The following is a 55,538-nucleotide window of genomic DNA, read 5'->3' on the forward strand; positions in this document are numbered from 1 at the left end:
CAGGTCGCGGTCGCAGAAGCTGAACACGGTGTCCAGGTGCATCGCTGCGCGGGACTTCGGCAGGCCGGCGACGATCACGCGCTCCACGGCGTTGTTCTTGAACAGGTTGCGCGCCAGCTGGCCGATGGCCTGGTGGGACGAGCGCTCGCCCATGCCGATCAATACCACGCCATTGCCGATCGGCATCACGTCACCGCCTTCAAGCGTGGCGGCGCCATGCTCCTGGTCAGGGTCGCCGTACCAGATCTGGAAGTCGGCGTTGGTGAACTCGGGGTGGAATTTGTAGATGGCGCTGGTCAGCAGGGTTTCCTGACGTCGCGCCGGCCAGTACATCGGGTTGAGGGTCACGCCGCCGTAGATCCAGCAGGTGGTGTCGCGGGTGAACTGAGTGTTGGGCAGCGGCGGCAGGATGAAGCTGGAGTGGCCGAGGAATTCGCGGAACATCTCGATGGTGCGGCCACCGAAGCTGCTCGGCAGGTCATCGGCCGACACGCCGCCGATCAGGAACTCGGCGATTTTGCGCGGCTCCAGGCTGCGCAGCCAGGAGCCGACTTCATCGACCAGGCCCAGGCCTACCGTGTTGGCGGTGATCTTGCGCGCCAGGATCCAGTCCAGCGCCTCAGGGAGGGCGACGATATCGGTCAGCAGGTTGTGCATTTCCAGCACATCAATGTCCCGCTCGCGCATTTTGGTGACGAAATCGAAATGGTCGCGCTTGGCCTGCGCCACCCACAGCACGTCATCGAACAGCAGTTCATCGCAGTTGTTGGGGGTCAGCCGCTGGTGGGCCAAACCTGGGGAGCACACCATGACTTTGCGCAGTTTGCCGGCTTCGGAGTGGACGCCGTACTTCACTTTTTCCGTGGTCATTTCAGATCCTCCAATGAACAACAATTACAAGGTCAGGAAGCCGTCGTAGAGCCCGTAGGCAGCCACCAGGGCGCCTATGACTACCGCGGCGAAAATCAGCTTCTCGACGTTGGTGAAAATCGGTTTGCCCAGTTCATGCTTGGCCTTGGCGAACAGAATCGCGCCGGGCGCATAGAGCAGGGCGGACAGCAGCAGGTACTTGATGCCGCCGGCGTAGAGCAGCCAGATCGCGTAGATCAGCGCGACGGCGCCGATGAACAGGTCTTTTTTGCGCTCGGCCAGGGCGTTTTCGTAGGTCTCGCCACGCACCGCCAGCAGCAGCGCGTAGGCCGCCGACCACAGGTAAGGCACCAGGATCATCGAGGTGGCGAGGTAGATCAGCGAGAGGTACGTACTGGCGGAAAACAGTGTGATTACCAGGAACAGCTGGACCATGGCGTTGGTCAGCCACAGTGCGTTGGTCGGCACGTGGTTGGCGTTTTCCTTGCGCAGGAACGCCGGCATGGTGTGGTCCTTGGCGGCGGCGAACATGATCTCCGCGCACAGCAGCACCCATGACAGCAACGCGCCCAGCAGCGAGATAATCAGGCCGACGCTGATCAACACCGCGCCCCAGTGGCCGACCACGTGCTCCAGCACAGCGGCCATCGATGGGTTCTGCAGCTTGGCCAGTTCCGGTTGGGTCATGATGCCCAGGGACAGCACGTTCACCAGCATCAGGAACAACAGCACCGTGATGAACCCGATCACGGTGGCCTTGCCCACGTCACTGCGTTTTTCAGCGCGTGCCGAGAAGATGCTCGCGCCCTCGATGCCGATGAACACCCATACGGTGACCAGCATCATGTTGCGCACCTGGTTCATCACACTGCCCAGGTCCGGGTTTTTCACGCCCCAGATGTCAGCGGTGAAGATATCCAGCTTGAACGCGAACAGGGCGATCAACACGAACAGCACCAGCGGCACCACCTTGGCGACGGTGGTCACCAGGTTGATGAACGCCGCTTCCTTGATGCCGCGCAGCACCAGGAAATGCACGGCCCACAGCAACACCGAGGCGCCGATCACCGCCGCTGGCGTATTGCCTTCGCCGAAGATCGGAAAGAAATAGCCCAGGGTGCTGAACAACAGCACGAAGTAGCCGACGTTACCCAGCCAGGCGCTGATCCAATAACCCCAGGCCGATGAGAAGCCCATGTAGTCGCCAAACCCGGCCTTGGCGTAGGCGTACACGCCGCCGTCGAGGTCGGGCTTGCGATTGGCCAGGGTCTGGAACACGAATGCCAGGGTCAGCATGCCGATCGCGGTAATGACCCAGCCGATCAATACCGCGCCCACATCGGCGCTCGCGGCCATGTTTTGCGGCAGTGAAAAGATGCCGCCGCCGATCATCGAACCGACGACAAGTGCAACCAGGGCGCCTAATCGAAGTTTTCCGGGAGATTCAGACATTGCATGACTCCAATGCAGGAGAAGAGAGGCCACAGAATAAATCCGTAAGCTGATCAAACAGCTGACTCAGATCACTTCATTGGCACATTCCATTGCGAATTAATGACTTAACGGCGACCCTGTACGCACGGATTTTCCCGCAGAGGCTTGTTCCAGAGCGCTTTGTGCGTTGGAATTAATCATTTAGTGCAAGGCATGGGGTTTGAAGCTAGACGGGATTGCCAAATGTGCAAACTTTTTCGACGCTGACCGCGAACAAGCGCGCAATGATTTAAAGTGTGCGCCGTATTTAAATTCTAAATAAGCCTAAACTCGAACATCTGTCATGCGCTTGCGTTATGAGCATGGCGAAATAGTGGCGCCGTAAACAAGCGCTACACTCGATTAGTTAAATTAAGTTGGGTGCACAGTTGTCGACTCAAGTGGTTATTCAGTCAGGAGTACTCATGTCTCAAACAAGCGAGAAACTTCGCCTCAGCGGCCTGATCGCGCTGGTGGTGGGGTCCATGATCGGTGGGGGAATTTTCTCGTTGCCGCAGAACATGGCGGCACGTGCCGAAGTGGGCGCGGTGTTGATCGGCTGGGCGATCACTGCCGTGGGCATGCTGACCCTGGCCTTCGTGTTCCAGACCCTGGCCAACCGCAAACCGGAGCTGGACTCCGGGGTGTATGCCTACGCCAAGGCCGGCTTTGGCGACTACATGGGCTTTTCATCGGCCTGGGGTTACTGGATCAGCGCCTGGATGGGTAACGTCGGCTACTTCGTCTTGCTGTTCAGCACCCTCGGCTATTTCTTCCCGGTCTTCGGTCAGGGCAACACCCCGTTGGCCATCGGCTGCGCCTCATTGTTGCTGTGGGCTGTGCATTTCCTGGTGCTGCGCGGCATCAAGGAAGCGGCGTTCATCAACCAGATCACCACCATCGCAAAAATCGTCCCGCTGCTGATGTTTATCGTGATCGCCGCCGTCGCGTTCAAGGCTGACGTGTTCACCCGGGATATCTGGGGCCTGGGCAACCCGCAGATCGGCGGGGTGGTGGAGCAGGTGCGCAACATGATGCTGGTCACCGTGTTTGTGTTTATCGGCATTGAAGGCGCCAGCGTGTATTCGGCGCGGGCCGAGAAACGTGCCGACGTAGGGCGAGCCACGGTGATCGGTTTTCTCGGCGTGCTGGCGCTGTTAGTGCTGGTGAATGTGCTGTCTCTGGGCATCATGAGCCAGCCGGAGTTGGCGGGGCTGCAGAACCCGTCGCTGGCCGGGGTACTTGAGCGCATCGTCGGGCCGTGGGGCGCGCTGTTGATCAGCGTCGGGCTGGCAGTGTCGCTGCTCGGTGCGTTGTTGTCCTGGGCACTGTTGTGCGCGGAAATTCTGTACGCCACGGCCCATGACAAGACCATGCCGGCGTTCCTCAAAAAGGAAAACGCCAACCAGGTGCCGGTCAACGCGCTGTGGCTGACCAACCTGATGATCCAGGCATTCCTGGTGATCACGCTGTTTTCCCACAGCACCTACACCAAGCTGATCTACCTGGCTTCTTCGATGATTCTGGTGCCGTACCTGTGGTCGGCGGCGTACGCAGTGTTGCTGAGCGGGCGCGGCGAGACCTATCAAGACGCGCCCCGCGAGCGCCTCAAAGACTTGCTTATCGGCCTGATCGCCCTCGGTTATGCGATCTGGCTGCTGTATGCCGGAGGTCTGAAGTACCTGCTGTTGTCGGCGTTGCTCTATGCGCCCGGTGTGATCCTGTTCGCCCTGGCCAAGCGCGAACAGGCTCTACCGTTGTTTACCCACGTGGAAAAAGGCATTTTCAGCTGCGTGATCGCCGGCGCGGGCCTGGCGGCATACGGGTTATACAGCGGGGTATTGTCATTGTGACGGGCAGCCGTACGCCTGGACGGTCGATCACCACTGTGGCCGATGTGAACCCAATTCTACGGCCGGCCGATCCCATTGCAGCGGTGTGCCGTTGATGCTCACGGGGGGCAGCAGCCGGTGCGCCGGGCCCCAATGGGTGTGTTCGACCAGCAGCCCCAGGTCGCCTGGCTCCTCGGGCCTCAGCGCCGGTTCCTGCGGCGCTTGCCCTGCTTCCATCAGCAGCTTTGCCGTACGCGCCAGGGACAAGCGCGCCGATCCACCACGTCCGGACTGCAAGCGTTCGCGCAATGCCTGCAGCGCGCTGGCGGCCATGAGGTAGCCGGTGCCGTGGTCCAGCGCCTGCACTGGCAACGGCAGCGGTTTGTCCGCCTGTTGCCAGGCCATGCCCGCCTCGGCGATGCCGCAGCTCATCTGCACCAGGCTGTCGAAGCCGCGGCGGTTGCGCCATGGGCCGCTCCAGCCATAGGCGTTAAGGCTCACGTCGATCAGGCCGGGGGCCAGGCGTTGCAGGCTGTCGGCGCTGTAGCCCAAGCGTTCGAGGGCGTCGGCGCGATAACCGTGGAACAAAAGGTCGGCGTCCTTGAGCAAGGCTTCGAACAGCTGCCGACCATCCTGGGTTTTCAAATCCAGCCGCGCGCAGCGTTTGCCCAGGGTCATTTCCGGCACCACGCCCGGTTCGTCCCAGGTCGGCGAGTCGATGCGCAGCACATCCGCCCCCAGCCCGGCCAGGAAGCGACTGGCCACCGGGCCGGCCAGGACGCGGGTCAGGTCCAGCACCTTGAGCCCTGCCAGCGGGCGGGCCACCGAGCCGCGCCAGGGTTTGGCCGTGGTGGCCGCAAACGTCTGACGCTGCACCAGCGCCTCGGCATTCACCGCCTGCCCTTGGGGATGTTGCTGCCAGGCCGACCCGGTACGCATCTGCGCGGCACAACCGCCGGCCTCGACCATTGCCTGCTCCAGTTCCGCGGCCTTCCAGGCGGCGACCTTGCCGGCCATCTCGGTGCGATCACGGACCTGGCCCAGCACCTGCTCGGCGGCGGCACGGTGATGGGGCGCGTTGGTGTGCAGACGAATCCAGCCGTCGGCGCTGGCGTAATCGCCGGCCACCGGGTCCCACAGCGGCGGCACATGCCAGCCCCGCGGGCGCAGTGAGGACGAGAACCACCAGGACGCCAGACGTCGGTCCACGCTGACGTCGGGCAGGCGGCCGGTCTGTTGCCGGATCAGCTCGGCCACGGCCTGGCCGGCGGCGCCGAGGCCGGCGCAGGCCAGGTCGGTCACGGCGAAGGCCGAGGGCAGGGCGCCGGCGCCGGTCAGAGGCAGCGGCGTCTGCGGTAGATCGAGCGCGGCTTGGATGGAAGTCAGCAGGTCAGTCATCAAAGGCCCTCCGGGAGAAGGACCACTATAGAAGATCAGCCGGCGGGTGTGACAACCCCGGGTTGCAGCGGCAGGTCGAGGCTGGCGATAAAGCCGCCGGTCGGGTGATTGGCCAGCTCCAGGCTGCCGCCGTGGCGTTCCGCCGCTCGCCGTGCGATCGCCAGGCCCAGCCCGTGGCCCTGGGCGGTCTGGCCTGGGGCGCGGTAGAACGGCTCGCCCAGTTGGCTCAAGTGTTCGGCATCGACCCCGGGGCCGTGGTCGCGCACGCTGATCACAATGCGCTCACCCAGACGCTGGGCCTGTAATTCGATGGGCTGGCCCGCAGGGTTGAAGCGCTGGGCATTGCGCAGCAGGTTATCCACCGCCCGCTCGATCATGGTCGGCCAGCCCTTGAGGTGCAGGTCGGCGTCGGTGGTCAGGCGCACCACTTGGTCGGGTGCGCTGAGCTGGGCGTCTTTTTGCAAGGTTTTGAGCAACGTGTTGAGGTCCACCTCTTCGGCGCTGGCGTTGTCGGCGTCAACGCGGGCCAATACCAGAATCTCGCTGATCAGCGCCTCCAGGCGGTCGCATTCGCGCGTCAGGCGCGGCCAGAGTCGCTCGCGTTCTTCGGGGCTGGCGCGTTCGGCCAGGGCCAGGGCGATACGCAGACGCGCCAGGGGCGAGCGCAGTTCGTGGGACACGTCGCGCAACAACTGGCGCTGGCTGCCGATCAGGCTTTGCAGGCGGGCGCCCATGCGGTTGAAGTCGGTGGCCAATACGCCGAATTCATCGCGCCGATTGGCCAGGCGCGCCAGGCTGTTCTGTTGGTAGGTGGCCTGGCCCAGGTCGTGTACCGCGCCGCGCAGGCGGCTGAGCGGACGGGTAATGGACAAGGTGACGAACAGGCTGAACAGCGTCAGCACCACCAGGGCGATGGCCAGGGCGCTCAAGGGCCAGGCCAGACTGCTGCGATGCCATTCGTCGAGTTCCGGATGAGGAATGCGGTAGATCAGCAAATAGGTGTCGCCGGTTTTGTCGCTGGTGTACTCGGCGGTCAGGCGGCGCCAGGGCAGGTGGCCGTCCTTGCTGTCGTTTTGCCGGGCTTCGAACGCCGCGGCGCGACGCGGAAAGGTGCCGCGCACCACCGGGTCGCCGCTTTCGTTCAGCACTTGCACATCAATGTGATACTGGCGCTTGCGTTGCTGCAGCAACTCCTGGGCCGCGTCCTCGCCCTGGGCCTCGTAGAGTTGGGTCCACTCCTGGGCCAGGTTGTTGAGGCCAGGGTGGCGGCTGAGAATCCATGCATCCTGATTGAGCATGTGCCCCAGCAGGATCGACAAACCGGCAACCAGGGCGATGGCCAGCCAGAAACTCGCCAGGATCCGCCAGAACAATGAACGCACAGGACACCCTCAAACAGGAAAAGCCCAGTGGCGTGGGCCACTGGGCTGGGAGATTAACGCCAGAGCATTATTGCGCTTTTTGCGGCTGTTGCGCTTTCCAGGCCTGGAATTGCTGCCACTCGGCCCGACGCTCGGCTTGTTTCTTGACGATCTCGTCGTACTTCTTCTGCTGGTCGGGCTTGAGCAGGTTACGGATATCGGCCTGGGTTTTCTGACGCCCGGCATCGATTTCATCCTGCATGGCTTTCTGGTCGGCGGCCGGGAGTTTGGCCAGGTACTTTTTGACCAGATCCTTGCGAGCGTGCCATTGATCGCCCATCAGCTTGCCGATCTGCTCACGCTGTTCTTTGCTCAGGTCCAGTTGGCTGAACGGACCGCCTTTGCCGCGCGGACCGTGTTCGCCGTGACCCGGGCCACCCATCATGTGGCCTTCAGGGCCGCCCATCGGGCCTGGTGTCGGGCCTTCCGGCATGGCCATGGCGACAGTGGGCAGGGCTGCGGCGAACATCAAAGCGATAAGGGTCTTGCGCATGGTGATTCTCCTGTCTGTATTCCGGTGAATCCGGATGTGAGTAGGTTACGCAGACCAAGGTCAGCGGCGGTCAGGTGTGGGTAAAGCTTCGGTAAAGAGCCATACGATGGGCGCTGACATAACTTAAGCGTGCTCTTTTGTAACAGCGCTGCCACGTTCGTCATGAATACGGGCATACTTCGGCGCCTTAGCTGTATGTATATACAGTTAAACTAAATATTGCAGGAACGAATGCTTGTACTTGTGTCAACTACAATTTGACGAGGGCTTGGCCCTATGCAACATTTGCCCTCAATTCAACCCACCAAAATGTTGAGTTCTAAACTTATAAGGGAGGCGTATGGAGTACAGAACTGCAGACGACGTCCTGCGCGCTCACTGGGATGGTCGCTTGCCGGTAAGTCCAAAGAACATTGCCGAGGCGATGGGAATAGAAGTTGAGGCGCTTACCCCGGATGAGCCCGAAAAGTGGCGTGCCACTGAAAGCGGGCATTATTCTTTTCGCGGTGGCAACCCGCTGATTACCTATAACTTCATGGACGCTCCGGTCAGGCAACGTTTCACTATTGCGCATGAGATCGGCCACCACGTATATGGCGACCTGGACGCGCCGCGAGACACCTCGGAGCAGTTCAGCGCCAAGTCGCGGGACCCCAGGGAAGTGGCGGCCAACCGCTTTGCCGCAGCGCTCCTGATGCCGGCGGCATTGGTCAAACATATGGTCATTGAGCAGCGAATCACCGATATCGCAAAGTTGGCCAGTGCGTTCGGGGTCTCTACGGCTGCGATGGAGTTCCGGCTCAAGGCGATTGGGCTTTTATGATTGATAGCAGCGACGATCTGTCTGGCGGCGAGGCTGATAATCCTGGCCTGATCAGTGACTATTTGAGAAGAGAAGCCTGGCGGTTCAGGTGGGAAAAGCGCCTGACCAATGTGACTGTCGCGTTAATCCTATTGTTTTACCTGGCGCTGCTGGGCTTCGTCTTTCTTGGGAATATTCGAATCTCAGCCGGTGTCTGGTATTTCTTCGCCGCCGTTCGCCCGCACAGCGCGGGAGATATTCCGATCATCGTGTCCCTCTCTACAGTGCCTACGCTGCTGCTTATTGCACTGTTGCGCTATTTCCATCATCGGCCCAAAGCTGACCAGGATGATTTACAGGCACCGTTGCCCATCAGCGTCGAGGCTGCCAAGGCAATAATAAAAGCTACTACGGACGCGATGAAAAACAATTGAGATGAACAGTGAGTAAATGCCCGGCCAACATGCCGGGCTTTTTAATCTACAGGCTGTAGTAATAGCCACGGCTGCGCAATGCCACGATGCGTGGCCGGCCATCAGGGTGCGGGCCGATCTTTTTGCGCAGGTTGCTCACGTGCATATCCAGGCTGCGGTCGTACAGGGTGAGCTTGCGGCCCAGGGCGATCTGCGCCAGTTCCTGTTTGTCCAACGGCTCGCCGGGCTGGCGAAGCAGGGCTTCGAGCAGGCGGCTCTCGGAAACGGTGAGGGTGAATTCCTGTTCATCGATGCTGACCACGCCGCGTACCGGGCTGAAACACAGGTCGCCCAGTTCGAGCTGGGTCGACACGGCGGCCGGGTGACTGCGGCGCAGCACGGCGCGCAGGCGTGCAGTCAGTTCCCGAGGGTCGCAGGGTTTGGCCAGATAATCATCGGCGCCCAGCTCCAGGCCGAGGATGCGGTCCAGCGGTTCGCCACGCGCCGAAAGCATCAGCACCGGCAACTCCGGGTGGTCGGTGCGTAACTGCTTGAGCAACTCCAGGCCGCTGCCGTCGGGCAGCATCACGTCCAGCACCACGGCAGCCGGGGCGCTGTCGGCCAAGGCCTTGCGCGCACTCAGGCCATCGTGACACGCACGCACCTGGAAGCCTTCCTGGCTCAACCAACTGGTCAGCAGCTCGCAGAGCTCCTGGTCATCATCTATCAGTAACAGCTCGCTCATGACTCACTCAATTTAGCCATTGTCGACGACGCCGGTGCCCGCCGCTGGCGAAGATCCCGCACAACAGGGCAATCAGAGCGACGGCGCCGCCGGTGACAAACCACTGTTGTTGCTCGGTCAGCCATCGGGTCAAGCCGCCGCCCTGTGCGTCTTTGAGTTGCTGGGCCAGGCGTTGGTTCTCTTGGCGAAGGCGGCTCAGTTGGGCGCTTTCGCGGGTCGCATCGGCGCTTTGCAGTTGCTTGCTCAGTTCTTCACGCTGCCGTTCGCTGTCTTTCAAGCGTTGCTGCAACTCGGTGATCTGGGCGCCGGCACTCAAGGACAAAGGCGTGGAGCCGCCGGTGTTTGAGGGGTCTTCCGCGTGGGCCTTGGCCCCGATCATTAACACTGCCAACAGACACAACTGACGTAAGCGCATCGGAACTCCTGATTCCACACGAATATTCAGAAAGTTGTCGGCAGGTTACCGGGAATAATGAGCAATTAGGAGTGTGCCGAACGCAATAGGTTCGGCACGCCTGCAGGTTAAGGCAGGACTTGCTTGAAAGGCTTGATCACCACGCTGTCATAGACGCCCGCCGCGACGTATGGGTCGGCGTCGGCCCAGGCCCTGGCTTCAGCCAGGGTTGGGAACTCGGCGACGATCAGGCTGCCGGTAAAACCGGCCTCGCCTGGGTCATTGCTCTCGATGGCCGGGTGCGGGCCGGCCAGCACCATACGCCCTTCGGCCTGCAGTTGCTTGAGGCGTTCGACATGGGCCGGGCGCACGGACATGCGTTTTTCCAGGGAGTGGGCAACATCGGTGGCAATGATGGCGTAGAGCATGTCAGTCCTCGGTTTTCGGCGTGGTGGGGTCGGTGTCATGCAGATGGCGCGACAGGTAGATGCCCTGGCCGATCAGGAACAGCACGGTCATGCCCAGGCTGCCGAACACTTTGAAGTCGACCCAGTAATCCTGGAATGTGAAGGCCACAAACAGGTTGGCGGCCCCACAGAAGATGAAAAACGCAATCCACGCCACGTTCAAGCGGGTCCAGACCGGCTCCGGCAGGGTCAGCGCATGGCCCATGATCCGCTTGATCAGCAGCCGATCGCCGATGAAGTGGCTGCCGATGAACGCCAGGGCGAACAGCCAATTCACCACCGGGGCTTTCCATTTCAAGAAGGTTTCGCTGTGGAACGCCAGGGTCAGGCTGCCGAAGACCAGGCACGCGACCAGGGTCAGCCATTGGCTTTTTTCCAGTTTGCGCTGGGAGATGAAGAGGGCGCCGTAGACCACAATGGAGCTGATGATCAGTACTGCGGTGGCGCTGTAGATGCCTCCGACGGTCAGCTCATGGCCGGCGATATCGATGACCCTGGGGTCGAGTTTGTAAACGATGAAAAACAGCAACAGCGGGATGAAGTCGATGAATTGTTTCACAGTAAGAGCCAGAAGCTGGATGTGTCGGCATAATAACAAACATCCTTGGCAGCGAAAGCGCCACCTGACTTGAGGTTACACACCCCCGTGAATGTTGATTTGCACTGCCACAGCACGGCCTCCGACGGCGCCCTGGCGCCCGCGGTACTGGTTGCGCGGGCATATGAGCACGGGGTGCGAGTCCTGGCGTTGACCGACCACGACACCCTTGAAGGCCTCGACGAAGCCCGCGCGGCGGCCCAGGCCCTGGGCATGCAACTGGTCAACGGCGTGGAATTGTCCTGCACCTGGGGTGGCGCCACTATTCATGTACTGGGCTACGGTTTCGATCAGCAGGCCGCGCCGCTGGTCAAGGCCATCGCCGATTTGCACGATGGGCGCTGGCTGCGGTCCGAAGAAATAAGCCGCAAGCTCAGCCTTAAAGGCATGCCTAACGCCCTCGACGGTGCGCGAGCCATCCAGCAGGAACTGGGCGACAGCGGCAACGCACCGGCCCGTCCGCATTTTGCCGACTGGATGGTGCGCGAAGGGTTTGTGCGAGACCGGGCCGAAGCTTTTCGTAAATGGCTGGGCGCCGGTAAGCTGGGTGACGTCAAGCAACACTGGCCAACCCTGGAGGACACCGTCGACACCCTGCGGGCCTCCGGTGCCTGGGTCAGCCTGGCGCATCCCTGGCATTATGATTTCACCCGCAGCAAACGTCGCAAACTGATTGGCGACTATATTGGAGCGGGAGGCCACGCCATCGAAGTGGTCAACGGGCATCAACCCGCCGAACAGGTCGGCAGCCTGGCGATTCTTGCCCGCGAATTTGGTCTGCTGGTCAGTGCCGGCAGTGATTTTCATGGCCCAGGCGGCTGGTCCGAGATTGGCGAATATCGGCCCGTCCCGGAAGATTTGCCGCTCTTGTGGGGGCGATTCAAGCATGACCCCATTATTGCCACCGTCTGAACAGGTAGAGCACGTGAGTCAATTCTTCCAGATTCATCCGGAAAACCCCCAGCCACGCCTGATTAAACAGGCCGTGGAGATCATTCGCGCCGGCGGCGTAGTGATCTATCCAACGGATTCGTCCTACGCGATCGGTTGCCAGATCGGCGACAAAAGCGCAGTCGAGCGTGTCAGACGCCTGCGTCAGCTGGACGACAAGCACAACTTTGCGCTGATCTGCAGCGACCTGTCCCAACTGGGCCTGTTCGCCAAGGTCGATACCGGCACGTTTCGACTGCTCAAGGCGCACACGCCGGGGCCTTACACCTTTATTCTCAACGCTACCCGCGAAGTGCCGCGCCTGCTGCTGCACCCCAAGAAGCGCACCATCGGCCTGCGCGTGCCGGAACATCCGATTGCCCTGGCGCTGCTGGCCGAGCTGGGGGAGCCACTGATGAGCGTATCGCTGATCATGCCCGGTGAGACCGAGCCGCTGGAAGATCCGTACGAGATGCGTCAGCTCCTGGAAAAACAGGTGGACCTGATCATCGACGGCGGTTTCGGCGGCGCCAAGGCGTCCACCGTGATCAATCTGGCAGACGGCGAGCCGGAAGTGATCCGGATCGGCTGCGGCGACCCCGCGCCCTTCATGGCCGAGGCCTGAATGTCGGCCGTGGAAACCGTCGATCCCCAGGCAGGCGCCCAGCAGGAACTGCCGTTCGCCATGGTCTACGGCCAGGCGGTCATGGAAATGCCGCTGGACCTGTACATCCCGCCGGATGCGCTGGAAGTGTTCCTGGAAGCGTTCGAAGGCCCGCTGGACTTGCTGCTGTACCTGATTCGCAAGCAGAACATTAATATTCTCGATATCCCCGTGGCGGAAATCACCCGCCAGTACATGGGCTATGTCGAGCTGATGCAGTCGGTGCGCCTGGAACTGGCGGCCGAGTACCTGGTGATGGCCGCCATGCTCGCCGAGATCAAATCGCGCATGTTGCTGCCGCGTTCGGAGACAGTGGAGGCCGAAGAGGATGACCCGCGCGCCGAACTGATCCGACGTCTGCAGGAGTACGAACGCTTCAAGGCCGCCGCCGAGGGCATCGACGGTTTGAGCCGCGTCGGCCGCGACGTGGTGGTGCCCAAGCTCGACGCACCCGAGGCCCGCGCGCGCAAGCTGTTGCCGGACGTGAGCCTGGAGGAATTGCTGATGTCCATGGCCGAGGTGCTGCGCCGTGGCGACATGTTTGAAAGCCACCAGGTCAGCCGCGAAGCGCTGTCTACCCGCGAACGCATGAGCGATGTGCTGGAACGCCTTAAAGGCGGCGGTTTCGTGCCGTTTGTCGAGCTGTTCACCGCTGAAGAAGGGCGCCTGGGGGTGGTGGTGACCTTTATGGCGATCCTTGAACTGGTCAAGGAGTCCTTGGTCGAGCTGGTCCAGAATGAGCCTTTTGCGGCTATCCACGTGCGGGCGCGAGCCGAATAAAGAGCTGAAACGATGAATCTGACTGAACCCCGCGAACTGGCGCCGCTGCTGGAGGCTTTTCTCCTGGCCTCGGGTAAGCCGCAGTCCCTGGAGCGCCTGTTCGAACTGTTTGAAGAGGCCGAACGCCCCGAGCCGCCGGTGTTCAAGAAGGCCCTGGAAATTCTGCGCAAATCCTGCGACGGCCGGGCCTTTGAACTGCGCGAAGTGGCGTCGGGTTATCGCCTGCAGATCCGTGAGAAATTTTCCCCCTGGGTTGGCCGATTGTGGGAAGAGCGCCCGCAGCGCTACTCGCGGGCGATGCTGGAAACCATGGCGTTGATCGCCTATCGGCAGCCGATTACCCGTGGCGAGATCGAGGATGTGCGCGGCGTGGCAGTCAACAGCCATATCGTCAAGACATTGCTGGAGCGTGAGTGGATTCGCATCGTCGGCTACCGCGACGTACCGGGAAAACCGGCGATGTTCGCCACCACCAAGGTGTTCCTGGACCATTTCAACCTGAAGAATCTCGACGACCTTCCGCCGCTTGCCGAATTGCGCGAAATGGAGGCCGAACCGGTTCTGGATTTCGACGACGCACCGGTGCCCGCGAGTTTGCAGGAACTGGCCGATGCCACGGCCGAGCCGGAAGAGCCGAAGGACGAGACCAGTTTCCATACCTTGCTGCTGGAACTGGACGACATGGAGCAGGGCATCAAGACCGACTTTGATGATTTGCTGCGTGATGGGGCGGCCGAGCCGGAAACCCGGATGAGCGTGGAGGTCGAGCCTGAACCTGAGGAAGATATCCTCGGCGTGGCCCAAGCCCGTGAAAAACTCCTGGCCGCCGTCGCCGCCCTCGAACAGCCGCCCCTGAGCGACGAAGAAGACGAAGCCCGAGCCCTGGCCGAAGCCATCGAGAACGAACGCCACCAGCTCGAAGACTGACACGGTCCAATGTGGGTGCAACCCCCTCCCGCATCGGTTCTCTGGTGCTTTGGGCATCACCGGTCGGCGGAAAAGCAAATGACCTGGCGCTAATCGACTAGTCTCTGATGCGCAATGCGCGCCATGCGCGTATGATTCGCGACCCTTTGCCGAGCTATTCGGCCAAAGCCCCGCTTTCAATACCCTTCAGGCCACGCCTGAATCGACCCACCGGGAGGTGCTTAAGATGAACGACAAAGACCAGAACGACAGCCAGGAAATCGGCCCAGCAGGCGAAAAACTGCAGAAGGTGCTGGCGCGTATCGGCGTGGGCTCGCGCCGTGACGTCGAAGCCTGGATCACCCAGAAGCGCATCAAGGTCAACGGCGTCGAGGCCACCCTTGGCCAGCGCGTCGACCTGCACGACGCAATCACCATTGATGGCAAGGTCATCAAGCGTGAAGAGGCCGCCGAATCGGTGCGCCGCGTGATCATGTACAACAAGCCCGATGGCGAGATCTGCACCCGTGACGACCCGGAAGGCCGTCCGACCGTGTTCGACAAGATGCCCAAGCCCAAAGAAGGCCGCTGGATCAACATCGGTCGTCTCGACATCAACACCACCGGCCTGCTGATGTTCACCACCGACGGTGAGCTGGCCAACCGCCTGATGCACCCGTCCTACGAGATGGACCGTGAGTACGCCGTGCGTGTGCGTGGCGAAGTCGACGACGAAATGATCGAACGCCTCAAGGCCGGCGTGGTGCTGGAAGATGGCCCGGCCAAGTTCACCGACATCAAGCAGGCTCCGGGCGGCGAAGGTTTCAACCACTGGTACCACTGCGTGGTAATGGAAGGCCGTAACCGTGAAGTACGTCGCCTGTGGGAGTCCCAGGGCCTGGTGGTCAGCCGCCTCAAGCGCGTGCGTTTCGGCCCGGTGTTCCTGAACTCCGACCTGCCGATGGGCCGCTGGCGCGAAATGAGCCAGTACGAAGTCGATATTCTCAGCGCCGAAGTCGGCCTGACCCCGGTGGCGATGCCGCAGATGAACGCCAAGAGCAAAGACAAGCTTGAGCGTATGCAGCGTAAATCGTCGCGTCCGGTGGCGCGTACCGAACGTGTGGCGCGCACCCTGCGCCCGGCGCTCAATGCACCGGCGACCGGTGGGCGTATCTCCCGCGAGCCGCAGATCGAAGGCGAGCGTCGCCCGACCGCACCGTCGCGCCAGGAAGGCGAGCGTGCACCACGCACTCCCCGGCCAGCCCCGGCCGGCGGTCGCAGCAACCGTGGTGAAGCCGATCGCCCGGCCGACAGCGCCAGCACCAAGCGCCCAGCCAAGCCGGCAGCGAACAAGCGCCCCGGCCCTAAACTGGTGGCGGACGAGCCGTCGGGCAAGCGTCGCGGCGCCCCGGCCGGTTCCGGCCAGCGTCCAGGGTTTGGTCGTAAGAAGCCTTAAGGGCAGCGGTAAGTTTTTAGCTGCAAGCTGTAAGAAGAAGCGCTAGCCCTTACGGGTTGGCGCTTTTTTTTGCTTGTGGCTTGCGACTTGCAGCTGGCGCTAGAACGCAAACCTGCCATCGAACACGGGTTTGTCATCCAGCGCCAACACCCCGCTGGCAAAGATCAAATCCAGGTGATGGCTGCCTTTCTGCCCACCCCCCAGTCCCAGATGCAGACCGCAATGGCGCTCCTCGAAACCGGCATTGCGCGCGTAGAGGTCCTTGACGCCTTCATTGGTGCCGATCCCCAGTTCCTCCACACGGCGGTTGGACGGGTTGGCGTTGAGGTATTTGTTGAAGTCATCCGCCAGCCCCGGCACGTCGCTGGCCACGCTGCAGATGGTGGAGTTCTCGATCCACAGCTCCAGGGGCGATTGCAGCACGCCGTATTTGCGCGCAAAAGGGATGGTGCTGAGAAAGGTGCCGATGAATCGCACCTGGCCATTGATCGCCTCACTGTGGGTGGCAATCTCGCCGGGCGCCAGGTCGTGGTTGCCGACGCCGTTAATATTCGTCCACTTCTTGATGCTGCTCAGCGGCGCTTCAAGGCGTGAGCCGTGCTTGTCGGTAAAGCTCAGCACGTTGGCCTGGCCCATACGCCGGATCAGCGTGGCATTGAGATCGGCGATGCGCTGGGGCTCGACACTGAAGGTATCGTAGAAATAGTCGCCGTAATCCTTGAACAGCAGGGACTTCTTCCAATGCTCAGCCATCACGTCTTGCAAGGCGCGAATAAAATCCGGGCCTTCTGCGCGTGGGTTGGGCAGCGTGGAAGAGTCGTACAGAAACAGGTACAGGTCACAGGTGTCGATGGCCTGGGCCAGGGCATCGCTGGCGGTCAAGCCCAGGCGCTGCACTTGGAAATTGAAGCGGCCGGCGCTGCCTTGGGTGATGGCCTGTGCGATGGCGTCGTAGCGTTCGGTGTGGCCCAGCAGCACGGTCGGGCAGTTCACGCCGTTAAGGGCCGGGTGATGGGCGAGGTAGTAGAGAAAATGTTCGACGGCGCGGGCCTTGTCCATGACGGGTGTCCTTGTATGCCTTGGGTAAGGAAGCAGGTGCCGTGCACAGCACCTGCCGGATGCCTGTCGAGGCTTAGAAAGGCCACATCGCGGTGCCAAACGGCACAACGGCGTCGGCTTGCATCATTTCAACGGCGGCCTCATGGGTCGGCGCTTCAAACCAATCGTCGAGTTGCAGTTCGGTTTCCAGGTCGTTTTCCAGTACTTGCATGGTGTATCTCCTAGAGGACGTTGTTTGAGAACGGCTTGCCAGCGGCATCGCTGGGCAAGTGGGAAACCTAGGTGAGGGTGTTTCAGAATGCAAAAAATTTATTGACACGGTTTCATTTGGATTTTTTGTTCTGATTTTTTGCGTGATTGTTTTTTTGAGAAAATTCAAAAGGCTGCGATTACCAATTCTGAGGAAATTTCCTACCGTCAATTTCTATTAAATTTACAGCTGTAACGCAGAATTTCCGTGCTGTAACGATTAATTTACGTATTGATCGAGACAATATTGAACATTCTTACCCTGTAAGGAATGCCTGACAGATCGTCGCACGTGTCAGGCGATGGCCGCCGCAGGCTGTCGAGCCGTGTACAATGCGCGCGTTTTACTGTGACGCCCGTTGCGTGCCTACGCAAAAGGCCAAGACCTCAGGGTTCACCCACCCTGATCACTCCGCCTGGCCACGAGCCGGACGGGTTCGATTTCGTCACAGATAAAAACAAACAGGTGACGCATGACCATTAGAAAAACGCTGTACTCCTGGTGCCTGCGCTGGGGTTTGAGCGGCGCTGCTTGAGCAGAGATTCAACGCAGCAACGTGCATTCAACATCATCAAACCTTGCGTGAGACCTTTTCCATGAGTGGACCCCATTCCTCTTCAGGCGAACTGAAACGTGGCCTGAAAAACCGTCATATCCAGTTGATCGCCCTGGGCGGCGCCATCGGCACCGGCCTGTTTTTGGGCTCGGCCGGCGTGCTTAAATCCGCCGGGCCGTCGATGATCCTGGGTTATGCCATCTGCGGCTTCATTGCGTTCATGATCATGCGCCAGCTCGGCGAAATGATCGTGGAAGAGCCGGTCGCCGGTTCCTTCAGCCATTTTGCCCACAAGTACTGGGGCGGTTTCGCCGGCTTTCTGTCGGGCTGGAACTGCTGGATTCTGTACATTCTGGTGGGCATGTCCGAGCTGACGGCTGTCGGCAAATACGTGCATTACTGGTGGCCGGAGATTCCAACCTGGGTCTCGGCGGCGGCGTTTTTCGTGCTGATCAACCTGATCAACCTGGCCAATGTCAAAGTGTTCGGCGAAGCCGAGTTCTGGTTTGCCATTATCAAGGTCGTGGCAATTGTCGGCATGATTGCTTTGGGCAGCTATCTGCTCGTGAGCGGCAGCGGCGGCCCGCAGGCATCGGTCAGTAACCTGTGGGACCACGGTGGGTTCTTCCCCCATGGCGTCGGCGGGTTGGTGATGGCCATGGCGATCATCATGTTCTCCTTCGGCGGACTGGAAATGCTCGGTTTCACCGCTGCCGAAGCCGATCAGCCACGCACTGTGATCCCCAAGGCGATCAATCAGGTGATCTATCGCATCCTGATTTTCTACATCGGCGCCCTGGTGGTGCTGTTGTCGCTGACGCCGTGGGACAGCCTGCTGGCCACGCTGAATGCGTCCGGCGACGCCTACAGCGGCAGCCCCTTCGTGCAGGTGTTCTCGATGCTGGGCAGCAACACCGCGGCACACATCCTCAACTTCGTGGTGTTGACGGCGGCGTTGTCGGTGTACAACAGCGGCACCTACTGCAACAGCCGCATGCTGCTGGGCATGGCCGAGCAAGGCGATGCGCCCAAGGCCCTGGCCAGGATCGACAAGCGCGGCGTGCCGGTGCGTTCGATCCTCGCCTCGGCGGCGGTGACCCTGGTGGCGGTGCTGATGAACTACTTCATCCCGCAACACGCGTTGGAGCTGCTGATGTCGCTGGTGGTAGCCACGCTGGTGATCAACTGGGCGATGATCAGCTTTTCCCACCTCAAGTTCCGCCAGCACATGAACCGCACTGGCCAGATGCCGCTGTTCAAGGCGCTGTGGTACCCGTACGGCAACTATGTGTGCCTGGCGTTCGTGGTGTTTATCCTGGTGATCATGCTGATGATCCCGGGGATTCAGGTGTCGGTGTACGCGATCCCGGTGTGGGTGGCGTTTATGGCGGTGTGTTATTGGATCAAGAATAAGCGCAGTGCTGAAGCGGCGTTGGCGCCGGCGGGAGCGGCGTTAAAGTAAGCAAAATATGCGGGCTGTGTGAAAACGCTGCCTGCACCAGCTGAAAGCAAACGCCCTGACTTGTCGGGGCATTTGCTTTTCAGGGTTTTAGACACAAAGGAGAAGTGTTCTTCGTTGAAAGGGCTCTTAGTCTGTATCACTTGTGTGCATGTTCGTAATCAAACCCAATGAAGTAGTCGTTTTCTGAAAAAGTAATCTCATGAAAGAAGTACGCTTGGATCAGTGATAACCACTCCTGCCGCAGTTTAAACATGCCGTTATTGACGTCCTCGTTTACTGACAACCCGAGCTTGGAAATCACGGAGTAATCGTCTCCTAAATCCGCCGAGTGCTCCGTTCCGCGTAGCCACTCTGTGGTTCTGTCGAACCATTCCAGTCTCACTTTGAGTCCCATGTGGCTCCTTCGCGGAACCGGCCACTCGCTACCAGTACATACTCAGTATGGCCAAGGCCCCTGGTGGTGGAATGATATCTGATAGTCATAGTTGTCTTGTTTTACCTCATGTTTGAAGTGAGGTTGTAGGACCGCTATCCAATTTTTCTTAAGATCGTAAGCACCATCGAAAATTTGATAGTCTTTCTCTAGCTCAAGCGAAGCAAGTATCGAATGAGCATCTTCAAATATAGTTGACAGTTCTTCTCTCACTCCGAAACCGGTGGGTTTTTCAAACCATTCGAGCATGACTCTGAGGCTCATAGGTGTTTTTCCTCACAGGTGTTTTTTGACGTTTCTCTTTGGGTTTGGCTGTTTTGTTCTTTCGCCAGTTATATGATTGAACGCACCAATATGGCTCCCGTCACCTATCAAGTAAACTTCCAGCTCCCCTTCTGCCGAGCCCCATTCAAAGGTTTTTCTGTTTTTGGCATCCGTCCATCGTTTCCGTATACCCGCACCTCCCTGCTTTGGGGTCATTCCTTTTATGTTCCTCAAACCAGAGAAACCGGTGATTTGTTCCGTAGTCGGCGCCGTGTGATAACCATGACCGAGTGCCGGAAGTGTTTTTCTTCGAACACTCACCACCACATACAGCGGCCGAACCCCCGACTCCACCGGGAACACCAGAATAAAATCCCGATATTGCGGCGGATATACCGGGTTCACCAGAATCTGTGCCGCCTTCTCCGTCGGTGGGTAAATCCAGATCACCGGCGCTTGCGGTGCAGCCTCCAGAGCCGGAATACCCAGCGTGTCACTTGGATCAACGGCGGGAGTCCAGATCAGTTCAACACCCTCACCCAAATCCGCAACAAACTGCTCGTCACGGCTTTGGAATTGCACCACATCGATCATCTGCCAGGCGGCATGGTTGCCTGTGTAAAACCCATAACCCCTGAGCGTGCCGTCCTCACGCTGCTCAATTTGCAGTCGCATCTGCGACCGCGCTCGCTGCATCGAGCGCAACTGCTCTTCGCTATATAACGCGCTATCGCCCAACTTTCCCGGCCAAGCCCACCCCACTACACCGGCCAACAAGCCAGCGGCCATAGACCCGGCTGCGGCAATGGCCGATTCCGCCACCGCCGTACGCAACGCCAACTGCCCCAAACCGACCGGCAAGGCGCTGCCACCGATCTTGCGCAAGGCCACCGCGCCCCGGGCGTCCACTTCCCGCCCACCCAACAGGCTGAAATGACCGTACTCGCTGATCAACTCCAGCGGTACGTAACCGGCGGGGTCCGTGTAGTGAGTGAGGCCATCTGGCAGTTGGCAGGGTTTGAGGAAGGTGCAGCCGGGAGGCTTGGCCGGCTTGGGTGTTGGGGCTGGGGATGGGATGAATAAATCGATAGGCGGCGAATAGGGCGCACGCGATGGCTGCGGGGTGAGGATTCGCCGTTTGAGTTGTTCTTCTTCGGTGATCGGGTAGGCACGTTCAGACATGACGGGCTCACTTCCTTGTATGGGGGAGTGAGCCTACGAGGGAGGATCAAGGAGCTGGAATCAGCATATTCGATGATAAGCGTGGGAAAAGTAGACGCAAAATTCAGCTTGTTTCGAATATATTTTTTTATTGCTGAGTTTGTACACACCCTGCCCCAAGGGGCTGACAGCGTTTCCCGATGCGGTACTCAGTCCGCTCAGTTAAAGGCGGGGGGCAAAAGCGTAAGCGCTGGAAAGATCGCAAGGGATGCATTTATGAGTGGGACTATGAGAATGGCCGGGTTGAACTTTACGACAAGCAAGGCAAACATCTTGGAGATTTCCCCCCCTGATACGGGAGAGCGCACAAAGGACGCCGAGCCAAGCCGAACCACGCCAAAATAATCTTGATAGGAGCCTCAACATGCAGCATGAAATTCTTGCATTCGATAAAAAAACCGAGGGGGTGGCTTTCAGTATTGAAATTCCTGCCGATCAGTACGACAAATTATCGGGCCTAATGTCCTGGAGTGAGCCTGAAGATGCGATCTATGAGTACGACCTATCACCAGAGCAAGTCGGCCTTCTTGAACGCATGACCGGCAAGACTTTCAATAGCCCGGACTACATTTTTCAGTTGTCTTGTAGTGAATGAGGCGATATGGCCGTGCTGTGTAGACGTGAAATGTATGGCAGCAGATGAAATAAGTGGGAACGCGTGCAACTGCGCGGCTCATGGCGTCCTGCCGTGGTTGAGAAAGTAGTCGCTTAAACCCGATGGTCATGTCACACATAAACACCACCCACGGCGGAATCTCATACACCGAGAGACATTCACCGGCTTTTTAAAATGACACCACTCACGTATTGATTCAAATCGAGAAAGTCTTGAAGGCTCCACGCGCGCGGCGGTAGCTTTACACCATTTTGCTGCAATGTTTTGGAGTCAAGTTTTCATTGGGACGAAGGATGACCGAAGAGACAATTACGCCCGGATAATCAGTCAGGCGTTTTTTGAACGCGGAGGTTGTAAGGTCAGGTGTAGGCGGGCTGCTTTTCCCGGCCAGTGGTCCCGTTGCCTTGAGATCCGCTCCGTGGCACATGGCACATAGAGATTCTTGCCATTGGCAAGATCCGCGAAAGACTGCGAAGTTTGAATGAGTGATAAAGTGCTTAGCAAAGCGATCAAGGGTATTTTCATTTTACAGGTGGCTTTGTTGTCGATGTTGTTATCCACGTTTGGCTTATCCGTTGCCTAAGGTTTTTGAGTGATGCTGGTCATTTCCAACAACGTCCACCTGCCCGATGCCGAGATCGAGCTGACCGCCATCCGTGCCCAGGGCGCCGGTGGGCAGAACGTGAATAAGGTGTCGAGCGCGGTGCACCTGCGCTTTGATATTCCGGCATCGTCGTTGCCCGAGTTCTATAAGGAACGGCTGCTGGCACTGCGCGACAGTCGCATCACCAGCGACGGCGTGCTGGTGCTAAAGGCCCAGTCATACCGGACCCAGGAGCAGAATCGCGCGGACGCGCTGGAGCGTCTGGTGGAGTTGATCCAGAGCGCCACCAAGATTGAGAAGAAGCGTCGTCCGACCAAGCCCACCCTGGGGTCGAAGAAGCGTCGCCTGGAATCCAAGACCAAGCGCGGCAGCATCAAGGCCGGGCGCGGCAAGGTCGACTTCTAGGCGTCACGCGCTTCGCGGGCCTTGGGTGCCTGGCGGTACAGGTACAGGCTCAGCAGCAAGCCACCCAGGGCGGCGAGGGCGGCGAACAGGAAGATCGAGGCAAAACCGAAGCCCGCCGCGACTGCGCCGGCCAGCGGGCCGGTGATGCCCAGCGACAAATCGATGAACAACGAATACGCGCCCACCGCCGAGCCGCGACTGGACGCCGGCACCAGGTTGACCGCCTCCACTCCCAGCGCCGGGAACACCAGGGAAAAGCCGAAGCCGCTCAACGCCGCGCCCGCCAGGGCCAGGTGGGCGTCCGGGGCCAGCCACAGCAACAGCAGACCGAGGATCTCCACCGACAGGCAGGCAATCGCTACTCGAAACCCGCCGATGCGATTGATCAGGTTGCCGAACAACAGGCGCGCACCGATGAAACTGGCGCCGAACAGGCTCAATGCCCACACCGCGTTGTCCCAGTGCTGGGTGGTGTAATACAGCGTGATAAACGTCGCGATGGTGCCGAAGCCGATCGACCCCAGGGCCAGCGCGCAGCCGTGGGGCAGCACGCGACCCAGGACGTTCATGAAGGGCAGGCGCACACCGCTGACAATCGGCGCCGCGACTTTATTCCACGCCAGCAGCAAGCCCACGGCAGCCAGCAGGATAATGCTCACGCCCATGCTCCACAGCCCCAGGTGACTGACTAGCAGCACCCCCAGCGGTGCGCCGACCGCCAGCGCGCCATAGCTGGCGATGCCATTCCACGAGATGACCTTGGCGGTGTTGGCCGCGCCCACCCGGCCGATACCCCAGCCGATGGCGCCCGAGCCCACCAGGCTCTCCGCGCTGCCCAGCACCAGGCGGCCGATCAGCAGGCTGCCCAGGCTCAGCGCCGGCAGGCTGGAGAACCATGCGGCCAGCAGCATGAACACACCGCTCAGGCCGCAGCCCGCCAGGCCGATCAGCACGGCGCGCTTGCTGCCCAGGTTATCGATAATGCGCCCGGCGTAGGGGCGGCTGAGCAACGTGGCCAGGTATTGCACGCTGATAACCAGCCCGGCGATCACCGCGCCAAAGCCCAGTTCGCTGTGCACATAGCCCGGTAATACCGCCAGGGGAATGCCGATATTCAGGTAGCCGATAAAGGTGAATAAAACAATGGAAACAACTTGCAGCGTGACCGCCATGGGGCGCTGGGTATCGGGCATGGGAAAACGTCCACATTTGCAGCAGGTAAAGATAGGCTGCTAATGATACCGGTGCTTATGCCCGCGCAGGGCATCAAACCGCAAAAAACTCAGGATTGGGCGGGGCTCAGCAATTGCGTAGTCACCAGAGCGGCCAGGGCGTTTTCCTGAGTACCGAAGCGTTTGAGCAGCATGGCTTGTTTATCGGCGCTCAGGCGGTTCCACACCTCGACCATCTGCAAGGCAGCGTCGAGCAAGGCGGCATCCGGGGTGTCGGGGAGGGTATCGGTCATGGCGGGTATCTCGTGGCTTCAGGCAGTGTGGAAAGCGCTCAACGGTGCGCTTTCCACACGGTCTGGTACGGCGTCAGTCCTGGCGTTCGCTGTCGACTGGTTTGGCTTCTTTGGCCTCAGGCTGCTGGGCGCTGGCCTGCTGCGGTGTTGGCTGCTCAGTTTCGTGCAGGCTTGGGAAGGGGAGATTAGGGATCTCGTGCATCGTCGTCGCTCCTTGCAAAGTCTGTTTTTTCAATCGCAGGTGATTCCGCGCGTTCTACAAGCCTTCGCAGGATACAGCAGTGTAAATGACAAAAAGACTTTTATATCCACCCCACCTAGAACGGCACCTTGCCCAGAATCATGTCGCGGTACATCACAAAATCCCCCAACAGACTGTAGAACGGGTGCTGGAAGGTTGCCGGACGATTCTTTTCATAGAAAAAATGCCCCACCCAGGCAAAGCCGTAGCCGGCAATCGGCACCGCCAGCAACAAGCCAAGCGAGCCCCGGCCAATGGCGTAGGCCAGGATGCCGATGACCAGAGTGGTGCCGATAAAATGCAGGCGGCGGCAGGTACTGTTGCCGTGCTCCTGCAGGTAGTACGGGTAGAATTCGGCGAAACTGTTGAATCGCTTGATGTTTTCCACGTTGGCCTGCCCTTTATTGTTATCCCGTCCGACGGGTGTTCGGCGGGGAGCTTATTTGAGTCTAGAGTGATCAGTGGTAACAGCCAGTGACAATAGATGCCACTTTAGTATCCTTGCCTTCCTGGCTGCCGTTTTGAGCCTGCTTTCATTAAGAAGACGCCATGAGCGAACGAACAACTTCTGCAAGCTGGGCGATGGGGATAGTCAAGGCGTTGGAAATGGACGGCCTGGATTGCCGAGCCCTGTTCAGGCAACTGGGCCTGGACTACGCCGCCCTGAGCGACCCCGATGCACGGTTCCCGCAGGATTCCATGACCCGCCTGTGGCAGCGTGCGGTCGAGCTGTCGGGCAACCCGGCGATTGGCCTGAACATGGGCAAGGTGGTGCGTCCGGCATCGTTTCATGTGGCCGGTTATGCGTTGATGTCCAGCAACACCCTGGCTGAAGGCTTTATGCGCTTGGTGCGCTATCAGCGGATCATCGCCGAAAGCGCCGACTTGAGTTTCCGCCTGTTACCCGAGGGCTATGCGCTGATTCTGACGGTGCATGGTGATCATCTCCCACCGACTCGACAGAGCGCCGAAGCGTCCCTGGCCAGCGCGCTGGCGCTCTGTGGCTGGCTGAGCGGGCGCTCCCTGCAGCCGCGCAAAGTTTTGCTGCAGGGTGAGCAACCGCTCGATCTGGCGCCTTACAAACAGGCATTCCACGCACCGCTGGAATTCAATGCGCCGTATGACGCGCTGATCTTTGAACGCGCCGATATGGACGCGCCGCTGCCCACCGCCAACGAAGCCATGGCGCTGCTGCATGATCGGTTTGCCGGCGAATACCTGGCGCGGTTCTCGGAAAGTCGCGTGACCCACAAGGCACGCCAGGTACTGTGTCGCTTATTGCCTCAGGGCGAGCCTAAACGCGAGGTGGTAGCCCAGACCCTGCACCTGTCGCAGCGCACCTTGCAACGGCGTTTGCAGGAAGAAGGCACCAGTTTCCAGGCCCTGCTCGACGACACCCGGCGGGAACTGGCCGAGCAATACCTGGCGCAGCCAAGCATGACCCTGCTGGAGATCGCCTACCTGTTGGGTTTTGCCGATCCGAGCAATTTCTTCCGCGCATTTCGCCGCTGGTTCGATGCCACGCCCGGCGAGTTCCGGGCGCGGTTGCAGGACGCGTCGACCCTCAGTGGCGCCAGAACGCCGGGATACACAGAACAAAGACTGTGATGATTTCCAGGCGGCCCAACAGCATGCCCAGCGACAGGATCCACTTGGCCGCATCCGGCAGGCTGGCGAAGTTGCCGGCCGGGCCGATGGTTTCCCCCAGGCCCGGGCCGACCCCGGACACGGTGCTGGCGGCGCCGGTCAGTGCGGTCATCCAGTCCAGCCCCAGCAGCGAAAGGGCCAGGGCGATGGCGCAGATGGTGATGGCGAAGAAAAACGAAAAGGTCAGGATCGAGCGCACGATCTCTTCGTCCAGGCGGTGGCCGTTGTACTTTTGCTTGATCACCGCGCGCGGATGAATCAACTGGTTCAAGTTGGCCTTGAGCAGGATATAGGCGACCTGGAAACGGAAGATCTTGATCCCGCCCGCCGTGGAGCCTGAGCAGCCGCCGATAAAACCCAGATAGAAAAACAGCATCAGTGAGAAGTTGCCCCACAGGCTGTAGTCTCCCAGCGCGAAACCGGTGGTGGTCACCACCGATGTGACGTTTAACGCTACGTGGCGCAAGGCCTCCAGCCAGTGCAGGTTGGTGGTCCACCAGTACCAGGTGCCGAGTACCAGCCAGGTGACCAACAGCAAGCCTAGCAAGCCCTGCACCTGCTGATCCTTGATCAGCGCCCGACGGTTGCCGCGCAACGTGGCGACATACAGCGTGAACGGCAGGCTGCCGAGGATCATCACCACCACCGCCACCCAGTGCACCGCCGGTTGTTGCCAGTGGGCCAGGGACTGATCGGAGGTGGAAAAGCCGCCGGTGGAAATCGCCGACATCGCATGGTTGATCGCATCGAACAGGCCCATGCCGGCCCACCAGAATGCCAGGCTGCCGAGAATGGTGATGCCCACGTAAGCCGCCACGATCAGCCGCGCCACCATGTGCGATCGCGGCATGACCTTTTCCGAGCGGTCCGAGGACTCGGTCTGGAACAGGCGCATGCCCCCAATCCGCAGCAGCGGCAGGATCGCCACCGCCATGCCGATAAAGCCGATGCCCCCAAGCCAGTGCAGCAACGAGCGCCACATCAGGATGCCCGGCGACATGCTGTCCAGGCCGCTTAACACCGTGGAACCGGTGGCGGTGATGCCGGACATGCTTTCAAAAAACGAATCGGTGTAGCTGATGTGCTGGGTCAGCAGGAACGGCAGCGCGGCGAACACGCACACCACCAGCCAACTGCTGACGGTGAGCAGGTACATGTCGCGCGGGCGCAGGTGCACCTGCTCGGGGCGGCCGGGGATCACCAGCGCCAGGCCGGCGACAAAGGTGATCAGGCTGGCCCACAGGAAGGATGGGAGGTCACTGGTGCGTTCGAAGATCACCAGGGTGGCCATGGGCACGACCATGGCGATCGCGAGGGTGATCAGGAAGATGCCGATGATGAAACCGATGATGCGCAGGGTCGGCAACGCCATGAAGTGAGCTCGGATGAGGGAACAGAGGCGCCATTCTACCTGGGGGGCAGGGCATGTAAACCGGTGCGGCGGATGGGCGAGCGACACATATGCAAAGCACGGACCACTGTCGGGTTCGTCAGCATGGGGTTCCTTATTCTGTTTAAGAGACCCACCATGCTGTTTGAGTCTTTAACCACCCCGTCGTTGATACGACGACTGAACGCCAATGACAACCCGTCACAAATGGCGTTGGTAGAGAAACTGTCGACCCTCAATCTCCAGCTCCTGGAAGAGCTGGCCCAGCAGCCCAGGTTCGAGACGTTTGTGCAGGACGAGTTTGACCGCCATTTCAGCGACCTGATGCCGCGCCTGGAAGTGCGCAAGGACTATGTTCAGGGCGGCGAGGAACAAGCATTCGGGCAAACGACGTTACAGGATACGCTGGCCCCCTCGCCCTTGGCGCCGACAGTGCTGGACGTCGTGGTGCAACGTATCGTGACCGGCCAGGCGTCTACCCATGCCAGTCGCGATACCCGGTTCTATCGGACACCGGCCGACGAAGGCGATCCGCCGCTCATACCTGAACTGAACGGCCTGGCGTTCGATGGCTTCGTCGATAGTCTGGGCGGCGCTTTGACCTCTCGTTATTTGACCTTTACGCAAACTTACTGGGCCATGCCGCGAGGTTCGACCGATGTGCGCAGCCGTCGACAATGGCTGGTGGATAAACGTCTCGAACACCTGCGCACTGAAGTGGCCTTGCTCAAAGGCGATGGCCTGGTTACGGCGGCGGGCGAGGCGCTGTTCGACAAGTTGTTGCGCTATCCCGACGCGTTGGCCCGCCGCGCGCTCAAGGGCTATAAACCGTGTGCCTATGGCCTGGCGCTCAAGGGCGCGGCGTCCGCGGATGCGTTGCTCCACGGCGCGTTTGTCTTGACCGCCCGCGACCCACAGGACGCACAGAACACCTGGGAATCGGACACGCCCGCCGAGCTGCAAGTGCGGCCCGTTAATGCGGGCAGCAACCTGGGTATTGTGCTGCTGTTCAGTCCGAACAACGGCCTTGAAGAGTTTGATTCACTGGCCAGTCTCGACCGCGAACTGCACCGTCGCCTCAACCATCCTAGCGAATTCTCCAGTCTTCTGGCGCTGATGGCTGACAACGATCAGCCACAGGGTTTGGCTCTGCACCGTGAGGACAAGACCAGTGATCAATTCACATACCTCGAATGGTTAGACTCGCCTTTCATCCACGCCATCGAAGATCAATGCCAAAAGCTGCGAGCCGATTTCATCTCGACCCTCATGCGCTACCAGGCCTTTCCCGCTACGCAAGACCGTTCCCGGCTGGCGGAGAGCCTGGACCTGGCGACCGATTTGACGCGGGCTTTCGATGGCAGCCCGGTATTGTTGGCGCGGCTTAAAAAACGTGGCCAGGCCCAGCTCAAAATCTTTCTTGAAGGTGCGAGTGCCGCCGACAAACTTGCCTGGCACGAGGCGATCCAGGGCTACTGCGATGAACTGTCGAATCTGTCGGACACCGAGGGTCTGCCGACCTTGGCCCAATTCAGTGATAAAACCGCCTTGCTGGCCTATGGCAATGCCCAATTACGCGGGCTCCTCAAGGCGCAATTCGGACTGCAGGCAAATCCAGACGAAATTCTGGTCCATACACGCGAGCCCCATACCCCGCCCATCGTTTACGTACCAGGCGCTGCATCGTCTGTGCCCAGGGAACCCGGTACGCCGCTCTATACCGAGCGCAAACGCAGCTTGACCGAGCTGGCTCTGGAAAATGTCGGTGGGCTGGACTTCAACTTTGCCAACTTCTCCCGCCTGACCGACAAGAGTGGCGCAGTCTACTCGGACCTGACCGTCGGGCAGGTGAAGGACCTGGTTCGCAGCGCCAACATCGGCGACAGCTACGACGCCCTGCTGAAGGATCGCTTGATCACCTCGCCCGCAGCCCTGGCGCAAAAAAGCCACTTTGCCCGCGTCATTGAACGACAGGTAAGGCTGGATGCAATCGAAGCGAAGATCGCCGGTGATTTCTTGCCGGACCGCTTGGAACGGGGCTTCAACTGGGTGCGGGTGGTGCTGGATCAACCGGTGGACAGTGATCGGCGGGAGACCGTCGAGGGGCATCGGGTGGTGGTGCAATCCCTGAAATTGCGCGGCCAGCGGGTACGCGGTGTGTGGTTGTTTCGCAGTGCCTCCTCGAGCGTCGGCTCGACCGTGGTCTACGCGCCGCAAGCGCCTGGTGGGCGTGTGTTCTATGAGTTCGCCGATGACCAGTTGTCTAGTGGCTTCACCCATAACAGCTCCTGGCGCGAGTATCTGGTGGGCCGGGTGGAAAAAGCGCAGCAGCGCCATGTCCGTAGCATTTTGCGTGGGCGAGGCGACATGACCATGATGCATATGCCCAGGATCGCCGGTAACATTTTCGAGGAAGCCTATGAGGTAGAAGCTAACTTCGCGATCAACGACGCCGGGTCTCAGTCGAGAACCACCACTGAAACGGACGTTGACACAGCCATTACGGTTGCAACCACGGCTTTTGACATCGCCGCCATGGTATTGCCGATCAAGGTCATGTTGCCGATTGGGCTGGCCAGGAGCCTGTTTTCAATATTCAACGCTATGGACGCCGCCAGCCTTGGTGACCGCGGGGAAGCGGCGCATCACCTTGTCCGCGCCTTGGGCGAGTTCATCGGGGCGCTGGTGGATGGTGCTGTCGGTGCCCGCACCGGCGCGGCAACCGCCGCTTCGCGGGGGTTGAATCCGCACATGGCCTTGAGAAGCAAACCCGCTGATCTGCTGGTTCTAAAGGGGTGGGAGGGCAAAGGTATCTACTACAAAGTGTCGACCGTGGAGGGCACTCGGCAGTATTTTCTCCGTGCGCAAAATCGCTGGTTTTCGATCCTCGATGAAGGTGGCGAGCAGGCTTGGCGCGTCAGGGATGTACGCAAGCCTTATCAGTATCACCATGCACCTATTCGCCTTGACTCGCAGGGCCGTTGGGAAGTGGGATCACACCCCGGCAAAGGGTTGAAAGGTGGCTTATCGCCTGAAGAAGAGTTGAGGCAGCTCTATCCGTTTCTCAGCCAGGACAATGCTCGGCTGGTGTTTGAGTCATTCAACTTCCCACCCGGGCGTGAACTTGAATTTCAATTGGATGTCGTTCACACCTTGAGAGCGGGCACCGCGCTCGATGCCTTCAACCAATACTTGATGGTGACGCCCAGGCGTTTGTCCCTACGCCTGCGAGGGGGCGATTCTTCCGGCACGCCGCTCACACCGCTGGAACCGCTTCCCGGCCTCAGCCAGGCCAGGCCCGTCAGGCAGCCGCTTGAGCGGTTCGTCGACTGGGGGCAAACCATCGATGCCGCCGAACTCCAGTTACATAACGCCGACCTGGGAATTTACCGGCGCATTGGCGGAACCGCCGCGCTGATCGGTACCGACTACGTCAAGATTGATCAGCGCTACTTTCCTATTCTGCCCTCCGGTGCATCGGCCACTGTGGGTGAAGTGCCTCGCCATTTTGTTTTTATGCGAGATCCCAATCAGCCGTTTCGGACGTATGGGCAATTTGAAACGATGCTCAGGAGGGACCTCTTTGACCAGCCCCGTATAGCGAGCTTCGCGCCCCAGGATCGCCGTTGGGTCAATGCCACGACGATGTCCTTCCAGAAGCCTCTCACCGCCTCGGTCGCGCAGGCGTTCCCGATGCTGACGATCGACAGCCAGGTCAATGTCGCCCGTACGTTGTTCAACCGGGCCAACCCGAACGGGCTCACTGCGTGGGGGATTACCGCCATGCAACGTACCTTGCAGGACTGGCGTCTGGCCTCGCCTTCGAGCCACGTGCGGCTGGGAGATCCGTTGACGCTGCTTCCCACGACGGTGAGAACGGCACAGGGCCATTGGCGGCTGGTGACCCAGCCACACTTATACACGCGGCTCACCTTTCGTACCGATCACACGCCCATTCTTTTGTACAACGCGCTAGTCAGCCGTACCGATGGAACGCTCAAGGCCCTGATGAACCAGGTACTCATTCGCGATGGCTACATCGTCATGTCGGCCTACAGCCCACCTGGCGAAGTGCTATTCAAACGCCCGGCTCGTGACACGCTTTACTGGCTACGGTTAAGGCGTGTGTTTGGGGAGGTAGTGGAGAGCGGTCCCAATGTGACGCTCAGGGAAACGTTACTGGATGCTGCGTCTCGCAGGCAAGTGAATGCCGCGCGGGCGGCGGGCAAATTGGTGTCGCTGGTGGGTGGCATCCATGTGCCGTTCGAGGGGAGCGCGGCGGCCATATTTGTCTTGCGGGTTTGACCTGACTCGACCTGTCGGCAAAAAATGCCCCGAACGGGTCGGGGCATTTTCAGTATCACTTAACGTTAAGCCTGCACTGATCAGAACTCGTGATCGGCGCTGTCCGGGTTCAGGTCGCTGATGCCCAGCTTGCCCGCTGCGGCTTCGATCGAACCGGTCTGCTTGACCAGCGCGGCGATGGCGTCGCGCACGATCTGGTTGCCGGCGTCGTTGCCGGCGGCGATCAGCTGGTCGTAGTGCTCACCCTTGTTGGCGTGATCAACCATGACCTGGATCTTCGCTTCGGTGGCCGCCAGGTCCGCTTTCAACGCGGTGTCGGCAGCCGGATCGGCCTTGGCCACCAGGGACGACAGGCTGGCGCCGGTCATTTTGGTGCCGTCGACACGGGTGTATTCGCCCAGGTAAACGTTACGGATACCCTTGGCGTCGTAGAAGTGCGAATTGTGGGTGTTGTCGCTGAAGCAGTCCTGCTCGTCTTCCGGCGAGTTGGCTTCCAGGGACACCTTCATACGCTCGCCGGCCAGTTCGCCCAGGGACAGACTGCCCATGCCGAACAACATTTTGCGCAAGCCGTCGGTGGCCGGTTCCGCCTCAAGGGTTGCGCGATAGTTGTCGGCGACGTTGGGTTTCCAGTTGCCGACCATTTCTTCCAGATCGCTGACCAGCAATTGGGTCACGGCGCTCAGGTAGGCCCGGCGACGCTCGTTGTGGCCGCCGGTGGCACCGGCGCCGGTCAGGTAGTCCGAGGCCTGGCGGTTGCCGGCACCGGGACCGGTGCCGTTGAGGTCCTGGCCCCACAGCAGGAATTCGATGGCGTGGTAGCCGGTGGCGACGTTGGCCTCGGAACCGCCCAGCTCATTGAGGCTGGCGAGTTTTTCCGGGGTGATGGTCTTTACGTCAACCTTGTCTTCGCCCAACTGGATCTGGGTGTTGGCGATGATGTTGGCGGTGGCGCCAGGGTTGCCCAGGGCATGCTCATAGGATTTGTCGACATAGTCGATCAGGCCTTCGTCCAGCGGCCATGCGTTCACCTGGCCTTCCCAGTCGTCGATGATGGTGTTGCCGAAGCGGAACACTTCGCTCTGCAGGTACGGCACGCGTGCGGCGATCCAGGCGGTGCGCGCGGCTTTCAGGGTTTCATCGTTCGGCTTGGCGAGGAACGCGTCGATGGCGGTCTGCAGGGTTTTCGCGGTGGATTCGGCATCGCTGTAGACCGCGAACACCATGTCGGCATAGTGCGCGACCACTGCCTTGGCGGCGGCTTCGTCGACTTTTCCGGCAGGGGCGGCCGCCGCTGGAGCGGCAGTGCTGGCCGCCGGGGTCGGCGCCTGGGGCGCGGCGGCTTTGTCTTTACCTTCGCCGCAGCCGGCGAGAGAAATGGCAATGGCCAGCAGACTGGCGGTGGCCAGGGGCATACGAATCATGGCGAACATCCTGCTTCGGTTGTTGAGAGGACGCGCGGAGGCCGCGCAAAACTGCGACATAATGCGAAAGATTTGCATTTTGTGTAAAGGGTTATGCGCGGGAAATATTCAGTATCGTTTTGCCCGATTAGAGAATCGCTGCGTTATTGCGCTCCACCTGCTTCAAAAAAACCGCCAACTCCCGCGCCGGCAGGGGTTTGCTGTAGTAATAGCCCTGACCCTCGTGGCAGCCCTCGGCGATGATATAGGCCTCTTGCTCGGCGGTTTCCACGCCCTCGGCGATCACCTGCATGCCCAGGCTCTTGCCCAGCTGGATGATGGCTCGCACGATGGTGGCGTCGTCGTCATCATCGAGCAGGTCCTGGACGAAGCTCTTGTCGATCTTGATCTTGTCCAGCGGCAGACTTTTGAGATAACTCAGGGATGAATACCCGGTGCCGAAATCATCAATGGCGATCAACGCCCCCGAGCGCCGCAGGCTCAACAGGTGTTGAGCGGCGGTGCTGATATCTTCCATCAGGCCGGTCTCGGTGACTTCCAGTTCCAGGCTGCGCGGCGGCAGGCGATAGATCTGCATCAGGTTGTTGACCACCCGCGGCAGCTCGGTGTGATGTAACTGCACAGTCGACAGGTTGACGGCCATGCGCAGGGTGGTGAAACCCTGATCGTGCCATTCGCGCAGTTGGCGGCAGGCATGGTCCAGCACCCACTCGCCGATCGCGATAATAGTGCCGTTCTGCTCGGCCAGCGGAATAAACAGGTCCGGCGGTACCAGGCCATGTTCCGGGTGTTGCCAACGCAGCAAGGCTTCCACGCCGACGACGCGCTGCTCGCGGTAGCTGACCTGTGGCTGGTACACCAGGTGGAACTGGTCGCGGCTGAGGGCCTCGCGCAGGTCTTTTTCCAGCTCGCGGCGTCGGCGCATTTCGCTGTCGACGCTGGCGATATAGAACTGGTAGCGGTTGCGTGAGCGGCTCTTGGCCAGGGTCATGGTCTGTTCGGCTTTCTGGAGCAACTTCTCGGTACTGTCGCCATCTTCGGGGAACAGCGTAATACCGATGGTGGCGCGCAGGCGGATCTGTTCGTGGTCGAGGGCGAATTCCGCCTCGAGGTCGTCCAGGATGCTTTGCGCCAGTTCGGCAGCCTCATAGGGCTGGTCGATATCGGCCTGCACCAGCGCGAATTGGTCGCCGCCCAGGCGGGCGAGGGCGCCGAGCCGGCCGCTGTGGGCGCGCAGGCGGTCGGCCAGGGCCAGCAGTAATTTGTCGCCGGCCTGGTAGGTGAACTGTTCGTTGACGCTTTTGAAATCGTCCAAGCCTACACACAGCACCGCCACGCGGCGCTGACGGCGGCCGGCGTCGGTCAGAATCTTGTCCAGTTGTTCCTGCAGTTTCTGGCGGTTCGGCAGGCCGGTGAGAAAGTCATACTGGGCCATGCGCAGCAGGCTGGACTCCGCCTCATGGCGCAGGTGCGTGTTACGTTCGATGGATTCAAGCAGTTGGTTGGCGGTATTGATCCACAACCCCAGTTCGTTGCGCTCGTGGCCCTTGAGCTGCGGGATCTTGTGCTCGCTCGGCCGGTCCGGGTTGATCGAGGTCAGGTGTTCGATAATCCGCGACAGCGGTTTGGTCAGCAGCCAGTGATAGACCAGATACAGCACCAGGCCCATGGCAAGGGCCCGCAACACCCCGGAAATGAAAATAATCACCGAGTTGACGATAAACCCCTGGCCATAAGTGGCGGTATCGAGGGTGATGCTCAGGTCGCCGTAGTACTCGCTGTAGGGGCCTTTGCCTACCAGGGGGGTGGTGAAGGTGCGTTCCTGGCCAAGAATCAGATCGGTCAGCCAGCGGCTGGGAGCATGCTGCAGGGCGCGGCTTTTTTCCGCGAGCATGGTTTCGTTGGGATGGCCAATGGAGGCCATGCGCACCGCATCGTCCTGGAACAACCCCTCGATGACCTGCATGCCCATCTCGCGGTCCAGGCTATACACCGCCTGGGTCGAAGGGTCGCGGAACATATCGAGGATGCGCTGGGCATCGCCGGCCACGGCCTGGCGCGTCTTGTAGGCATCAAACACGATCTGCGCCACGCTCAGCGCCACGCCCACGACCAACGCCGACAGCAGCACAACCCGTAGCAACTTCACCGACAAGCTGTTCTTGAGTTCCAGCTTCAAAGGGGCATTCCTTGTCTCATGCGGGTGGCCTTCAATATGCCATGAGTATTGGCAATCTGGTGATGGCAGTCAAAGGAACATTGGGGCAAGGGCCGCTTTGGCGGTTTCGGCGGGAAGGTGCAGCGGCAACAGGCAAGGCGGACGGGTATCCGCCTGCTGTGTTCAGCGTGGGATGGGCGATCAGTTGGAGAAGATCACCTGGCGCTTGGCAGTCTCCTGGGCGCTCGAGAAATCCACGGTTTTGTTTTGCGGTTCCAAAGCGTTGCCCAGGGCCTTTGCCAGTACATCGGCGAATGGCTGGGCGAGCGGTGCGAGCGATTTGGTGATGTCGCCAGCGGCTTTGGCCAAGTCGCCGACGATCGGCAGTGCTGCGAGTGCTCCAATGGTCATGGTTATTTCTCCGACAGGGGCAAGAGGCGAATTCCTCTCGCTCCTGCGTGGTCGTAACCAAGCGCCTGGTTCCGCCGCCCATAAAAAAGCCCGGCAATCGCCGGGCTCTTGTACTGCAAGCGTTGCTTAGGCAGTGAAGGTCTTGCCTTCGAACTGCTCAGCCACGAACTTCCAGTTGACCAGGTTCCAGAACGCTTCCACATACTTTGGACGCACGTTGCGGTAGTCGATGTAGTAGGCGTGTTCCCACACATCGCAGGTCAGCAGCGGGGTGTCGCCGCTGGTCAGCGGGTTGCCGGCGCCGATGGTGCTAGCCAGGGCCAGGGAGCCGTCAGCCTTTTTCACCAGCCAGCCCCAACCGGAACCGAAGGTGCCGACGGACGTCTTGGTGAATTCTTCTTTGAACTTGTCGAACGAACCGAACGCCGCGTTGATGGCTTCAGCCAGCGCGCCGGTAGGTTGGCCACCGGCGTTCGGTGCCAGGCAGTTCCAGTAGAACGTGTGGTTCCAGACCTGAGCGGCGTTGTTGAAGATGCCGCCCGAAGAGGACTTGACGATCTCTTCCAGGGTCTTGCCTTCGAACTCGGTGCCAGGCACCAGGTTGTTCAGGTTCACGACATAGGTGTTGTGGTGCTTGTCGTGGTGGTATTCCAAGGTTTCCTTGGAGATATGCGGCTGCAGGGCATCGTGTGCGTAGGGCAGCGGCGGCAATTCGAAAGCCATGATGATTCTCCTAATCAGGTCAGTTGCGGTGAGCGCAAGGCCGATCACGGGCGGCCAAACATGCGCCGGGGAGTTTGTACTCTTTGCGGCGCAGGGTCCGGATCATAGCACCGGGGGTGTGGCAAAACCACGCAACAACTGTGTGGGATAGAGGTTCCAGAGCGTTTTGGAATATCTGTCAGGCGTTGATCAATTGGTAGGCCACGCTGAACATCATGCCAGCCACCAACAGGTCCAGCAGGCGCCAGGTCGAAGGCCGTGCCAGCCATGGGGACAGCCATGCCGCGCCGAGTGCGAGCGTGGCGAACCACAGGAACGAAGCGCTCGCGGCACCGGCGACATATGCGCCGGGTTCGGTTTGCTGGGCGCCCAGGGAGCCGATCAGCAACACGGTGTCCAGATAGACATGGGGATTGAGCAGCGTCACCGCCAGGGCGCTGAGCAGCACCGCGCGCAATGAACGTACCTTGAGGCTGCCGCCCTGTTCCAGGCTCTGCTTGGAAAATGCCCGGCGCAGCGCCAGGGTGCCGTACCACAGCAGGAACGCGGCGCCGCCCCAGCGGGCGATCGCCAGCAGCACAGGGCTGTGCGCCAGTACTGTCGCGAGGCCGAATACGCCGGCGGCCACCAGTATCGCGTCGCACACCACACACAATGCCGCCACGGGCAAATGGTGTTCGCGGCGCAGGCTCTGGGCCAGTACAAAAGCGTTCTGCGAGCCGATCGCCATGATCAACCCAAGGGCCACCAACAGACCGTTAAGATAGCTTTGCCACATAAGGTTTACTCCGCAGTGGTCGCCAGTTGGCGCAGTACGGCCATGGCGCGTTGGGCATCGGCGCGGCCGACAAACAGATGATCGTGGTAAAAACCGGCAATCACGTTGCAACTGATGCCGGCCGTGCCCAGGGCGCCGGCAAAAGCGGCGGTCAGGCCCACGGCTTCCAGGGCCGAATGCACATTTAAAGTGATCCAGGCGGCGATGTATTCGAACGCCAGTCCAGCCTGTTCTGCCTGTTGGCGTTCCACGATCAGGGTCAGGCCTTCCTGTTCGCGGAAGCTGCCAATCACTTCGCAGCCTGGCGGGATACGGGCGTCGGGCAGGGTACAAAACACGTAGTCACCGTCATTGAGGTGTGGGCTCATGCTGCGCAGCAGGGTTGCCAGGGCGGTTTCGCCGGCCATGGGGTGGTTCCTTATTAAAGAGAGGCACTGCTGGCTATTGTCCCGGCGTAGGTTGTATAAGAAAAACCAATATTACTGATCGCTCATTAGAGAAACTGATGTTCGACTACAAATTACTGTCCGCCCTGGCGGCCGTGGTGGAGCAGGCCGGCTTTGAGCGCGGCGCCCAGGTGCTGGGGCTGTCGCAGTCAGCGATTTCCCAGCGCATAAAACTGCTGGAGGCGCGTGTCGGTCAGCCTGTGCTGGTGCGAGCTACGCCACCGACACCCACCGAAATCGGCCGTCGCCTGCTCAACCATGTGCAACAGGTGCGTCTGCTGGAACGTGACCTGCAGAGCCAGGTGCCGGCGCTGGACGACGAGGGCATGCCCGAGCGCTTGCGCATCGCCTTGAATGCCGACAGCCTGGCCACGTGGTGGGCCGAGGCCGTCAGCGGTTTTTGCGCCGAACAACAGTTGCTGCTGGACCTGGTGGTGGACGATCAGACGGTCAGCCTCAAGCGTATGCGTGCCGGTGAAGTGGCGGCGTGCATCTGCGCCAGCGAACGCCCGGTGGCCGGCGCCCGCAGTCTGTTGCTCGGCGCCATGCGTTATCGCGCGCTGGCCAGCCCGGCTTTTATTGCGCGGCACTTTCCAAGCGGAGTGCGCGCCGACCAACTGGCCCGCACCCCGGCGCTGGTGTTTGGCCCGGATGATTTCCTGCAACACCGCTACCTGGCATCGCTCGGTGTGGACGGTGGTTTCGAACACCATTTATGCCCCTCGTCCGAAGGCTTTATCCGTCTCACGGAGGCTGGGCTGGGCTGGGGCCTTGTCCCCGAATTGCAGGTGCGCGACCAGTTGCAAAAAGGCGTACTGGTGGAGTTATTGCCAGATAAGCCGATCGATGTGCCGTTGTACTGGCATCATTGGCGCAACGGCGGGCAACTGCTGAACCTGTTGACCGGCCATCTGGCTCAGGTGTGTGGTCAATGGTTGGTGCCGTTGGAGTGACGGCACGCGTCAAGGCAATAGCGATGAAAAATGAAAGGACACGGGGTAATACATGAAAATTCTGGTCACCGGCGCAAGCGGCTTCATCGGCGGGCGCTTTGCGCGTTTCGCCCTGGAGCAGGGCTTGGACGTGCGGGTCAACGGGCGGCGCGCCGAAGGCGTCGAGCACTTGGTCCGGCGCGGTGCCGAGTTTATCCAGGGTGACCTGAGCGACGCCGACCTGGTGCGCGAACTGTGCCGCGATGTCGAGGCCGTGGTGCACTGCGCCGGTGCCGTGGGGCTGTGGGGCAAGTATCAGGATTTCCACCAAGGCAACGTGCTGGTCACCGAGAATGTGGTCGAGGCCTGCCTCAAGGAGCGGGTCGGGCGTCTGGTGCATTTGTCCTCGCCGTCGATCTATTTTGACGGCCGCGATCACTTGGGCCTGACCGAAGAACAAGTGCCCAAACGCTTCAAGCATCCCTATGCCGCGACCAAATACCTGGCGGAACAGAAAGTGTTCGGTGCCCAGGAATTCGGTCTTGAGGTGCTGGCGTTGCGCCCGCGCTTTGTGACCGGGGCGGGCGATATGAGCATTTTTCCGCGCCTGCTCAGAATGCAACGCAAGAACCGTCTGGCCATCGTCGGCGACGGCTTGAACAAGGTCGACTTCACCAGCGTGCACAACCTTAACGAAGCGTTGCTCAGCGGGCTGCTCGTCACGGGCTCGGCGCTCGGCAAGGCCTACAACATCAGCAACGGCGCGCCGGTGCCGGTGTGGGATGTGGTGAATTATGTGATGCGCCAAATGCAACTGCCTCAGGTCACCCGGTATCGTTCCTACGGGTTGTCCTACAGCATGGCAGCGTTGAACGAAGCATTCTGTGCAATGTGGCCCGGTCGACCGGAGCCTTCGCTGTCGCGTCTGGGCATGCAAGTAATGAACAAAGATTTCACCCTCGACATCAGTCGGGCCAGGCATTATCTGGACTATGAGCCCAAGGTCAGCCTGTGGGCCGCCCTCGACGAGTTCTGCGGTTGGTGGAAGGCCCAGGACCCGAGCGGCGGCTGAGGTCACAACCGGCAACACACCGGGAACCGAATGTGCGGTGCCCGGTCGATCAATGCGGCGCGAGTGCGGTTTATACTCCCGTCGCTCGGCGTTCCAGCCAGCCACTTCGATGATTCAGGGTTGATCCATGCGTAACGATGCCAACGACGATTTCGACAACGTTCCCAGCCTGCGGGCCGACCACGGGGACGACGAGGATTTCGAACCGACCCCCGCCACGTCGGTGCGCTCGCGCACCACGCCCGTGGTCAAGGTCAAGAGCGCCAGCACCGGCCCGCTGTGGGCCTTGGTCGGCGCGTTACTGATCGCCTTCGCCGGCCTGGCGTGGTGGAGCTTCCAGCAGATTTCCCTGATGGGCCAGCAATTGGTTGCGACCCAGGAAAGCTTTGCGCGCATCAGTGAAGAAGCGGCCGGGCGCCTGCAGGATATTTCCGGCAAGGTGGTAGCCAGCGAGGCCAACGTGAACAACGGCAGCGAGGCGCTCAAGCAACAGATTAAACAGCTGGAAACCCAATTGATGGAGCAGGGTAAGCAGCAGGTAGGCGTGGCCGGCCAGGCCACCGAGCTGGACAAACGTCTGGCCCAGATGACCGCCAGCACGACCGACCTGTCCAACGCCAACGCCAAGCTGCAAGGCCAGGTGCAGGCCCTGACCGATGCCGTGGCAACCCTCAAGGCCGCCCAGGGCGATGCCGGCAAGCGCGATGCGGAACTCAAGGAGCTGGCCGCCGATGTGGCCGCCTTGAAAAAACAGGGCAATCCGAGCGCCGCGATTGCCCGTATCGAGCAGGAGCTGGTCGTGCTCAAGAGCGCGCAGGAGACGCAACCGCTCAACAGCGATGCGCCTACCAATAAGGAATTCGATGTGTTCCGCATCCAGACCACGCGCAATATCACCACCTTGCAAAGCCAGGTGCAGAACCTGCAGCGCCAGATCGGCACGCCTGCCCAGTGATCGCACAAGTAAATGTCACCGTCTGGTGACATTTTCCGTCTCCTTCGTTACTTGCCCTCCGGTTGCCCTTGTTTAGACTCCGGTCATCCTACAAAAAACAATAAGGGCCACCCATGACCACCCAACCACTGCCTGCCGGCAGTTGGCTGAATGCACCTGCCCATCACGCCTGGCTCGCTGCTGAAGGCCAACGTCTGCTGGGGTTCGCCAAGGCGTCCCGAGTGCCCGAAGGCTTCGGCAACCTCGACGCCACCGGCCAGTTGCCCGCCGACGCCCGCGCCGAAACCATGAATACCGCCCGCATGACCCACAGCTTCGCCATGGCCCATGCCATGGGCTTGCCCGGTTATGCCGATCTGGTGGCCCATGGTGTCGCCGCCCTCGGCGGCCCGTTGCGCGACCCTGAACACGGCGGTTGGTTTGCCGCGCCCCGTGCGGTGGATGGAAATCGAGGCAAGGCCGCCTACCTGCACGCATTCGTGGCCCTGGCGGCCAGTTCGGCGGTGGTAGCCGGCGCACCGGGGGCTCAACAGTTGCTCAACGATGCGATGCATATCATCGAGCAGTTTTTCTGGAGCGAAGAGGAGGGCGCGATGCTTGAGTCCTTTGCCCAGGACTGGAGCGGCCTGGAAGCTTATCGCGGCGCCAACAGCAACATGCACGCCACCGAAGCCTTTCTCGCGCTGGCCGATGTCACCGGCGACACGCGCTGGCTGGACCGCGCGCTGCGCATCGTCGAGCGCGTGATTCACCAACACGCCGCCGGCAACCAGTTCATGGTGATCGAACATTTCGACGTGCACTGGCAACCTTTGCTGGCCTACAACGAAGACAACCCCGCCGACGGTTTTCGCCCCTATGGCATCACCCCTGGCCATGGCTTCGAGTGGGCACGGCTGTTGCTGCACCTGGAGGCCGCGCGCCTGGAAGCCGGCCTGCCCACCCCGGCGTGGCTGCTGACTGACGCCAAAGGCCTGTTCGCCAGTGCCTGCGAATATGCCTGGGCCGTGGACGGTGCTCCCGGAATTGTCTACACCCTGGACTGGAACCACCGCCCGGTGGTGCGCGAACGCCTGCACTGGACCCACGCCGAGGCCAGCGCCGCCGCCCAGGCTCTGCTCAAGCGCACGGGTCAATTGCACTACGAAACCTGGTACCGGCGTATCTGGGAATTCTGTGACAACCACTTCATTGACCGCGCCGACGGCAGCTGGCACCACGAACTCAACCCGCACAACCAGCCCAGCAGCAGGATCTGGGGCGGCAAGCCTGACCTGTACCATGCCTGGCAAGCGGTGGTGCTGCCGGCACTGCCGTTGGCGCCCAGCATGACCAGCGCATTGAACGCCGGTACTTATGTCACCAAGTGGTGACGTTTGTGCATCCCTTTGTTACCTGCGCCCTGAAAATCCATGTTTAAACTCCGTGCAGCGCAAGCCTAAGACTTGCATGCATAACAACAAAAAAAGGTACTCAGATGAACGCGATTAATCGCCTCGCCGTTGCTATTTCCGTTGCCTCGTTGTTCCCCCTCAGTGCATTTGCCGCCGACTCCAAAGGTACGGTGGAAGTGGTGCATTGGTGGACCTCGGGTGGCGAAAAAGCGGCTGTGGATGTCCTGAAGGCCCAAGTTGAGAAAGACGGCTTCACCTGGAAAGACGGTGCCGTCGCCGGCGGCGGTGGCGCCACTGCCATGACCGTGCTCAAGAGCCGTGCCGTGGCCGGCAACCCACCGGGCGTAGCCCAGATCAAAGGCCCCGACATCCAGGAATGGGCGTCCACCGGCCTGCTCGACACCGACGTGCTCAAAGACGTCGCCAAAGAAGAGAAGTGGGATTCCCTGCTCGACAAGAAAGTCTCCGATACCGTGAAGTACGACGGTGACTACGTTGCCGTGCCGGTCAACATCCACCGTGTGAACTGGCTGTGGATCAACCCGCAAGTCTTCAAGAAAGCCGGTATCACCAAGAACCCCACCACCCTCGAAGAATTCTACGCAGCCGGCGACAAGCTCAAGGCCGCGGGCTTCATCCCGCTCGCCCACGGTGGCCAGCCTTGGCAGGACAGCACCGTGTTCGAAGCGGTAGTCCTGTCGGTGATGGGCGCCGATGGCTACAAGAAAGCCCTGGTCGACCTGGATAACGCCGCGCTGACTGGCCCGGAAATGGTCAAGGCCCTGACTGAGCTGAAGAAAGTTGCGACCTACATGGACGTCGACGGCAAAGGCCAGGACTGGAACCTGGAAGCCGGCAAAGTCATCAACGGCAAGGCCGGTATGCAGATCATGGGTGACTGGGCCAAGTCCGAGTGGACCGCCGCCAAGAAAGTCGCCGGCAAGGACTACGAGTGCGTAGCCTTCCCAGGCACCGACAAAGCCTTCACTTACAACATCGACTCCCTGGCGGTGTTCAAGCAGAAAGACAAAGGCACTGCGGCCGGTCAGCAGGACATCGCCAAAGTCGTGCTGGGTGAAAACTTCCAGAAAGTCTTCAGCATCAACAAGGGCTCGATCCCTGTTCGAACCGACATGCTCAATGAAATGGACAAGCTCGGCTTCGACTCTTGCGCCCAGACCGCGGCTAAAGACTTCCTGGCCGATGCCAAGACCGGTGGCCTGCAACCAAGCATGGCGCACAACATGGCCACCACCCTGGCCGTGCAAGGCGCGTTCTTTGATGTCGTGACCAACTACATCAACGACCCGAAAGCCGACCCGGCCGACACCGCTAAGAAACTTGGCGCTGCGATCAAGTCTGCCAAGTAGGAACTCGCTACAAGCTGCAAGTTACGAGCTGCAAGCGGGCGCGGTATGTCTTGACGCTTGTAGCTTGCCGCTTGTAGCTGCCTTCAGTCTTACTATTGGATTTCCCCATGAGTTCTGTTGCTGTGTTCAGCAAAGCCTCGCCGTTCGATGCACTGCAGCGCTGGCTACCTAAACTGGTGCTGGCGCCCAGCATGTTCATCGTGCTGGTGGGCTTCTACGGCTACATCCTGTGGACGTTTGTACTGTCGTTCACCACGTCTACATTCCTGCCCAGTTACAAATGGGCCGGTCTTGCGCAATACGAGCGGTTGTTCGACAACGATCGCTGGTGGGTAGCGAGTAAGAACCTGGCGCTGTTTGGCGGCATGTTCATCGGCATCACCCTGGTGATCGGCGTGACACTGGCGATTTTCCTCGACCAGAAAATCCGCCGCGAAGGCTTTATCCGCACCATTTACCTGTATCCGATGGCGCTCTCTATGATCGTCACCGGTACCGCCTGGAAATGGCTGCTCAACCCGGGCATGGGCCTGGACAAACTCCTGCGTGACTGGGGCTGGGAAGGTTTCCGCCTGGACTGGCTGATCGACCCGGACCGCGTCGTTTACTGCCTGGTGATCGCGGCTGTATGGCAAGCCTCGGGCTTCATCATGGCGATGTTTCTCGCTGGCCTGCGTGGTGTTGATCAATCGATCATCCGTGCGGCCCAGATCGATGGCGCCAGCCTGCCGCGCATCTATTGGAGCGTAGTGCTGCCCAGCCTCCGTCCGGTGTTCTTCAGTGCGGTGATGATCCTGGCGCACATTGCGATCAAGAGCTTCGACCTGGTGGCGGCCATGACCGCCGGCGGCCCGGGCTACTCGTCCGACCTGCCCGCGATGTTCATGTATTCGTTCACCTTCAGCCGTGGCCAGATGGGCATGGGCTCGGCCAGTGCAATCCTGATGCTCGGTGCGATCCTCGCGATCATCGTGCCTTACCTCTACTCCGAGCTGAGGACCAAACGTAATGACTAGTTTCGCTTCCAAACCTTCCATCAGCCTGAGTCGCATCGCGATCTACGCAGTGCTGATCCTTGCGGTGCTGTTGTACCTGGTGCCGCTGGTGGTGATGCTGCTCACCAGCTTCAAGACCCCGGAAGACATCAGCACCGGCAACCTGCTGAGCTGGCCGACCGTGGTTTCCGGCATCGGCTGGGTCAAAGCCTGGGATACCGTGGATGGTTACTTCTGGAACTCGATCAAGATCACCGTTCCGGCCGTGCTGATCTCCACCGCCATCGGCGCGTTGAATGGCTATGTGCTGTCGTTCTGGCGCTTCCGGGGTTCGCAGCTGTTCTTCGGTTTGCTGTTGTTCGGCTGCTTCCTGCCGTTCCAGACCGTGCTGCTGCCGGCATCGTTCACCCTCGGCAAGATGGGCCTGGCCAGCACCACCACGGGCCTGGTGTTTGTGCACGTGGTCTACGGCCTGGCGTTCACCACGCTGTTCTTCCGTAACTACTACGTGAGCATCCCGGATGCGCTGATAAAGGCCGCACGCCTGGACGGTGCGGGTTTCTTCACCATTTTCCGTCAGATCATTCTGCCGATGTCGACGCCGATCATCATGGTCTGCCTGATCTGGCAGTTCACCCAGATCTGGAACGACTTCCTGTTCGGCGTGGTGTTCTCCAGCGGCGACTCGCAGCCCATCACGGTGGCACTGAACAACCTGGTCAACACCAGCACCGGGGCCAAGGAATATAACGTGGATATGGCGGCGGCGATGATCGCCGGGCTGCCGACCCTGTTGGTCTATGTGATCGCAGGCAAGTATTTCGTGCGCGGCCTCACGGCCGGCGCGGTCAAGGGGTAATCATGGCTACGCTTGAACTTCGCAATGTAAACAAGACCTATGGCGCCGGCCTGCCCGACACCTTGAAGAACATCGAACTGTCGATCAAGGAAGGCGAATTCCTGATTCTGGTCGGCCCTTCGGGTTGCGGTAAATCCACGCTGATGAACTGCATCGCCGGCCTGGAGACCATCACCGGCGGCGCGATCATGATCGGCGATCAGGATGTCAGCGGCATGAGCCCCAAGGATCGCGACATCGCCATGGTGTTCCAGTCCTACGCCCTGTACCCGACCATGAGCGTGCGCGAGAACATCGAATTCGGCCTCAAAATCCGCAAGATGCCCCAGGCCGATATCGACGCCGAAGTGGCGCGCGTGGCCAAGCTGCTGCAGATCGAACACCTGCTCAACCGTAAGCCGGGCCAACTCTCCGGCGGCCAGCAACAGCGCGTGGCCATGGGCCGGGCCCTGGCGCGTCGGCCGAAGATCTACCTGTTCGACGAACCGCTGTCCAACCTCGACGCCAAGCTGCGTGTCGAGATGCGCACCGAAATGAAGTTGATGCACCAACGCCTCAAAACCACCACGGTTTACGTGACTCACGACCAGATCGAAGCGATGACCCTGGGCGACAAAGTGGCGGTCATGAAGGACGGCATCATCCAGCAATTCGGTACGCCGAAAGAAATTTACAACGACCCTGCTAACCTATTTGTGGCAAGCTTTATCGGTTCACCACCGATGAACTTCGTTCCTATGCGTCTAAAACGCAAAGACGGAAGGCTGGTGGCGCTGCTCGACAGCGGCCAGGCTCGTTGCGAGTTGCCGCTGGGCATGAACGACGCCGGGCTGGAAGACCGCGATGTGATCCTGGGCCTGCGCCCGGAGCAGATCGTGCTGGCGGCGGGCGAGGGTAACGGCTCGTCGAGCATTCGTGCCGAAGTCCAGGTCACCGAGCCCACCGGCCCGGACACCCTGGTATTCGTGCAGCTCAACGACACCAAGGTCTGCTGCCGCCTGGCGCCCGATGTGGCGCCGCAGGTGGGCGAGACCCTGACGCTGCAGTTCGACCCGGCCAAGGTCCTGCTGTTTGACGCCAACACCGGCGAGCGCCTGGGCACAGTCGCCGCATTGCCGGTACCGGGGCACGCCGACAACGTGACCCAGTTCAAGGGCCGCTGAGTAAGATAAGTTGTTGTTTTAGTTAAAAAATGTAACCCGCGTTAGATAAAAACAGTTTAATAACAATAAAGACGAGGATGTAGGGATGAAAAAGCAGCACAACAACACTCGGCTGATCTGCCAACTGTCAGCAGCAGCAGCCCTGGTATTGTCCGCCAATGCGATGGCGGCCGATGCCTTCAGTGCCGACTCCAAGTGGATGACCGGCGATTGGGGCGGCGAGCGTACCAAGCTGATCGAGCAAGGTATCGACATCAAGGCCGACTATGTCGGAGAGATGGGCTACAACGCCCACGGCGGTTACAACAACGACAAGACCGGTCGCTACTCCGACCAGTTCGGCCTTGGCGTGGCACTGGACCTGCAAAAACTGTGGGGCTGGGATAACACCCAGGCCAAGATCCAGCTGACCAATCGTAATGGCCAGAACATTTCCAACGACCGTATCGGCGACCCACGTGCCGGCACCTTGAGCTCGTCGCAGGAAGTGTACGGCCGTGGCCACATGGTGCGTTTGACCCAGTTCTGGATCCAGCACCAGATGTTCGACAACAAGTTGGACGTAAAACTGGGCTACTTCGGTGAAGGCGAAGACTTCAACACCTTCCCGTGCGACTTCCAGAACCTGTCGTTCTGCGGCTCCCAGGTCGGTAACTACGTCAACACCTGGTACAACTGGCCAGTCAGCCAGGCGGCTATCCGCGTGAAGTACAACATTACGCCTGAGCTGTACGCCCAGATCGGCGCCTACAACCAGAACCCATCGCAGCTGGAGCATGGCAATGGCTTCAAGCTCAGCGGCAGCGGCACCAAGGGTACTGTGATCCCGGTTGAATTGGTCTGGTCGCCGAAGGTGAATAACCTGCCGGGCGAATACCGTGTGGGTTACTACAAGAGCGCAGCCGATGCTCCGGACGTGCGTAAGGACGTCAACGGTGGCGATGCGGTCCTCAGTGGCGCTGACTTCCGTACCCGCAGCAGCAAGAAAGGCTACTGGTTCGTTGCGCAGCAGCAACTCACCACCCATAACGGCGACGCGTCGCGCGGCCTGAACATCGCAGCCAACGCCACCTTCCACGACAAGGAAACCAACCTGGTCGACAACTATCAGTCGCTCATGCTGGTGTACAAAGGCCCATTCGATGCGCGTCCAAAAGACGACGTCGGCATTGGTGCCGCGCGTCTGCATGTCAACAACGACGTGAAGCGTAACTCTGAGCTGCTCAACGCCGCGAACGGTGTCAGCGATTACGACAACCCGTTGTACACGCCGATCCGCGAAACCGAATACAACTTCGAACTCAACTACGGCTTCCACGTCACCAACTGGCTGACCGTACGCCCCAACCTGCAATACGTCGTGCAACCTGGCGGCGTGGACAAAGTCGACAACGCGCTGGTGGCTGGCCTGAAAATTCAGTCTCAGTTCTAACGCTGGTGCGATAAGCTCCTTCTCTCTGTGCGCATTTTGCGGATAGCCATGGCTATCCGCTTTTTTTTGCGCAGCACTGTGATACAGGACCGTGGCACATGCCTGAGCATCCGCTGCAACGCTTTTTCAAATCTCTGCGCCCGCGCCCCGTGTTTGCCTGGGAGCGCTTTCAGATGCGCGATGTATTGGTGATCGACCATCCGCTGTGCCAGGCGGTGTTCAGTCGCCAGGGCGCGCAACTGCTGCATTTTCAGCCCCGTGGCCAGAAACCCTGGCTATGGTGCGCGGCCAAGTGGCCGCAGGTCGGCGCCATTCGTGGCGGCGTGCCGGTGTGCTGGCCCTGGTATGGCCGCCACCCCAGCGAAAACGCCTGGCCGTCCCATGGCTGGGCCCGGCTGATCGACTGGAAGCTGCTCGACAGCAGCAACGACGACGAAGGCGTGCGCCTGCACTGGCAGTTGCAACTGTGTGACTGGCAGGTGGACCTGCACGCGCACCTTGGCGAGACCCTGGAATTGCGCCTGAGCACCGAGCATCAGGACGAACTGCCATGCCAGTTGAGCCATGCATTGCACGCTTACTGGCGTATTGGTCACGTCGACGAGATAGCGCTGTCTGGGCTCGACGGTGCGCAAGGTTACGATCAGCTCAATCGCCAGGTGTGTCAGCAGGAGGGCGAGTTGCGCGTGGAGGGCGGATGTCAACGGGTGTTTCAGCACGAGGGCGAACTGCACCTCAAGGATCACGCCTGGCAGCGCGAACTGTGCATCGATACTGGCGAGAGTGCCGACACCGTGGTGTGGCATCCGGGCAGTCGACCATTGTTGGGCGTGAGCTTTAACGAGGCGTCAGGGTTTGTGTGCGTGGAGTCGGCGATGGCCGGGGCGAGCCTGGCGCCGGGGGAGAGGGCGCACCTGAGTTTGCAGGCTCGGGCTGGAGTTTAGCGTTGTTGCTTATGGCCTTATCGCGGGCAAGCCCGCTCCCACATTTGGAACGCATTCCCCTGTGGGAGCAGCTGGCTTGCCCGCGATGGCGGCGGTATTGCTGGTAGCGATTGGAGCTTAGTTAAACTCATCCCCCACCGGATACCGGCTGTCATTCAAGCTCTCTTTGATCTTGCGCAAATGCGGCTGGAAATCCACGCCGCGGCGTAACGTCATGCCGGTGGCCAGCACGTCCAACACCGTCAGCTGAATGATCCGCGACGTCATCGGCATATAGATGTCGGTGTCTTCCGGCAATGGAATATTCAGGCTCACGGTACTGGCCTTGGCCAGTGGCGAGTTCTCGGCGGTTACACCCAGTACCGATGCACCGTTTTCCCGCGCGATGCGCGCCACTTCCACCAACTCGCGGGTACGCCCGGTGTAGGAAATGATCACGAACAACTCACCGGTATGCGCCACCGAGGCGATCATGCGCTGCATCAGCACATCGGCATGGGCGGTGACCGCCAGGTTGAAACGAAAGAACTTGTGCAAGGCATCCATCGCCACCGGGGCCGAAGCACCGAGGCCGAAGAAGTGGATCTGCCGGGCCTGAATCAGCAAATCCACGGCCTTGCTGATCAGGTTAGGGTCCAGGGCCTGGCAGGCGCTGTCCAGGGAGGCGATGGCGCTGCCAAAGATCTTCTGGGTGTAGGCTTCGGGGTTATCATCGGCTTCCACGGCGCGGCTGACGTACGCCGCGCCACTGGCCAGGCTTTGCGCCAGCTGCAATTTGAGTTCAGGGTAACCGCTGACGCCAAATGAGCGGCAGAAACGGTTGACCGTCGGTTCACTGACCGAGGCGGCCTGGGCGAGGGCGGCGATCGAGAAGCGTGTGGCCTGCTGCGGGTTGAGCAGGATGACTTCAGCGACTTTGCGCTCTGCCTTGTTCAAGTCTTCGAGGCGGTTCTGGATCTGCTCCAGAAGATTTCGCACGCGGTCCATTCAGTCTTTCCTTCGGGCGACGATGCAAATTAAGGCCGGCAAGCAATCGACGAGCGGCCTGTTGCGGTGGCCTATCCTACTGAGGGTAGCTGAACACCACCACACGCAATGCGTATTTCGGGAAAATGTTGTGGTTATTACTACATTTTTCCTTGAGTGATACCTTGAAAAAAGGTATTTGTAGCTTAACTTGATAAAAGAACAAACATCATGCCTTCGATAACCGTAGAACCCTGCACCTTTGCCCTGTTTGGCGCCTTGGGTGATCTGGCGCTGCGCAAGTTGTTTCCTGCCCTGTATCAGCTTGATGGTGCCGGGCTCCTGCACGATGACACACGCATCCTGGCCCTGGCCCGTGAAGCCGGTTCCGAGCAGCAGCACCTGGCCCATATCGAAAAAGAACTGCGCAAGTACGTCGGCAAGGAACTGGACGAGAGCATCGCCCAGCGCTTTCTGGCGCGCCTGACCTATGTTCACGTCGATTTCTTGAAAGCCGACGACTATGTGGCCCTGGCCGAAAAGGCCGGCACCGAACAACGCTTGATCGCTTACTTCGCCACCCCGGCGGCGGTGTATGGCGCGATCTGCGAGAACCTGTCCAAGGTCGGCCTGGCGGACAACACCCGTGTGGTATTGGAAAAGCCGATCGGTTCGGACCTGGAGTCCTCGCGCAAGGTCAACGACGCCGTGGCGCAGTTTTTCCCGGAAAACCGCACCTATCGCATCGACCATTACCTGGGCAAAGAGACCGTCCAGAACCTGATCGCGCTGCGTTTCGCCAACAGCCTGTTCGAAACCCAGTGGAACCAGCACTACATTTCCCACGTGGAAATCACCGTGGCCGAGCAGGTCGGCATCGAAGGCCGCTGGGGTTACTTCGACAAAGCCGGCCAGCTGCGTGACATGATCCAGAACCACCTGTTGCAGCTGCTTTGCCTGATCGCCATGGACCCACCGGCCGACCTGTCCGCCGACAGTATCCGCGACGAGAAGGTCAAGGTGCTCAAGGCCCTGGCGCCGATCAGCCCGGACGGTCTGACCACCCAAGTGGTGCGTGGCCAATACATCGCCGGCTACAGCGCCGGCAAGCCGGTGCCCGGATACCTGGAAGAAGAGAACTCCAACACTCAGAGCGACACCGAAACCTTCGTCGCCCTGCGGGCCGATATCCGTAACTGGCGTTGGGCCGGAGTGCCGTTCTACCTGCGTACCGGCAAGCGCATGCCGCAAAAACTGTCGCAGATCGTTATCCATTTCAAGGAACCGTCCCACTATATCTTCGCTCCCGAGCAGCGCCTGCAGATCAGCAACAAGTTGATCATCCGCCTGCAGCCGGACGAAGGGATTTCCTTGCGTGTAATGACCAAGGAACAGGGGCTGGACAAGGGCATGCAACTGCGCAGCGGCCCGCTGCAACTGAATTTTTCCGATACCTATCGCAGCGCGCGCATCCCCGATGCCTACGAGCGTCTGCTGCTGGAAGTGATGCGCGGCAATCAGAACCTGTTTGTTCGCAAAGATGAAATCGAAGCCGCGTGGAAGTGGTGTGACCAGTTGATCGCCGGGTGGAAGAAATCCGGTGATGCGCCCAAGCCGTATGCAGCGGGCTCCTGGGGGCCGATGAGCTCCATTGCACTGATCACGCGGGATGGGAGGTCGTGGTATGGCGATATCTGAATTGAAACTGCCGCAAGGCGTCAACGCTCATGAGTACCGTACGCCTGCGTTGCTGGCGGACGGCCTGGCCAACGATGTGGCCGAGCAACTGCGCACGGCCATCAGTGCCCGCGGCGTCGCGACCCTGGTCGTATCCGGTGGGCGCAGCCCGGTGGCGTTTTTCCAGAACCTGGCCAAGCAGGGCCTGGACTGGTCGAAGGTCACCATCACGCTGGCCGACGAGCGCTGGGTACCGGTGGAACACGCCGACAGTAACGCCGGCCTGTTGAAGAAGTACCTGTTGCAGGGCCCGGCCGCCAAGGCGCGGTTCCTAAGCCTGTACAGCGCTGCCGCGAACCTTGAAGAAGCTGCCGAGCAGGCCGACCGCCTGCTGGCCGAACTGCCGGCCATCGATGTGCTGGTGTTGGGCATGGGCGATGACGGCCACACCGCCTCGCTGTTTCCCAACAGCCCGAACCTGAACGAAGCCCTGCAGCCCGACGGTACCCGCCGTTGCTGGCCAATGCTGGCGCCGACCGTGCCGCACCAGCGCCTGACCATGAGTCGCGCGTTGCTGGCCACGGCCCACTACACCGTACTGTCGATCTCCGGCAGTTCGAAATTGACCACCTTGAGCGCCGCGCTGGCCGGAGACGATGTCGCCGCCATGCCGATTCGCGCGTTTTTGCAACCTACTTTAGAGATTTACTGGTGCCCATGAGCCAAGGATCAGCCGCTATGAAAAGCCCACAACCGACCGTGTCCATGGCGGATAAAGTTGCCTTGATCGACAGCCTCTGCGCCAAGGCGCGGATCCTGCCGGTGATCACCATCGCCCGCGAACAGGACATTCTGCCGCTGGCCGATGCCCTCGCGGCTGGCGGTTTGACCGCGTTGGAGGTGACTCTGCGTTCGGAGTTCGGCCTCAAGGCCATCCAGGTCCTGCGCGAGCAGCGTCCTGAGCTGTGCACCGGTGCCGGTACTGTGCTTGATCGTCACATGCTGGAGGCGGCGGAAGTGGCCGGCTCGCAGTTCATCGTTACCCCCGGGATCACCCGCGACCTGCTGGAAGCCTCGGTACACAGCCCGATCCCGCTGCTGCCGGGCATCAGCAATGCGTCCGGCATCATGGAAGGCTATGGCCTGGGCTACCGTCGTTTCAAGCTGTTCCCCGCTGAAGTCAGCGGTGGCGTAGCGGCGATCAAGGCGTTGGGTGGCCCGTTCGGCGAAGTGAAGTTCTGCCCCACCGGCGGCGTCGGCCCGGCCAATATCAAAAGCTACATGGCCTTGAAAAACGTGATGTGCGTGGGCGGCAGCTGGATGCTCGACCCAGAGTGGGTCAAGAACGGCGACTGGGCACGTATTCAGGAAGTCACCGCTCAGGCGCTGGCGCTGCTGGATTGATCTGATTTACCGAATCGTTGTTGCTGTGCTTAACGGCATTTTTGCGGTGCACTTGGTCGGTGTACCGCTTTTTTTTGCCTGCAATAACGCCAAGCTCGCTTCTAACGAGGGCGGTGGTGCAGTTCGGTGATGGCATGGATCAGATGATGGATGTCGGCCACCGAGGTGACCAACCCCGGTGTGACCCGAATGCACGTCCCGAACGATGCCCCGACGCGCGTCGTGGTGAAGAGGTTGTAGTCCTTGAGCAAACGCTCCGCCATCGCCTGCTGGTCACGACCGCTGAACTTGAAAGCGGTAATCCCGCAATACAACCTTGGATCGTCCGGCGTCAGCACCTCGATCCCCGGCAATGCCCGCACCTGGCTCACCCACACATTGCGCAGGTAATTGACCCGCGCGCCCTTGGCTGCCGCGCCGCCCAGCGCCCGATGCTCGTCCAGTACCCGCGGCAGGGTCATCAGCGCCGGAAAGTTCGGCGTGCTGTAGGAGGTACGCGCGCGTACATCGGTGGTCGGGTAGTGAAATTCGCCCATGTCCGTGTCGATATCGGCCAGGCGCTCCGGCGCGATGTATAAAAAGCCCAGGGTCAACGGCGCGCCGATCCACTTGTGCAGGTTGAACCCGGCGAATTGGATGCCCAGTTCGGCGAGGTTGAAATCGATCTGGCCCAGGGCGTGGGCACCGTCGAGGATCACGTCTACGCCGTGGGCCCGCGCAGCCTGAGCAATGTCGGCTACCGGCATCACCAGCCCGGTGCGATGGGTGACGTGGGTCAGAGCCATCAGTTTGAGGCGCGGGTGTTGGGCGAAGGCATCGCGATAGGTCTGTAGCAGGCTGTCGAAACTGGCCGGGTGGGTGTGGGACAGTTCGACAACCTCCACACCGCGATGCGCCGCCAGCCAGCGCATGGCGCCCTTGACCGTGTCGTACTCCAGGTCGCTGATCAGCACCTGGTCGCCCGGCTGCAGGCGATTGTAATTGCGGATCAGCGACTGCAAGGCTTCGGTGGCGTTGCGGGTGAACGCCACCGACTCGGGGTCCACTTCGATCAAGGCGGCGAGCTGGCGCCGGATCTCGACGCTCTCGCCTTGTTCAAAGCGCTGGCGCACATACACCGCATTGCTGCGGTTGATAAACGCTACATGCTCCAGGTATTGCGCCTGGACCGCACGGCTCATGCGACCAAAGTAGCCATTTTCCAGATTGATCGGGCCTGGCTCACAGTCATAGCGCTGGGCGATGGCTTGCCAGTGCGCTTCGTTATCGGCATTGCAGGGCATGGGCGTGGGCTCTTAATGGCGTGGGGCGGGTTTGCCGTGCTTGGCGCGCAGTGGGTCGAGCAGTTCTGACAGGCCGTTGTGGTCGATTTCCTGCATCAGTGCCAGCAGACCGCCCAGTTCGCCGTGGGGGAAACCTTCACGGGCGAACCAATTCAGGTAAGGGCCGGGCAGGTCGGCGATGATCCGGCCCTTGTATTTGCCGAAGGGCATTTCGCGGGTGACCAGCAGTTCCAGCTTTTCCGGGTTCATGGGCGTCAGGCAGTTACGAGGTTGGTCTTGGAAAATACAGGCATTCTGCATGAAGGCCAAATGACAGATCATGCAAATAACGTAGATACAGATGGTTCAATATTTCGTAACTATTTGAATTTAAACAATAAAGTTATTTTTCAAAACCTGGCACGAGCGCTGCAATCATTAAGACAACCTTTCTCAACCCACATAAGGAATTGAAAAATGACTGACATCAACAAAGAATCGATCTCTGTACTGAACGACCTGATCGAAACCAGCATCGACGGTCAAAAAGGTTTCAAAGAGTGCGCTGAAGACATCAAGCACCCAGAACTCAAGGCGCTGTTTGCCAAGCGTTCTGCTGATTGCGCCACCGCTGCCGCCGAGCTGAAAACCGCCGTGCGTGCCCTGGGTGGTGATCCGGAAGATTCCGGCAGCGTTGCCGGCGCACTGCACCGTGGTTGGGTCGACGTTAAGTCGATGGTGACCGGTAAAGATGAAGAGGCTGTGCTGAACGAAGCCGAGCGCGGTGAAGACCACGCACTCAAGGCTTACCGTGAAGCGATCGAGAAGATCAACAAGCACAACCTGCTGGGCATTCGTGACCTGGTTGAGCGTCAGTACCATGGCGTACAACGCAATCACGACCAAGTGAAAGCCCTGCGTAACCAGGCTCGCGCTCAGTCGTAAGCTTACCGCGTAGTAAACGGGGAGGGGGCTTGCTCCCGATAGCAGTGAATCAGTCGATGTTTAATGACTGACTTACCGCAATCGGGTGCAAGCCCCCTCTCACATTTGTATTCAGCCGATGCTGATCGGCGGCAGTTCGGTCAGGGTCACCACCTGCTGTTTACGCGGTGCGAGGATCTCCGCCTCGCCATCCACCACCAGCTCATCGCGCTGGTTGAACACACGGGTGGCAATGCGCACGCGGAACTTGGGTAGTTTTTCCAGGATTTCCAGGCGCACGGTCAAGGTGTCGCCAATCTTCACCGGCTTCTGGAAACTCATCTGCTGGCCGATGTAAATGGTACCCGGCCCAGGCAACTCACAGGCGACCGCTGCGCTGATCAGTGCGCCGCTGAACATGCCGTGGGCGATACGCTCCTTGAACATGGTCGCCTTCGCGTATTCCGCATCCAAATGCACCGGGTTGTGGTCACCGGACATGGCGGCGAACAGCTGGATATCGCGCTCTTCAACGGTTTTGCTGTAGCTGGCGGTCTGGCCGACTTCAAGGGCTTCGTACGGGGTATTGGTAACCTGGGTCATCTCAAGGTGCATCCTGTAGATAATCGGTAATTTTTTGATTTCAAAGGAAAAGTTATTCGCAGCGGGGCGGCCGATGCAAGCTCAGG

General features: G+C 60.2%; 58 protein-coding genes and 1 pseudogene (2 of these 59 cut by a window edge). 28 read left to right on the forward strand and 31 right to left on the reverse strand.

All coding sequences use genetic code 11. The annotated features are described in order from the left end of the window. On the reverse strand, positions 1–870 hold the 5' portion of the coding sequence (gene arcA / locus OSC50_RS04565) for an arginine deiminase (protein WP_253509139.1). Its footprint begins 387 nt before the window's first position; only the first 870 of its 1,257 coding nucleotides appear in the window; it begins with the start codon at positions 868–870; the stop codon falls past the left edge of the window. A gap of 24 nt (positions 871–894) precedes the next feature. Further along, a complete protein-coding gene (gene arcD, locus OSC50_RS04570; RefSeq protein ID WP_181080075.1) occupies positions 895–2,322 on the reverse strand; it encodes an arginine-ornithine antiporter in 1,428 nt (475 codons plus the stop codon). 446 nt (positions 2,323–2,768) lie between these two features. Here arcD (OSC50_RS04570) and arcD (OSC50_RS04575) point away from each other — a divergent pair, with 446 nt between their 5' ends. Beyond that, a complete protein-coding gene (arcD, locus tag OSC50_RS04575; RefSeq protein ID WP_266246548.1) occupies positions 2,769–4,196 on the forward strand; it encodes an arginine-ornithine antiporter in 1,428 nt (475 codons plus the stop codon). Positions 4,197–4,223: 27 nt separating this feature from the next. On the opposite strand, the gene OSC50_RS04580 is transcribed toward arcD (OSC50_RS04575), so the two are convergent. From OSC50_RS04580 to OSC50_RS04590, 3 genes are all read right to left on the reverse strand, one after another. After that, positions 4,224–5,573 carry a CoA transferase gene (locus tag OSC50_RS04580; RefSeq protein ID WP_266246547.1) on the reverse strand — a complete coding sequence of 450 codons (1,350 nt, stop codon included), beginning with the start codon at positions 5,571–5,573 and terminating at the stop codon, positions 4,224–4,226. A 35-nt stretch (positions 5,574–5,608) separates the two neighbouring features. Further along, positions 5,609–6,955, reverse strand: coding sequence for a sensor histidine kinase (locus tag OSC50_RS04585; protein ID WP_181080078.1), 1,347 nt, complete (start codon positions 6,953–6,955; stop codon positions 5,609–5,611). A gap of 67 nt (positions 6,956–7,022) precedes the next feature. Next, entirely contained in the window at positions 7,023–7,487 is a 465-nt protein-coding gene (locus tag OSC50_RS04590; RefSeq protein WP_181080079.1) for an LTXXQ domain protein, read from the reverse strand. A 340-nt stretch (positions 7,488–7,827) separates the two neighbouring features. On the opposite strand from OSC50_RS04590, the gene OSC50_RS04595 reads away from it, so the two are divergent. Together OSC50_RS04595 and OSC50_RS04600 are read left to right on the forward strand one after the other, a co-directional pair. Beyond that, positions 7,828–8,310 carry an ImmA/IrrE family metallo-endopeptidase gene (locus OSC50_RS04595; protein WP_181080080.1) on the forward strand — a complete coding sequence of 161 codons (483 nt, stop codon included), beginning with the start codon at positions 7,828–7,830 and terminating at the stop codon, positions 8,308–8,310. Continuing rightward, on the forward strand, positions 8,307–8,723 hold the full coding sequence (locus tag OSC50_RS04600) for a hypothetical protein (protein ID WP_181080081.1): 417 nt from the start codon (positions 8,307–8,309) through the stop codon (positions 8,721–8,723). The genes OSC50_RS04595 and OSC50_RS04600 overlap by 4 nt, the downstream gene beginning before the upstream one ends. Positions 8,724–8,769: 46 nt before the next feature. Here the strand turns inward: OSC50_RS04600 and OSC50_RS04605 are convergent, their stop codons facing one another. The 4 genes from OSC50_RS04605 to OSC50_RS04620 form a co-directional block, all read right to left on the reverse strand. Continuing rightward, positions 8,770–9,447 carry a response regulator transcription factor gene (locus OSC50_RS04605; RefSeq protein WP_181080082.1) on the reverse strand — a complete coding sequence of 226 codons (678 nt, stop codon included), beginning with the start codon at positions 9,445–9,447 and terminating at the stop codon, positions 8,770–8,772. Between the two features lie 7 nt (positions 9,448–9,454). Beyond that, a complete protein-coding gene (locus OSC50_RS04610) occupies positions 9,455–9,862 on the reverse strand; it encodes an SH3 domain-containing protein (protein ID WP_181080083.1) in 408 nt (135 codons plus the stop codon). Positions 9,863–9,969: 107 nt separating this feature from the next. After that, positions 9,970–10,269, reverse strand: a complete 300-nt coding sequence (locus OSC50_RS04615; RefSeq protein ID WP_181080084.1) for a YciI family protein — start codon at positions 10,267–10,269, stop codon at positions 9,970–9,972. Position 10,270: 1 nt separating this feature from the next. Continuing rightward, a complete protein-coding gene (locus tag OSC50_RS04620) occupies positions 10,271–10,867 on the reverse strand; it encodes a septation protein A (RefSeq protein ID WP_040269290.1) in 597 nt (198 codons plus the stop codon). 87 nt (positions 10,868–10,954) lie between these two features. On the opposite strand from OSC50_RS04620, the gene OSC50_RS04625 reads away from it, so the two are divergent. The 5 genes from OSC50_RS04625 to rluB all read left to right on the forward strand — a co-directional run bounded on the left by OSC50_RS04625 (position 10,955) and on the right by rluB (position 15,642). Beyond that, a complete protein-coding gene (locus tag OSC50_RS04625; protein ID WP_181080086.1) occupies positions 10,955–11,818 on the forward strand; it encodes a PHP domain-containing protein in 864 nt (287 codons plus the stop codon). 13 nt (positions 11,819–11,831) lie between these two features. Next, entirely contained in the window at positions 11,832–12,461 is a 630-nt protein-coding gene (locus OSC50_RS04630; RefSeq protein WP_181080087.1) for an L-threonylcarbamoyladenylate synthase, read from the forward strand. Further along, positions 12,462–13,280, forward strand: a complete 819-nt coding sequence (locus tag OSC50_RS04635; RefSeq protein WP_010208145.1) for a segregation and condensation protein A — start codon at positions 12,462–12,464, stop codon at positions 13,278–13,280. It begins immediately after the preceding gene. A 12-nt stretch (positions 13,281–13,292) separates the two neighbouring features. Then, positions 13,293–14,207, forward strand: coding sequence for an SMC-Scp complex subunit ScpB (gene scpB, locus OSC50_RS04640; RefSeq protein ID WP_266246541.1), 915 nt, complete (start codon positions 13,293–13,295; stop codon positions 14,205–14,207). Positions 14,208–14,433: 226 nt separating this feature from the next. Beyond that, complete coding sequence (rluB, locus tag OSC50_RS04645) at positions 14,434–15,642, forward strand: 23S rRNA pseudouridine(2605) synthase RluB (protein WP_181080089.1); 1,209 nt, start codon at positions 14,434–14,436, stop codon at positions 15,640–15,642. 99 nt (positions 15,643–15,741) lie between these two features. On the opposite strand, the gene OSC50_RS04650 is transcribed toward rluB, so the two are convergent. Both OSC50_RS04650 and OSC50_RS04655 read right to left on the reverse strand, forming a co-directional pair. Continuing rightward, positions 15,742–16,701, reverse strand: a complete 960-nt coding sequence (locus OSC50_RS04650; RefSeq protein ID WP_266246539.1) for a CgnE/CgnB domain-containing protein — start codon at positions 16,699–16,701, stop codon at positions 15,742–15,744. Between the two features lie 73 nt (positions 16,702–16,774). After that, positions 16,775–16,912 carry a hypothetical protein gene (locus tag OSC50_RS04655; RefSeq protein ID WP_034100099.1) on the reverse strand — a complete coding sequence of 46 codons (138 nt, stop codon included), beginning with the start codon at positions 16,910–16,912 and terminating at the stop codon, positions 16,775–16,777. A gap of 635 nt (positions 16,913–17,547) precedes the next feature. Here OSC50_RS04655 and OSC50_RS04660 point away from each other — a divergent pair. Beyond that, positions 17,548–18,969: an amino acid permease gene (locus OSC50_RS04660; RefSeq protein ID WP_266246535.1), complete on the forward strand. Its 1,422-nt coding sequence runs from the start codon at positions 17,548–17,550 to the stop codon at positions 18,967–18,969. A gap of 136 nt (positions 18,970–19,105) precedes the next feature. Here OSC50_RS04660 and OSC50_RS04665 read toward each other — a convergent pair whose 3' ends face one another. From OSC50_RS04665 to OSC50_RS04675, 3 genes are read right to left on the reverse strand one after another with little or no spacing between them, the layout of a single operon-like run. Then, positions 19,106–19,363, reverse strand: a complete 258-nt coding sequence (locus tag OSC50_RS04665) for a colicin E3-like toxin immunity protein (RefSeq protein ID WP_266246533.1) — start codon at positions 19,361–19,363, stop codon at positions 19,106–19,108. A gap of 42 nt (positions 19,364–19,405) precedes the next feature. Continuing rightward, positions 19,406–19,666, reverse strand: coding sequence for a colicin E3-like toxin immunity protein (locus OSC50_RS04670; RefSeq protein ID WP_266246531.1), 261 nt, complete (start codon positions 19,664–19,666; stop codon positions 19,406–19,408). Positions 19,667–19,678: 12 nt separating this feature from the next. Beyond that, on the reverse strand, positions 19,679–20,848 hold the full coding sequence (locus tag OSC50_RS04675; RefSeq protein WP_266246529.1) for an S-type pyocin domain-containing protein: 1,170 nt from the start codon (positions 20,846–20,848) through the stop codon (positions 19,679–19,681). A 179-nt stretch (positions 20,849–21,027) separates the two neighbouring features. Here OSC50_RS04675 and OSC50_RS04680 point away from each other — a divergent pair, with 179 nt between their 5' ends. Together OSC50_RS04680 and OSC50_RS04685 are read left to right on the forward strand one after the other, a co-directional pair. Next, positions 21,028–21,180 carry a colicin E3/pyocin S6 family cytotoxin gene (locus OSC50_RS04680; RefSeq protein WP_349679104.1) on the forward strand — a complete coding sequence of 51 codons (153 nt, stop codon included), beginning with the start codon at positions 21,028–21,030 and terminating at the stop codon, positions 21,178–21,180. Between the two features lie 71 nt (positions 21,181–21,251). After that, positions 21,252–21,482, forward strand: a complete 231-nt coding sequence (locus OSC50_RS04685) for a DUF7683 domain-containing protein (protein ID WP_266246527.1) — start codon at positions 21,252–21,254, stop codon at positions 21,480–21,482. A 179-nt stretch (positions 21,483–21,661) separates the two neighbouring features. Here the strand turns inward: OSC50_RS04685 and OSC50_RS04690 are convergent. Then, a pseudogene (locus OSC50_RS04690) lies at positions 21,662–22,028 on the reverse strand (cytochrome c). A gap of 70 nt (positions 22,029–22,098) precedes the next feature. Here OSC50_RS04690 and arfB point away from each other — a divergent pair. Further along, positions 22,099–22,512, forward strand: a complete 414-nt coding sequence (gene arfB / locus OSC50_RS04695; protein ID WP_266246525.1) for an alternative ribosome rescue aminoacyl-tRNA hydrolase ArfB — start codon at positions 22,099–22,101, stop codon at positions 22,510–22,512. Here arfB and OSC50_RS04700 read toward each other — a convergent pair. From OSC50_RS04700 to OSC50_RS04715, 4 genes are all read right to left on the reverse strand, one after another. After that, a complete protein-coding gene (locus OSC50_RS04700) occupies positions 22,509–23,705 on the reverse strand; it encodes an MFS transporter (protein ID WP_253509118.1) in 1,197 nt (398 codons plus the stop codon). The two genes, arfB and OSC50_RS04700, sit on opposite strands and share 4 nt — an antisense overlap. Positions 23,706–23,794: 89 nt before the next feature. Beyond that, on the reverse strand, positions 23,795–23,977 hold the full coding sequence (locus OSC50_RS04705) for a hypothetical protein (protein WP_181080099.1): 183 nt from the start codon (positions 23,975–23,977) through the stop codon (positions 23,795–23,797). Positions 23,978–24,050: 73 nt separating this feature from the next. Continuing rightward, positions 24,051–24,179, reverse strand: coding sequence for a hypothetical protein (locus OSC50_RS04710; RefSeq protein WP_266246522.1), 129 nt, complete (start codon positions 24,177–24,179; stop codon positions 24,051–24,053). A gap of 115 nt (positions 24,180–24,294) precedes the next feature. Then, positions 24,295–24,606 (reverse strand): Mpo1-like protein, encoded by a 312-nt coding sequence (locus tag OSC50_RS04715; RefSeq protein WP_181080100.1) that lies wholly within the window; start codon positions 24,604–24,606, stop codon positions 24,295–24,297. 161 nt (positions 24,607–24,767) lie between these two features. Between OSC50_RS04715 and OSC50_RS04720 the strand changes: the two genes are divergently transcribed. Continuing rightward, entirely contained in the window at positions 24,768–25,826 is a 1,059-nt protein-coding gene (locus tag OSC50_RS04720; RefSeq protein ID WP_266246520.1) for an AraC family transcriptional regulator, read from the forward strand. On the opposite strand, the gene OSC50_RS04725 is transcribed toward OSC50_RS04720, so the two are convergent. Next, a complete protein-coding gene (locus OSC50_RS04725; protein ID WP_181080102.1) occupies positions 25,783–27,237 on the reverse strand; it encodes a TrkH family potassium uptake protein in 1,455 nt (484 codons plus the stop codon). The two genes, OSC50_RS04720 and OSC50_RS04725, sit on opposite strands and share 44 nt — an antisense overlap. A 123-nt stretch (positions 27,238–27,360) precedes the next feature. Here OSC50_RS04725 and OSC50_RS04730 point away from each other — a divergent pair, with 123 nt between their 5' ends. Beyond that, positions 27,361–31,560: a dermonecrotic toxin domain-containing protein gene (locus OSC50_RS04730; RefSeq protein ID WP_266246518.1), complete on the forward strand. Its 4,200-nt coding sequence runs from the start codon at positions 27,361–27,363 to the stop codon at positions 31,558–31,560. 80 nt (positions 31,561–31,640) lie between these two features. On the opposite strand, the gene OSC50_RS04735 is transcribed toward OSC50_RS04730, so the two are convergent. The 6 genes from OSC50_RS04735 to OSC50_RS04760 form a co-directional block, all read right to left on the reverse strand. Beyond that, positions 31,641–32,984: an imelysin family protein gene (locus OSC50_RS04735; protein ID WP_266246516.1), complete on the reverse strand. Its 1,344-nt coding sequence runs from the start codon at positions 32,982–32,984 to the stop codon at positions 31,641–31,643. A 127-nt stretch (positions 32,985–33,111) separates the two neighbouring features. Continuing rightward, the gene (locus tag OSC50_RS04740) at positions 33,112–35,163 is read right to left on the reverse strand and encodes a putative bifunctional diguanylate cyclase/phosphodiesterase (protein ID WP_181080104.1); all 2,052 of its coding nucleotides are present in this window, start codon (positions 35,161–35,163) and stop codon (positions 33,112–33,114) included. A gap of 180 nt (positions 35,164–35,343) precedes the next feature. Next, the gene (locus tag OSC50_RS04745; protein WP_181080105.1) at positions 35,344–35,553 is read right to left on the reverse strand and encodes a hypothetical protein; all 210 of its coding nucleotides are present in this window, start codon (positions 35,551–35,553) and stop codon (positions 35,344–35,346) included. Positions 35,554–35,679: 126 nt separating this feature from the next. Beyond that, positions 35,680–36,276: a superoxide dismutase gene (locus tag OSC50_RS04750; RefSeq protein WP_003212997.1), complete on the reverse strand. Its 597-nt coding sequence runs from the start codon at positions 36,274–36,276 to the stop codon at positions 35,680–35,682. A gap of 178 nt (positions 36,277–36,454) precedes the next feature. Beyond that, on the reverse strand, positions 36,455–37,054 hold the full coding sequence (locus OSC50_RS04755; protein ID WP_181080106.1) for a LysE/ArgO family amino acid transporter: 600 nt from the start codon (positions 37,052–37,054) through the stop codon (positions 36,455–36,457). A gap of 5 nt (positions 37,055–37,059) precedes the next feature. After that, entirely contained in the window at positions 37,060–37,461 is a 402-nt protein-coding gene (locus tag OSC50_RS04760; protein ID WP_181080107.1) for an ACT domain-containing protein, read from the reverse strand. A gap of 98 nt (positions 37,462–37,559) precedes the next feature. Here OSC50_RS04760 and OSC50_RS04765 point away from each other — a divergent pair, with 98 nt between their 5' ends. The 10 genes from OSC50_RS04765 to OSC50_RS04810 all read left to right on the forward strand — a co-directional run bounded on the left by OSC50_RS04765 (position 37,560) and on the right by OSC50_RS04810 (position 48,616). Continuing rightward, entirely contained in the window at positions 37,560–38,453 is an 894-nt protein-coding gene (locus OSC50_RS04765; RefSeq protein ID WP_253509111.1) for a LysR family transcriptional regulator ArgP, read from the forward strand. Between the two features lie 52 nt (positions 38,454–38,505). Next, positions 38,506–39,504 (forward strand): NAD-dependent epimerase/dehydratase family protein, encoded by a 999-nt coding sequence (locus tag OSC50_RS04770; protein ID WP_266246512.1) that lies wholly within the window; start codon positions 38,506–38,508, stop codon positions 39,502–39,504. A gap of 127 nt (positions 39,505–39,631) precedes the next feature. Next, the gene (locus OSC50_RS04775) at positions 39,632–40,459 is read left to right on the forward strand and encodes an ATPase (protein WP_181080110.1); all 828 of its coding nucleotides are present in this window, start codon (positions 39,632–39,634) and stop codon (positions 40,457–40,459) included. Positions 40,460–40,572: 113 nt separating this feature from the next. After that, positions 40,573–41,832 (forward strand): D-mannose isomerase, encoded by a 1,260-nt coding sequence (locus OSC50_RS04780; protein WP_266246510.1) that lies wholly within the window; start codon positions 40,573–40,575, stop codon positions 41,830–41,832. Between the two features lie 104 nt (positions 41,833–41,936). After that, positions 41,937–43,223, forward strand: coding sequence for an ABC transporter substrate-binding protein (locus OSC50_RS04785; RefSeq protein WP_253509107.1), 1,287 nt, complete (start codon positions 41,937–41,939; stop codon positions 43,221–43,223). 107 nt (positions 43,224–43,330) lie between these two features. Further along, on the forward strand, positions 43,331–44,239 hold the full coding sequence (locus tag OSC50_RS04790) for a carbohydrate ABC transporter permease (RefSeq protein WP_003175732.1): 909 nt from the start codon (positions 43,331–43,333) through the stop codon (positions 44,237–44,239). Then, entirely contained in the window at positions 44,232–45,077 is an 846-nt protein-coding gene (locus tag OSC50_RS04795) for a carbohydrate ABC transporter permease (protein WP_253509105.1), read from the forward strand. Before OSC50_RS04790 ends, OSC50_RS04795 begins: the two co-directional genes overlap by 8 nt. Positions 45,078–45,079: 2 nt before the next feature. Then, complete coding sequence (locus OSC50_RS04800) at positions 45,080–46,240, forward strand: ABC transporter ATP-binding protein (RefSeq protein WP_181080114.1); 1,161 nt, start codon at positions 45,080–45,082, stop codon at positions 46,238–46,240. An 85-nt stretch (positions 46,241–46,325) separates the two neighbouring features. Further along, complete coding sequence (locus OSC50_RS04805) at positions 46,326–47,672, forward strand: carbohydrate porin (RefSeq protein ID WP_181080115.1); 1,347 nt, start codon at positions 46,326–46,328, stop codon at positions 47,670–47,672. 98 nt (positions 47,673–47,770) lie between these two features. Continuing rightward, on the forward strand, positions 47,771–48,616 hold the full coding sequence (locus tag OSC50_RS04810) for a D-hexose-6-phosphate mutarotase (RefSeq protein WP_266246506.1): 846 nt from the start codon (positions 47,771–47,773) through the stop codon (positions 48,614–48,616). Between the two features lie 117 nt (positions 48,617–48,733). Here the strand turns inward: OSC50_RS04810 and OSC50_RS04815 are convergent, their stop codons facing one another. Then, positions 48,734–49,594 (reverse strand): MurR/RpiR family transcriptional regulator, encoded by an 861-nt coding sequence (locus OSC50_RS04815; RefSeq protein WP_181080168.1) that lies wholly within the window; start codon positions 49,592–49,594, stop codon positions 48,734–48,736. Between the two features lie 219 nt (positions 49,595–49,813). Here OSC50_RS04815 and zwf point away from each other — a divergent pair, with 219 nt between their 5' ends. The 3 genes from zwf to OSC50_RS04830 are packed head-to-tail and all read left to right on the forward strand — an operon-like array spanning position 49,814 to position 52,663. Further along, positions 49,814–51,280: a glucose-6-phosphate dehydrogenase gene (gene zwf / locus OSC50_RS04820; protein ID WP_181080117.1), complete on the forward strand. Its 1,467-nt coding sequence runs from the start codon at positions 49,814–49,816 to the stop codon at positions 51,278–51,280. Further along, on the forward strand, positions 51,267–51,980 hold the full coding sequence (gene pgl, locus OSC50_RS04825; RefSeq protein ID WP_253509101.1) for a 6-phosphogluconolactonase: 714 nt from the start codon (positions 51,267–51,269) through the stop codon (positions 51,978–51,980). Before zwf ends, pgl begins: the two co-directional genes overlap by 14 nt. Positions 51,981–51,997: 17 nt before the next feature. Next, positions 51,998–52,663, forward strand: coding sequence for a bifunctional 4-hydroxy-2-oxoglutarate aldolase/2-dehydro-3-deoxy-phosphogluconate aldolase (locus OSC50_RS04830; RefSeq protein WP_026067364.1), 666 nt, complete (start codon positions 51,998–52,000; stop codon positions 52,661–52,663). Between the two features lie 101 nt (positions 52,664–52,764). On the opposite strand, the gene OSC50_RS04835 is transcribed toward OSC50_RS04830, so the two are convergent. Continuing rightward, the gene (locus OSC50_RS04835) at positions 52,765–53,946 is read right to left on the reverse strand and encodes an aminotransferase class V-fold PLP-dependent enzyme (protein ID WP_253509100.1); all 1,182 of its coding nucleotides are present in this window, start codon (positions 53,944–53,946) and stop codon (positions 52,765–52,767) included. A 12-nt stretch (positions 53,947–53,958) separates the two neighbouring features. Continuing rightward, positions 53,959–54,195 carry a DUF3820 family protein gene (locus OSC50_RS04840; protein ID WP_181080169.1) on the reverse strand — a complete coding sequence of 79 codons (237 nt, stop codon included), beginning with the start codon at positions 54,193–54,195 and terminating at the stop codon, positions 53,959–53,961. 207 nt (positions 54,196–54,402) lie between these two features. Here OSC50_RS04840 and OSC50_RS04845 point away from each other — a divergent pair, with 207 nt between their 5' ends. Further along, positions 54,403–54,870 carry a ferritin-like domain-containing protein gene (locus OSC50_RS04845; protein WP_003175720.1) on the forward strand — a complete coding sequence of 156 codons (468 nt, stop codon included), beginning with the start codon at positions 54,403–54,405 and terminating at the stop codon, positions 54,868–54,870. Between the two features lie 111 nt (positions 54,871–54,981). Here the strand turns inward: OSC50_RS04845 and OSC50_RS04850 are convergent, their stop codons facing one another. Continuing rightward, a complete protein-coding gene (locus tag OSC50_RS04850; protein ID WP_003175719.1) occupies positions 54,982–55,452 on the reverse strand; it encodes a MaoC family dehydratase in 471 nt (156 codons plus the stop codon). Between the two features lie 52 nt (positions 55,453–55,504). Further along, positions 55,505–55,538 carry the final stretch of an alpha/beta hydrolase gene (locus OSC50_RS04855; RefSeq protein WP_181080120.1) on the reverse strand. The gene runs 911 nt beyond the window's last position, so the window shows 34 of its 945 coding nt (coding positions 912–945); its start codon lies beyond the right edge, outside the window; the stop codon is at positions 55,505–55,507.

Source organism: Pseudomonas quebecensis, assembly GCF_026410085.1.
Classification (GTDB): Bacteria; Pseudomonadota; Gammaproteobacteria; order Pseudomonadales; family Pseudomonadaceae; genus Aquipseudomonas; species Aquipseudomonas quebecensis.

Bases quoted from the DNA above. Each gene is read 5' to 3' on its own strand.
- OSC50_RS04700 (WP_253509118.1), bottom strand. From the start codon at position 23,705: ATGCCCGATACCCAGCGCCCCATGGCGGTCACGCTGCAAGTTGTTTCC.
- zwf (WP_181080117.1), top strand. From the start codon at position 49,814: ATGCCTTCGATAACCGTAGAACCCTGCACCTTTGCCCTGTTTGGCGCC.
- OSC50_RS04805 (WP_181080115.1), top strand. From the start codon at position 46,326: ATGAAAAAGCAGCACAACAACACTCGGCTGATCTGCCAACTGTCAGCA.
- OSC50_RS04680 (WP_349679104.1), top strand. From the start codon at position 21,028: ATGCGGTACTCAGTCCGCTCAGTTAAAGGCGGGGGGCAAAAGCGTAAG.
- OSC50_RS04605 (WP_181080082.1), bottom strand. From the start codon at position 9,447: ATGAGCGAGCTGTTACTGATAGATGATGACCAGGAGCTCTGCGAGCTG.
- OSC50_RS04765 (WP_253509111.1), top strand. From the start codon at position 37,560: ATGTTCGACTACAAATTACTGTCCGCCCTGGCGGCCGTGGTGGAGCAG.
- OSC50_RS04780 (WP_266246510.1), top strand. From the start codon at position 40,573: ATGACCACCCAACCACTGCCTGCCGGCAGTTGGCTGAATGCACCTGCC.
- OSC50_RS04810 (WP_266246506.1), top strand. From the start codon at position 47,771: ATGCCTGAGCATCCGCTGCAACGCTTTTTCAAATCTCTGCGCCCGCGC.
- OSC50_RS04610 (WP_181080083.1), bottom strand. From the start codon at position 9,862: ATGCGCTTACGTCAGTTGTGTCTGTTGGCAGTGTTAATGATCGGGGCC.
- OSC50_RS04685 (WP_266246527.1), top strand. From the start codon at position 21,252: ATGCAGCATGAAATTCTTGCATTCGATAAAAAAACCGAGGGGGTGGCT.
- OSC50_RS04745 (WP_181080105.1), bottom strand. From the start codon at position 35,553: ATGACCATTGGAGCACTCGCAGCACTGCCGATCGTCGGCGACTTGGCC.
- OSC50_RS04615 (WP_181080084.1), bottom strand. From the start codon at position 10,269: ATGCTCTACGCCATCATTGCCACCGATGTTGCCCACTCCCTGGAAAAA.
- OSC50_RS04590 (WP_181080079.1), bottom strand. From the start codon at position 7,487: ATGCGCAAGACCCTTATCGCTTTGATGTTCGCCGCAGCCCTGCCCACT.
- OSC50_RS04650 (WP_266246539.1), bottom strand. From the start codon at position 16,701: ATGGACAAGGCCCGCGCCGTCGAACATTTTCTCTACTACCTCGCCCAT.
- OSC50_RS04580 (WP_266246547.1), bottom strand. From the start codon at position 5,573: ATGACTGACCTGCTGACTTCCATCCAAGCCGCGCTCGATCTACCGCAG.
- OSC50_RS04775 (WP_181080110.1), top strand. From the start codon at position 39,632: ATGCGTAACGATGCCAACGACGATTTCGACAACGTTCCCAGCCTGCGG.
- OSC50_RS04840 (WP_181080169.1), bottom strand. From the start codon at position 54,195: ATGAACCCGGAAAAGCTGGAACTGCTGGTCACCCGCGAAATGCCCTTC.
- OSC50_RS04655 (WP_034100099.1), bottom strand. From the start codon at position 16,912: ATGCAAGTACTGGAAAACGACCTGGAAACCGAACTGCAACTCGACGAT.
- pgl (WP_253509101.1), top strand. From the start codon at position 51,267: ATGGCGATATCTGAATTGAAACTGCCGCAAGGCGTCAACGCTCATGAG.
- OSC50_RS04850 (WP_003175719.1), bottom strand. From the start codon at position 55,452: ATGACCCAGGTTACCAATACCCCGTACGAAGCCCTTGAAGTCGGCCAG.
- OSC50_RS04770 (WP_266246512.1), top strand. From the start codon at position 38,506: ATGAAAATTCTGGTCACCGGCGCAAGCGGCTTCATCGGCGGGCGCTTT.
- scpB (WP_266246541.1), top strand. From the start codon at position 13,293: ATGAATCTGACTGAACCCCGCGAACTGGCGCCGCTGCTGGAGGCTTTT.
- OSC50_RS04730 (WP_266246518.1), top strand. From the start codon at position 27,361: ATGGGGTTCCTTATTCTGTTTAAGAGACCCACCATGCTGTTTGAGTCT.
- OSC50_RS04665 (WP_266246533.1), bottom strand. From the start codon at position 19,363: ATGGGACTCAAAGTGAGACTGGAATGGTTCGACAGAACCACAGAGTGG.
- OSC50_RS04635 (WP_010208145.1), top strand. From the start codon at position 12,462: ATGTCGGCCGTGGAAACCGTCGATCCCCAGGCAGGCGCCCAGCAGGAA.
- OSC50_RS04750 (WP_003212997.1), bottom strand. From the start codon at position 36,276: ATGGCTTTCGAATTGCCGCCGCTGCCCTACGCACACGATGCCCTGCAG.
- OSC50_RS04705 (WP_181080099.1), bottom strand. From the start codon at position 23,977: ATGACCGATACCCTCCCCGACACCCCGGATGCCGCCTTGCTCGACGCT.
- OSC50_RS04660 (WP_266246535.1), top strand. From the start codon at position 17,548: ATGAGTGGACCCCATTCCTCTTCAGGCGAACTGAAACGTGGCCTGAAA.
- OSC50_RS04670 (WP_266246531.1), bottom strand. From the start codon at position 19,666: ATGAGCCTCAGAGTCATGCTCGAATGGTTTGAAAAACCCACCGGTTTC.
- arcD (WP_181080075.1), bottom strand. From the start codon at position 2,322: ATGTCTGAATCTCCCGGAAAACTTCGATTAGGCGCCCTGGTTGCACTT.
- OSC50_RS04830 (WP_026067364.1), top strand. From the start codon at position 51,998: ATGAAAAGCCCACAACCGACCGTGTCCATGGCGGATAAAGTTGCCTTG.
- arcD (WP_266246548.1), top strand. From the start codon at position 2,769: ATGTCTCAAACAAGCGAGAAACTTCGCCTCAGCGGCCTGATCGCGCTG.
- OSC50_RS04845 (WP_003175720.1), top strand. From the start codon at position 54,403: ATGACTGACATCAACAAAGAATCGATCTCTGTACTGAACGACCTGATC.
- OSC50_RS04790 (WP_003175732.1), top strand. From the start codon at position 43,331: ATGAGTTCTGTTGCTGTGTTCAGCAAAGCCTCGCCGTTCGATGCACTG.
- OSC50_RS04800 (WP_181080114.1), top strand. From the start codon at position 45,080: ATGGCTACGCTTGAACTTCGCAATGTAAACAAGACCTATGGCGCCGGC.
- arfB (WP_266246525.1), top strand. From the start codon at position 22,099: ATGCTGGTCATTTCCAACAACGTCCACCTGCCCGATGCCGAGATCGAG.
- OSC50_RS04720 (WP_266246520.1), top strand. From the start codon at position 24,768: ATGAGCGAACGAACAACTTCTGCAAGCTGGGCGATGGGGATAGTCAAG.
- OSC50_RS04725 (WP_181080102.1), bottom strand. From the start codon at position 27,237: ATGGCGTTGCCGACCCTGCGCATCATCGGTTTCATCATCGGCATCTTC.
- rluB (WP_181080089.1), top strand. From the start codon at position 14,434: ATGAACGACAAAGACCAGAACGACAGCCAGGAAATCGGCCCAGCAGGC.
- OSC50_RS04595 (WP_181080080.1), top strand. From the start codon at position 7,828: ATGGAGTACAGAACTGCAGACGACGTCCTGCGCGCTCACTGGGATGGT.
- OSC50_RS04600 (WP_181080081.1), top strand. From the start codon at position 8,307: ATGATTGATAGCAGCGACGATCTGTCTGGCGGCGAGGCTGATAATCCT.
- OSC50_RS04735 (WP_266246516.1), bottom strand. From the start codon at position 32,984: ATGATTCGTATGCCCCTGGCCACCGCCAGTCTGCTGGCCATTGCCATT.
- OSC50_RS04795 (WP_253509105.1), top strand. From the start codon at position 44,232: ATGACTAGTTTCGCTTCCAAACCTTCCATCAGCCTGAGTCGCATCGCG.
- OSC50_RS04755 (WP_181080106.1), bottom strand. From the start codon at position 37,054: ATGTGGCAAAGCTATCTTAACGGTCTGTTGGTGGCCCTTGGGTTGATC.
- OSC50_RS04785 (WP_253509107.1), top strand. From the start codon at position 41,937: ATGAACGCGATTAATCGCCTCGCCGTTGCTATTTCCGTTGCCTCGTTG.
- OSC50_RS04835 (WP_253509100.1), bottom strand. From the start codon at position 53,946: ATGCCCTGCAATGCCGATAACGAAGCGCACTGGCAAGCCATCGCCCAG.
- OSC50_RS04675 (WP_266246529.1), bottom strand. From the start codon at position 20,848: ATGTCTGAACGTGCCTACCCGATCACCGAAGAAGAACAACTCAAACGG.
- OSC50_RS04710 (WP_266246522.1), bottom strand. From the start codon at position 24,179: ATGCACGAGATCCCTAATCTCCCCTTCCCAAGCCTGCACGAAACTGAG.
- OSC50_RS04760 (WP_181080107.1), bottom strand. From the start codon at position 37,461: ATGGCCGGCGAAACCGCCCTGGCAACCCTGCTGCGCAGCATGAGCCCA.